The sequence below is a fragment of the Bacillus sp. 22-7 genome (assembly GCF_010628845.1).
Taxonomy (GTDB): Bacteria; Bacillota; Bacilli; order Bacillales; family Cytobacillaceae; genus Cytobacillus; species Cytobacillus firmus_B.
Genome location: NZ_NJQY01000026.1, coordinates 1 through 57671, shown reverse-complemented (window position 1 = coordinate 57671; position 57671 = coordinate 1). Strand labels below are relative to the sequence as shown.

57 protein-coding genes (1 of these 57 running past the window's edge) are annotated in these 57671 nt (G+C 37.3%); 39 read left to right on the top strand and 18 right to left on the bottom strand.

Annotated elements, in window-relative coordinates:
* From CE058_RS18305 to CE058_RS18295, 3 genes are all read right to left on the bottom strand, one after another.
* Positions 1-1137: the 5' portion of a hypothetical protein gene (locus tag CE058_RS18305; RefSeq protein ID WP_163144623.1), read on the bottom strand. Its footprint begins 879 nt before the window's first position; 1137 of the gene's 2016 nt are visible here — the first part of the coding sequence; the start codon lies at positions 1135-1137; the stop codon falls past the left edge of the window.
* Between the two features lie 158 nt (positions 1138-1295).
* Entirely contained in the window at positions 1296-2126 is an 831-nt protein-coding gene (locus CE058_RS18300) for a CsxC family protein (RefSeq protein WP_457990163.1), read from the bottom strand.
* A 166-nt stretch (positions 2127-2292) separates the two neighbouring features.
* Positions 2293-3060 carry a CsxC family protein gene (locus tag CE058_RS18295; protein WP_163144619.1) on the bottom strand — a complete coding sequence of 256 codons (768 nt, stop codon included), beginning with the start codon at positions 3058-3060 and terminating at the stop codon, positions 2293-2295.
* A gap of 672 nt (positions 3061-3732) precedes the next feature.
* Here CE058_RS18295 and ltrA point away from each other — a divergent pair.
* The 3 genes from ltrA to CE058_RS18280 all read left to right on the top strand — a co-directional run bounded on the left by ltrA (position 3733) and on the right by CE058_RS18280 (position 6833).
* On the top strand, positions 3733-5034 hold the full coding sequence (ltrA, locus tag CE058_RS18290; RefSeq protein ID WP_163144617.1) for a group II intron reverse transcriptase/maturase: 1302 nt from the start codon (positions 3733-3735) through the stop codon (positions 5032-5034).
* Between the two features lie 234 nt (positions 5035-5268).
* A complete protein-coding gene (locus CE058_RS18285; protein ID WP_163144615.1) occupies positions 5269-6456 on the top strand; it encodes a ParM/StbA family protein in 1188 nt (395 codons plus the stop codon).
* Between the two features lie 11 nt (positions 6457-6467).
* Positions 6468-6833, top strand: a complete 366-nt coding sequence (locus CE058_RS18280; protein WP_286168072.1) for a hypothetical protein — start codon at positions 6468-6470, stop codon at positions 6831-6833.
* A gap of 199 nt (positions 6834-7032) precedes the next feature.
* Here the strand turns inward: CE058_RS18280 and CE058_RS18275 are convergent, their stop codons facing one another.
* The 3 genes from CE058_RS18275 to CE058_RS18265 all read right to left on the bottom strand — a co-directional run bounded on the left by CE058_RS18275 (position 7033) and on the right by CE058_RS18265 (position 9994).
* Complete coding sequence (locus CE058_RS18275; RefSeq protein WP_286168071.1) at positions 7033-7725, bottom strand: hypothetical protein; 693 nt, start codon at positions 7723-7725, stop codon at positions 7033-7035.
* A gap of 44 nt (positions 7726-7769) precedes the next feature.
* The gene (locus CE058_RS18270) at positions 7770-8714 is read right to left on the bottom strand and encodes a coiled-coil domain-containing protein (RefSeq protein WP_163144609.1); all 945 of its coding nucleotides are present in this window, start codon (positions 8712-8714) and stop codon (positions 7770-7772) included.
* 95 nt (positions 8715-8809) lie between these two features.
* Positions 8810-9994 (bottom strand): hypothetical protein, encoded by a 1185-nt coding sequence (locus CE058_RS18265; protein ID WP_163144607.1) that lies wholly within the window; start codon positions 9992-9994, stop codon positions 8810-8812.
* Positions 9995-10157: 163 nt separating this feature from the next.
* On the opposite strand from CE058_RS18265, the gene CE058_RS18260 reads away from it, so the two are divergent.
* The 5 genes from CE058_RS18260 to CE058_RS18240 all read left to right on the top strand — a co-directional run bounded on the left by CE058_RS18260 (position 10158) and on the right by CE058_RS18240 (position 14468).
* Positions 10158-11375 (top strand): BMQ_0737 family morphogenetic spore coat protein, encoded by a 1218-nt coding sequence (locus tag CE058_RS18260; RefSeq protein WP_163144605.1) that lies wholly within the window; start codon positions 10158-10160, stop codon positions 11373-11375.
* A 91-nt stretch (positions 11376-11466) separates the two neighbouring features.
* The gene (locus CE058_RS18255; protein WP_163144603.1) at positions 11467-12228 is read left to right on the top strand and encodes a sugar phosphate nucleotidyltransferase; all 762 of its coding nucleotides are present in this window, start codon (positions 11467-11469) and stop codon (positions 12226-12228) included.
* Positions 12207-13166, top strand: a complete 960-nt coding sequence (rfbB, locus tag CE058_RS18250) for a dTDP-glucose 4,6-dehydratase (RefSeq protein ID WP_163144601.1) — start codon at positions 12207-12209, stop codon at positions 13164-13166. The genes CE058_RS18255 and rfbB overlap by 22 nt, the downstream gene beginning before the upstream one ends.
* Positions 13153-14013 (top strand): dTDP-4-dehydrorhamnose reductase, encoded by an 861-nt coding sequence (gene rfbD, locus CE058_RS18245; RefSeq protein ID WP_286168069.1) that lies wholly within the window; start codon positions 13153-13155, stop codon positions 14011-14013. Before rfbB ends, rfbD begins: the two co-directional genes overlap by 14 nt.
* Entirely contained in the window at positions 14010-14468 is a 459-nt protein-coding gene (locus CE058_RS18240) for a dTDP-4-dehydrorhamnose 3,5-epimerase family protein (protein ID WP_163144599.1), read from the top strand. The genes rfbD and CE058_RS18240 overlap by 4 nt, the downstream gene beginning before the upstream one ends.
* 248 nt (positions 14469-14716) lie before the next feature.
* Here the strand turns inward: CE058_RS18240 and CE058_RS18235 are convergent, their stop codons facing one another.
* Positions 14717-15358: an acetyltransferase gene (locus tag CE058_RS18235; RefSeq protein ID WP_163144597.1), complete on the bottom strand. Its 642-nt coding sequence runs from the start codon at positions 15356-15358 to the stop codon at positions 14717-14719.
* Positions 15343-16380, bottom strand: coding sequence for an SDR family NAD(P)-dependent oxidoreductase (locus CE058_RS18230; RefSeq protein ID WP_286168068.1), 1038 nt, complete (start codon positions 16378-16380; stop codon positions 15343-15345). The genes CE058_RS18235 and CE058_RS18230 overlap by 16 nt, the downstream gene beginning before the upstream one ends.
* Positions 16381-16576: 196 nt before the next feature.
* On the opposite strand from CE058_RS18230, the gene CE058_RS18225 reads away from it, so the two are divergent.
* The 12 genes from CE058_RS18225 (at position 16577) to CE058_RS18170 (ending at position 30063) form a co-directional block, all read left to right on the top strand.
* Positions 16577-17689, top strand: a complete 1113-nt coding sequence (locus CE058_RS18225) for a DegT/DnrJ/EryC1/StrS family aminotransferase (RefSeq protein WP_163144596.1) — start codon at positions 16577-16579, stop codon at positions 17687-17689.
* 3 nt (positions 17690-17692) lie between these two features.
* Positions 17693-18739, top strand: coding sequence for an N-acetylneuraminate synthase (neuB, locus tag CE058_RS18220; RefSeq protein ID WP_163144594.1), 1047 nt, complete (start codon positions 17693-17695; stop codon positions 18737-18739).
* Entirely contained in the window at positions 18732-19889 is a 1158-nt protein-coding gene (gene neuC / locus CE058_RS18215; RefSeq protein ID WP_163144592.1) for a UDP-N-acetylglucosamine 2-epimerase, read from the top strand. The genes neuB and neuC overlap by 8 nt, the downstream gene beginning before the upstream one ends.
* A 17-nt stretch (positions 19890-19906) precedes the next feature.
* Positions 19907-20620, top strand: coding sequence for an acylneuraminate cytidylyltransferase family protein (locus tag CE058_RS18210; RefSeq protein WP_163144590.1), 714 nt, complete (start codon positions 19907-19909; stop codon positions 20618-20620).
* Positions 20613-21413, top strand: coding sequence for an SDR family oxidoreductase (locus CE058_RS18205; protein ID WP_163144588.1), 801 nt, complete (start codon positions 20613-20615; stop codon positions 21411-21413). The genes CE058_RS18210 and CE058_RS18205 overlap by 8 nt, the downstream gene beginning before the upstream one ends.
* The gene (locus tag CE058_RS18200) at positions 21410-22321 is read left to right on the top strand and encodes a Gfo/Idh/MocA family oxidoreductase (RefSeq protein WP_163144586.1); all 912 of its coding nucleotides are present in this window, start codon (positions 21410-21412) and stop codon (positions 22319-22321) included. Before CE058_RS18205 ends, CE058_RS18200 begins: the two co-directional genes overlap by 4 nt.
* Positions 22311-23135, top strand: coding sequence for an SDR family oxidoreductase (locus tag CE058_RS18195; protein ID WP_163144584.1), 825 nt, complete (start codon positions 22311-22313; stop codon positions 23133-23135). The genes CE058_RS18200 and CE058_RS18195 overlap by 11 nt, the downstream gene beginning before the upstream one ends.
* A 14-nt stretch (positions 23136-23149) precedes the next feature.
* Positions 23150-24610: a capsular polysaccharide export protein, LipB/KpsS family gene (locus CE058_RS18190; RefSeq protein WP_163144582.1), complete on the top strand. Its 1461-nt coding sequence runs from the start codon at positions 23150-23152 to the stop codon at positions 24608-24610.
* Positions 24611-24637: 27 nt separating this feature from the next.
* Positions 24638-26101 carry a hypothetical protein gene (locus CE058_RS18185; RefSeq protein WP_163144580.1) on the top strand — a complete coding sequence of 488 codons (1464 nt, stop codon included), beginning with the start codon at positions 24638-24640 and terminating at the stop codon, positions 26099-26101.
* A gap of 34 nt (positions 26102-26135) precedes the next feature.
* Positions 26136-27101 carry a Gfo/Idh/MocA family oxidoreductase gene (locus tag CE058_RS18180; RefSeq protein ID WP_163144578.1) on the top strand — a complete coding sequence of 322 codons (966 nt, stop codon included), beginning with the start codon at positions 26136-26138 and terminating at the stop codon, positions 27099-27101.
* On the top strand, positions 27086-28045 hold the full coding sequence (locus tag CE058_RS18175; protein WP_163144576.1) for a Gfo/Idh/MocA family oxidoreductase: 960 nt from the start codon (positions 27086-27088) through the stop codon (positions 28043-28045). Before CE058_RS18180 ends, CE058_RS18175 begins: the two co-directional genes overlap by 16 nt.
* Positions 28046-28116: 71 nt before the next feature.
* The gene (locus CE058_RS18170; protein ID WP_163144574.1) at positions 28117-30063 is read left to right on the top strand and encodes a LamG-like jellyroll fold domain-containing protein; all 1947 of its coding nucleotides are present in this window, start codon (positions 28117-28119) and stop codon (positions 30061-30063) included.
* 43 nt (positions 30064-30106) lie between these two features.
* Here the strand turns inward: CE058_RS18170 and CE058_RS18165 are convergent, their stop codons facing one another.
* From CE058_RS18165 to CE058_RS18155, 3 genes are read right to left on the bottom strand one after another with little or no spacing between them, the layout of a single operon-like run.
* Positions 30107-30925, bottom strand: a complete 819-nt coding sequence (locus CE058_RS18165; RefSeq protein ID WP_163144572.1) for a glycosyltransferase family 2 protein — start codon at positions 30923-30925, stop codon at positions 30107-30109.
* Between the two features lie 25 nt (positions 30926-30950).
* Complete coding sequence (locus CE058_RS18160) at positions 30951-31835, bottom strand: glycosyltransferase family 2 protein (protein WP_163144570.1); 885 nt, start codon at positions 31833-31835, stop codon at positions 30951-30953.
* A 21-nt stretch (positions 31836-31856) separates the two neighbouring features.
* Positions 31857-32459: a hypothetical protein gene (locus CE058_RS18155; RefSeq protein ID WP_163144568.1), complete on the bottom strand. Its 603-nt coding sequence runs from the start codon at positions 32457-32459 to the stop codon at positions 31857-31859.
* A 124-nt stretch (positions 32460-32583) separates the two neighbouring features.
* Here CE058_RS18155 and CE058_RS18150 point away from each other — a divergent pair, with 124 nt between their 5' ends.
* The 3 genes from CE058_RS18150 to CE058_RS18140 are packed head-to-tail and all read left to right on the top strand — an operon-like array spanning position 32584 to position 34703.
* Positions 32584-34044: a hypothetical protein gene (locus tag CE058_RS18150; protein WP_163144566.1), complete on the top strand. Its 1461-nt coding sequence runs from the start codon at positions 32584-32586 to the stop codon at positions 34042-34044.
* Positions 34045-34072: 28 nt separating this feature from the next.
* The gene (locus CE058_RS18145; RefSeq protein ID WP_009334794.1) at positions 34073-34276 is read left to right on the top strand and encodes a hypothetical protein; all 204 of its coding nucleotides are present in this window, start codon (positions 34073-34075) and stop codon (positions 34274-34276) included.
* On the top strand, positions 34218-34703 hold the full coding sequence (locus CE058_RS18140; protein WP_163144564.1) for a M67 family metallopeptidase: 486 nt from the start codon (positions 34218-34220) through the stop codon (positions 34701-34703). Before CE058_RS18145 ends, CE058_RS18140 begins: the two co-directional genes overlap by 59 nt.
* A gap of 836 nt (positions 34704-35539) precedes the next feature.
* Here CE058_RS18140 and CE058_RS18135 read toward each other — a convergent pair.
* Positions 35540-36187, bottom strand: a complete 648-nt coding sequence (locus CE058_RS18135; RefSeq protein ID WP_286168067.1) for a CotY/CotZ family spore coat protein — start codon at positions 36185-36187, stop codon at positions 35540-35542.
* A gap of 221 nt (positions 36188-36408) precedes the next feature.
* Between CE058_RS18135 and CE058_RS18130 the strand changes: the two genes are divergently transcribed.
* From CE058_RS18130 to CE058_RS25280, 3 genes are all read left to right on the top strand, one after another.
* Positions 36409-37785, top strand: coding sequence for an N-acetylmuramoyl-L-alanine amidase (locus tag CE058_RS18130; protein ID WP_163144563.1), 1377 nt, complete (start codon positions 36409-36411; stop codon positions 37783-37785).
* A gap of 102 nt (positions 37786-37887) precedes the next feature.
* Positions 37888-38208 carry a DDE-type integrase/transposase/recombinase gene (locus tag CE058_RS18125; protein WP_163144561.1) on the top strand — a complete coding sequence of 107 codons (321 nt, stop codon included), beginning with the start codon at positions 37888-37890 and terminating at the stop codon, positions 38206-38208.
* A 20-nt stretch (positions 38209-38228) separates the two neighbouring features.
* The gene (locus CE058_RS25280; RefSeq protein WP_353618147.1) at positions 38229-38312 is read left to right on the top strand and encodes an IS3 family transposase; all 84 of its coding nucleotides are present in this window, start codon (positions 38229-38231) and stop codon (positions 38310-38312) included.
* 59 nt (positions 38313-38371) lie between these two features.
* Here CE058_RS25280 and trhA read toward each other — a convergent pair whose 3' ends face one another.
* The gene (trhA, locus tag CE058_RS18115) at positions 38372-39019 is read right to left on the bottom strand and encodes a PAQR family membrane homeostasis protein TrhA (RefSeq protein WP_035330923.1); all 648 of its coding nucleotides are present in this window, start codon (positions 39017-39019) and stop codon (positions 38372-38374) included.
* Between the two features lie 143 nt (positions 39020-39162).
* On the opposite strand from trhA, the gene CE058_RS18110 reads away from it, so the two are divergent.
* Positions 39163-39723: a DUF1836 domain-containing protein gene (locus CE058_RS18110; RefSeq protein WP_163144559.1), complete on the top strand. Its 561-nt coding sequence runs from the start codon at positions 39163-39165 to the stop codon at positions 39721-39723.
* Between the two features lie 844 nt (positions 39724-40567).
* On the opposite strand, the gene CE058_RS18105 is transcribed toward CE058_RS18110, so the two are convergent.
* Complete coding sequence (locus CE058_RS18105; protein ID WP_048011828.1) at positions 40568-41398, bottom strand: undecaprenyl-diphosphate phosphatase; 831 nt, start codon at positions 41396-41398, stop codon at positions 40568-40570.
* Between the two features lie 347 nt (positions 41399-41745).
* Between CE058_RS18105 and CE058_RS18100 the strand changes: the two genes are divergently transcribed.
* The 5 genes from CE058_RS18100 (at position 41746) to CE058_RS18080 (ending at position 46433) form a co-directional block, all read left to right on the top strand.
* A complete protein-coding gene (locus tag CE058_RS18100) occupies positions 41746-42807 on the top strand; it encodes a multicopper oxidase domain-containing protein (RefSeq protein ID WP_163144557.1) in 1062 nt (353 codons plus the stop codon).
* Positions 42808-42928: 121 nt separating this feature from the next.
* Positions 42929-44281, top strand: coding sequence for a right-handed parallel beta-helix repeat-containing protein (locus tag CE058_RS18095; RefSeq protein ID WP_163144555.1), 1353 nt, complete (start codon positions 42929-42931; stop codon positions 44279-44281).
* Positions 44271-44744 carry a nitrous oxide reductase accessory protein NosL gene (locus CE058_RS18090; RefSeq protein ID WP_163144553.1) on the top strand — a complete coding sequence of 158 codons (474 nt, stop codon included), beginning with the start codon at positions 44271-44273 and terminating at the stop codon, positions 44742-44744. The genes CE058_RS18095 and CE058_RS18090 overlap by 11 nt, the downstream gene beginning before the upstream one ends.
* Positions 44745-44779: 35 nt before the next feature.
* A complete protein-coding gene (locus CE058_RS18085) occupies positions 44780-45733 on the top strand; it encodes an ABC transporter permease (RefSeq protein ID WP_163144551.1) in 954 nt (317 codons plus the stop codon).
* Between the two features lies 1 nt (position 45734).
* Positions 45735-46433: an ABC transporter ATP-binding protein gene (locus CE058_RS18080; RefSeq protein ID WP_163144549.1), complete on the top strand. Its 699-nt coding sequence runs from the start codon at positions 45735-45737 to the stop codon at positions 46431-46433.
* Positions 46434-46451: 18 nt separating this feature from the next.
* Here the strand turns inward: CE058_RS18080 and CE058_RS18075 are convergent, their stop codons facing one another.
* Positions 46452-47744: a TolB family protein gene (locus tag CE058_RS18075; RefSeq protein WP_286168066.1), complete on the bottom strand. Its 1293-nt coding sequence runs from the start codon at positions 47742-47744 to the stop codon at positions 46452-46454.
* Between the two features lie 475 nt (positions 47745-48219).
* On the opposite strand from CE058_RS18075, the gene CE058_RS18070 reads away from it, so the two are divergent.
* From CE058_RS18070 to CE058_RS18060, 4 genes are all read left to right on the top strand, one after another.
* Entirely contained in the window at positions 48220-49449 is a 1230-nt protein-coding gene (locus CE058_RS18070; RefSeq protein ID WP_048011750.1) for a CNNM domain-containing protein, read from the top strand.
* Between the two features lie 180 nt (positions 49450-49629).
* Positions 49630-49779, top strand: a complete 150-nt coding sequence (locus tag CE058_RS24845; protein WP_197245729.1) for a hypothetical protein — start codon at positions 49630-49632, stop codon at positions 49777-49779.
* Positions 49780-50291: 512 nt separating this feature from the next.
* Positions 50292-50927: an FMN-dependent NADH-azoreductase gene (locus CE058_RS18065; protein WP_163144548.1), complete on the top strand. Its 636-nt coding sequence runs from the start codon at positions 50292-50294 to the stop codon at positions 50925-50927.
* Positions 50928-51050: 123 nt separating this feature from the next.
* Positions 51051-51650: a YdcF family protein gene (locus CE058_RS18060; RefSeq protein WP_163144546.1), complete on the top strand. Its 600-nt coding sequence runs from the start codon at positions 51051-51053 to the stop codon at positions 51648-51650.
* A 44-nt stretch (positions 51651-51694) separates the two neighbouring features.
* Here CE058_RS18060 and CE058_RS18055 read toward each other — a convergent pair whose 3' ends face one another.
* Positions 51695-52123, bottom strand: coding sequence for a cell wall hydrolase (locus CE058_RS18055; protein ID WP_163144544.1), 429 nt, complete (start codon positions 52121-52123; stop codon positions 51695-51697).
* Positions 52124-52231: 108 nt separating this feature from the next.
* Complete coding sequence (locus CE058_RS18050; RefSeq protein ID WP_286168065.1) at positions 52232-53374, bottom strand: CAP domain-containing protein; 1143 nt, start codon at positions 53372-53374, stop codon at positions 52232-52234.
* Positions 53375-53599: 225 nt separating this feature from the next.
* On the opposite strand from CE058_RS18050, the gene speD reads away from it, so the two are divergent.
* Both speD and CE058_RS18040 read left to right on the top strand, forming a co-directional pair.
* Positions 53600-54424 (top strand): adenosylmethionine decarboxylase, encoded by an 825-nt coding sequence (speD, locus tag CE058_RS18045; protein ID WP_163144656.1) that lies wholly within the window; start codon positions 53600-53602, stop codon positions 54422-54424.
* 88 nt (positions 54425-54512) lie between these two features.
* On the top strand, positions 54513-55526 hold the full coding sequence (locus CE058_RS18040) for a DUF3231 family protein (protein ID WP_163144540.1): 1014 nt from the start codon (positions 54513-54515) through the stop codon (positions 55524-55526).
* A gap of 46 nt (positions 55527-55572) precedes the next feature.
* Here CE058_RS18040 and CE058_RS18035 read toward each other — a convergent pair whose 3' ends face one another.
* Positions 55573-56493, bottom strand: coding sequence for a MerR family transcriptional regulator (locus CE058_RS18035; protein WP_286168064.1), 921 nt, complete (start codon positions 56491-56493; stop codon positions 55573-55575).
* A gap of 312 nt (positions 56494-56805) precedes the next feature.
* Between CE058_RS18035 and CE058_RS18030 the strand changes: the two genes are divergently transcribed.
* A complete protein-coding gene (locus CE058_RS18030) occupies positions 56806-57558 on the top strand; it encodes a C39 family peptidase (protein ID WP_163144536.1) in 753 nt (250 codons plus the stop codon).
* Positions 57559-57671 lie beyond the last annotated feature (113 nt).

Genomic DNA, 57671 nt, shown 5'->3' with positions numbered 1-57671 from the left:
CTGTAGGGGGATAGTGTCCTTTATCTGCATATCTAGCAAGCTGCAAGCTTCTTTCAAAAGACGGGAGAATTCTCCTTCATAACTGGATGATTCTTCACATAAGTTTGAATGCCATTCCTTCATGGGTTTATCACATGATGACTCCTCAAATGAAAGTGGTTCATCTGATTCGGATGACTCAGCTTCGGAATTTACACTATCAGATCTGGCATGTTGATGGGAGGAAGATTCACTTTGGTTATAAGAGGAATCTAATAGCAGTGCAAAAACTTCGTCCTGACGATAGAGATTATTAACAGAATCATCATCTGAAGAAGGAGACTCCTCCAGCATGCATGCAAATTCTTCCGCTAATAAATTCACGGCAGGGCTGCAATCTTCCGCCCTATCTTTTTCAATGAATACTTCTGCTTCGTTTACAATTGAATTATCACTTTGGTATCCTTCTGCATGGATGGTCTTGAATGCATCTTCCATATCGCGGTTATCAAGCAAGCGTATAAATTCATTTGTCAGATCCAGTTCTTCTTCAAACGTTTTTGCATTAATAACATCCTCATTATTTAAAGATGGTTCCATTTCTTTATCGACTTGAACCAATTCCCTTGATGGGTGGTCAGCTGGAATAGTGTTGGCAGGTAAAAAGTGTTTATCTTCTTTTTTACTGGATTTACTTTTGCTTAACAAGATCCTATTGTTAGAATATTTGCTGGGTAATGAAGGGGACCAGCTCAGCATAGGAGAAAAGGGCGTCAGCATCTCTTTCAGGTGTTTTGGCAAAACGATTGTATTTGACTTGGATGTAAGGGAATTGTGTTTAGCAGGCTCAACATTCTCCTCAGAAATTTCCTGATCAGCTGCTTTTTCAGTTTGAACACTCGTTTTGATTAATTGATGCGCATCCACTGCTGGAGGCGGTAAAATTAGCGGAAAGGATTTAGTTTTTTTCCTGGAAATAGGCCTTGCAGTTTCTTTATGATTTTCTTCTGTTTGTATTTTTATATTCGGTTCTGCTGGTTTTGGGCTTTTTTCATTTCCCGAATTAAAGAATAATTGCTGCTGTTCCATTGGATTATCTGAGTCTTGATCGGTACGGTAAATCCGATTATAGGCACTTCTCATATCACTCATATGCATTAGGAAGGTGCTGCCATTCTAGAGCATCCTCTCCGGTCCCCTCCTTACGTTAAATCTTAAAAGCTTTGTCTATTAAATAGTAATTCTTTTCAAATACTTAAAACTGAAGGTTATGACGACAACACCATTTAAATCCTTTTTTGCTTCAAATAGGATGTCTATTCGCAGTCAAAGCAATCTTCGTGATCATTTGTAGTTGATGATACACGAATCTGCTGTTTTTGCAGGACTTTTATGGCCAGGTCCAAAACCATTTTTTCTTCCACTTTTGTGAAGACGCCTTCCCCAATCGGTGAGCGCTGAGGCAGCGGACGGTGGTCAATTGCTTCATCCCATTCTATTATTCTGCTGGAAATCAGTTCGCAAAACGGCAATTCGTTATAGTGCTGTACGCTTTTTTGATGAAATTGGGAAAGATCACTCGACTGCAATTCATCTTTTTCAGGATATCCGCGAGGCATAGGTTTTGATACAAGAAAATCAAATTCGTGGCGATGGTTGGTTTCCGGCATGACCGGGCAAGTAAGGAATTTTTTAATTTCAGTCACACATTGAAAAGGAACATCAACTGTATAGGAGTGAATATCTGAAGCAATGCTTTTATCGGTATGCATCTCGATGTCAGGACAAGGACTGGCGTATTGAATATTCTTGCGGATAAACCCTTTAACAAATAATTGGTCAGTCGGCAATAAAAGCCTGCATTGTGTTAATTTTACAGCTTTTTTAATGTCCTTAATTTCAAGGACTGGTTCGGGAAAAGTAATCAAGGCATTCACATGAACTTTGAGTGAAAGTTCTGCCAAAACTACTGGAACCTTCGCAGTAATCTTTCCAATGCTTACATGCGGATGATGGAAGGTGCTCTCACACTCACAGCTTTGAGCTGAAATCTGGCATTCTGCTTGATCTCGATCTTTATGTTCTTCTGACATATGGGCTCCTCCTGAAATCATGATAATCACATCATATGCATGATAAACGACTATGTTTGGGCATATACCTAATAAATGTCAGAGTCTTAAAAGCAAAAATAGGCAAGATTAGTGTAGGTGAATGTCATTTTAGTGATTTGTGAATATTATGCTTATATGGTAAATCCGCATAAAAAAGCAGGACCTATTCCCATGAGAATAGGTCCTGCCTTTCATTTTATTATAGAGCTGCCACTCGAACTTGCTGTTTTTGAAGAACTTTTACTGTAAATTGAAGGAACATTTTTTCGGAGATACTTTCAAATGTTCCTTCACCCCAATTGGCGTGATGGTCGAACGGCTTTCTGTCAAGAGCCTCGTCCCATTCTGTGATATTGCTTGAAATCAGTTCGCAAAATGGCATCTCATTGTAGAACTGGCTGCTATTCTGGTGGAATTGGGAAAGGTCGCTGGATAAGAAATGATCTTTTTCCGGATATCCTCGTCCCAAATCCTGCTGTCTGAAGAAATCAAATTCTGCACGCGAGTTCAGGAAAGGAAGCTGTGGTGTTCTGTCAAAATCAGCTGCTGCAATTTCCACTACACATTCAAAAGGTACATCAGTAGTCAATGAACGTATTTCAGAGTTCACACATACTCCTGAATTATAGCAAGGAGATGCGTATTGAATATTCTTGCGGACATACCCTTTTATGAAAAGGTGGTAAGAGTCTTCCACAAATGGATCGAGGCCTGCCGCAATCCCAGGAAGAAGAAGTTTACATTGGACGATTTGAACTCTTTTCTTAATATCTTTGATTTCTAATACCGGCTCTGGGAAAGTGATTTTGGCAGCCAGGTTTGTCCTGACATTTAAAACAGCAAGTTCTACAGGTACTTTAATAATAGCTTCACCTGCAGGAGCAATAGGCGCCGCTCCCGGTGAGTAGTTACACTCTCCAACGTTTGCAGACACGTTAATATCTACACATTTATTATCTTTTTTCAATGTTGTTCCTCCTTATTAATAATTACTTCAAGATATATTATGCATTTCAGCAGTTGAATGCATTGGACAAACATGGAAATTTCTGCGGATGTTACAATGGTGGATTCAGCTCAGCTGAACTCAGCTGGGTTTTGCTTTTTGCGTGCCCAGCAAGCCGTTAATTGCTAATTGGTGAAAGTCCAATCTGAGTAAGTACCAAGACGCTCAGTAGCTGACAGGCAACTGGTGAAGAAATTCTAAGGTTGAAGCCCTGTGACAAAGTAACTCTCTTGGGGAGTGCGAGCAAACTAACAGGTTGTAACATTAAGTGAATCCTGCCGTCTCGTCAAAAGCATCCACCTTTGGTGGCTAAGGAGAAGTCGAGCCTTGAGAAAGTGGGCGAAGACCATGGAAGGTGTGAAGCGCTTGGAATAGCAGCACCGAAGAATCTCTCGGGATAAGGGGAACGACATGTTAGGAAAGTAATTAATGGAACTGGGGATACCCTCCTCGTCACTTCCTTACGGAAGTAAAGCAGAAACCTATAAGTGAAAACGAAGTGGTAGATGGATGAGAGGGAGTCGGAGGGGGTCATAGTACCGATGATGACAATGACAACAAAACATTGTCTAGGGAAGGACGGCGTAAGCCAATACCCTACTTCGTTCATATGTCAGAAGGAGGTAAGAGTCAGTGAATGCCAAGAAAATGGCTAACTACACCAACAATGCAAAAGCTCAAGAACTCTGGAAGACGTTATATCTTTGTGCCAAGGAGAGTCCAACTCGTAGATTTCACGCAGTATATGACAAAATTTATCGTCCTGATATTCTATGGGAGGCATGGCAACGTGTGAAACGTAAGAAAGGAAGTGGAGGTGTCGACGGACAGTCGATTGAACAAATCGTTATGGATTACGGTGAAAAGAAGTTTATGAACGAACTCTATTTAGAGTTGAAGGAGAAAACCTATCACCCAAGTCCAGTCCTAAGAACCTATATTCCGAAGGATGATGGAAAGAAACGTCCATTAGGAATACCAACCATTAAAGACCGAGTGGCACAAATGGCAATGAAAATGGTAATTGAACCAATTTTTGAAGCTGATTTTCATGACTGTTCGTTTGGCTTTCGTCCAGAACGTAACGCTCACCAAGCAATAGCCAAAATAAGAAAAGCAAGCAGAAACTGCTTTTGGGTAGTAGACGTCGATATCCAAGGGTATTTTGACAACATCAATCAAGCAAAATTGATGAAAATGCTGGAGCAACGAATTAGTGACCGACGGGTCTTGAAATTAATTCGGAAATGGCTAGAGTCGGGCATTATGGAAGAAGGAAAGATAAGAAATCCAATAACTGGAACTCCGCAAGGCGGTGTAATTTCTCCGTTACTAGCAAATATCTATCTGAACACAATGGATAGTTTATGGCAAAAGAAGTTCAATCACCTAGGAGAATTAATACGTTACGCAGATGACTTCGTCATCATGAGTAAAACCAAACAACAGGCACTGGAAAGTATTCAAGTCATTCAATCAATAATGGGAAAACTAGACCTTTCTATTAATCGAGATAAATCAAGATTAGTTAATCTGTGGAATGATATAGACGGATTTGACTTTCTTGGTTTTCATAATCGAAAGTTTCCAAAGAGATTAAAAGGGGGAAGCACGGTACATGTAATGTCCCATATACCAAAGAAAAACGCAATGAAGAAAATGCGGGCAAAGATAAAAGCCTATACTGAGCCAAGAAATAAGCTTTACTTGGATATCGGTGAATTAGTGAAAGGGCTGAATAAGAAACTTCAAGGTTTCAAGAACTATTACCAAATATCACCCCTAGGAAAGAAATGGCTCAATCGAATTGATTGGTATGTATTAGAACGCCTCGCTTTGTTTTATAACAAGAAGAGGAACAATCGTAAGAAACATGGGAATCTAAAGGACGTAAGTAAAGAAGTTGAACATATTTTGGTGAAATTGGCTCGTTAGATACCGTAAAGCCAAAGAAAGAAGAACGTCGGAAAGCCGTATGAGGGAAAACCTCACGTACGGTTTGATGAGGAGGAACTGAAAGTAAAAGAGATAGCGTAAGCAATCCCTTCGAAATCAGTTTCTTACTCTACTCTCCGCTGATAGTCTGAAAGGCTGAGATAAAATTTAAATATGTACGGGCACAATTGGACTTCTATCACGCATAAGATTCAAAAGGAGGAGTGAGGAGAAATGAATAGACACAATTTTCTTGCTGTAGATATCGGAAACAGCTGGTATAAGGCATTAGCTTCTGAAAATGGTATTCTTTCGGAATATCAAATTCCAAATGCTATTGCTCTTTTTGATGAAGAATTTTACGAAAAGCCATACGACGACGATGATTTAGTGTTTGAAGATAATTTAATTGTGGAGGTAAAGAGCCAGGCCGTTGTGGATCGAAGGGAAATATTCTATATCGGCAAAGGAGCGGCTAAACAGCGGGACGTAAGCCTGACTGCATTCAATAACCAGAAAGCTGATGAAGACAGAACCTATTTGCTGCTGTTCGGCCTTGCAGGCTATCATGCAGTTCTTCAACATCCGGAAGAAACAGAAATCACGTATTCTATTGATCAATTAGCTGTTTCTCTTCCCACAACACAGTATAAAGAAAGAAAAACCCGCCTAAAAGACAAATTAGCTGGAACACATACGATTGTCTTTCATAAAGTTCCCGGACTTTCTGAGCCAAAAGAGTTAACCGTTAAAGTCATAATCAATGATGTCATTGTCGGAGCTGAAGGTGCGTGTGCCTATCTGGGGCTGACCAGAGATCAGGAAACCTTGGGGATCAAGGATGAAGAGCTTGTTAAAGAATCTCAAAAAGGAATCATCATTGGCGACCTTGGAGGAGACTCAGTCGACTTTGTCGGTATTAAAAATAATAAGCCTGTCGCATCTGTAGAGGGGGAGCCTTTCGGTATTAATCAGTTTCTTGATCACATCATTCAAAGGGTGAGTAAAAAGGAAATGTACCGATTTGACTCCCGTGCCGAACTGGAGGAGAAATTGGCAGAAGGACCCTCAGGGTGGTATGTCGAGCCTTTCGCAGGGGTCAGAAAGGATATCAGCAAATACATTTTGCCGCAGCTGAAGGCAATGGCAATTAAATACCTGGAGCATTTTGATCGGGTGAGGAGCAGTTCATCAGAGATTAAAGGAGCTGTCCGTTATATTGCTGTTGGTGGAGCAGCCAAACTTGCCCAAAAGCAAATTCAGGAAGCTGCAGCGAAATGGTCGGATAGAGGAAGGCCAATTGAATTGATGTTTCCTGAAAATATGGAGAAATTAAATGTCCTTGGTCTTATGATTCTGGCAAAAATGAATCAACTTAAAAGAGATCAAGGAAGTAATCACATTATGACAACCAAAGGTTAAGGATGATGGAAATGTTCAGAACCTATACCGACTATGTTAATAAGACCGCATTAACCATCCCTGATCAGTTCATTGATGTCAAAACTGGAGCATCTGTAAAAGTTTCAAAGAAAATACAGGAACAAGTCGACTATCATTCCAATAATAATACGCTGATCCATTTAGTTCTATCAGCTTTGAACAGCTATCTTCATCCAAAAAATATGAACAGTGATATTATACTTTCAGAAATTCATGAAATTAAGAAAATGATGCAATCAGGCTATGTTCCTGTCCAGACTCCTGCATTTAAAGAGGAGAAGCTCCTTCATGAGGCTATTCCAGATGAGGTTGATATAAAAGAAGTGAAGGATGTGCTGGAGGCTTTTGGAGGCTAACTGCTAAGAATGCAAAAAATGTGCACCATGCCAGAATGGTGCATCTTTTTTGCGCTTTTGGCTTTTGCTGCGCTTCTGATTACCCCAATATAAGCATTCTAAAACAAACTGAGAGAAGCAGCTTACAAAAGATATGAGTATTGAGGTATCCACTTTAATAATCAGAAAATAAACACGACTCCTTTCGAAGGCGTGTTTATTATTCTTGCTGATTTATTTTATTTTCTAGTGATAAGATTTTGCTTTCCAATTGTTTTAAAACTTTTTCATACTCTAAATTGTGTGAATTAATAATGTCAGCTTCATTATATGATTTTTTATGAATCCTTGGATTGCTTAAGGCTGTTACTGTGTTTGTTTCTATACTAACTAATTGTTCAAACCTCTTTTTTTCCTTTAATACAATCATCTCATTGCTAGGGTCACCGCAAGCTGTTTTATGGAATAATTGAGATGAATTTTCATTTTTGGGAACTTGAATCAACCTTCCATTTTCCATTTCCAAATTTTCAATTCTACAAAGCATTTCCCAAAACGCTAATTCAAGCTCATAAATTCGTCTTTCTAATTTGTAAAGCAACTCTTTATCTTCTTTAATAAAAAGTTCATCTGTTAAATCTTTATGATGAAGCTCATAAACTGACTTCTGTAAATTATGCAAATATGACCTTTGTTTTTTATTTTCTTCAGACAGTAAAGCTAATTTCTTTCTCAAAGCATCATTTTTATTGATCAATTCATTAATTTGCTTTATGTTATTTTCGCCTTCTGTTGAGTCTTTTCTTTTAAAAGAGGGGCTGAGGATGGTTTGATATTTGGCTAATTCTGATTTTAGGTCAGTGATTTTCTGCTGTATCTGGCTATCCATATTGGGAGTATGGTTGCGGAGCATGTTCATTCTCCTTTCTGATATTTACTAACTTTTCTGCACTTAACCTATTTTTTAGCATTGCCGCCAAGTTTACAGTTAGATATAACATCCGAACTAAAAGGGGAGTTGGGATATTCCTTGATCTCATCTCTAATTAATAGTAATTGAGCAATTATTTCTTTTTGTACTTGCTCCATCAGCACCTTTTCTCCATATAAAGCCCTGTTTAATTCTTGCAGCTGCTCATTTTGCTGTTGAAGGTGAAGGTTTGTATCTTCTTTTATTTTTAATTCTTCTATATATGTTTCATTTTTCATTATTTTATCTTCATATTCACTAATTAAAGTACGGTATTCCAGGATATCAAGAAGAAGCTGGTCATTTTCTTCTTTTTGTCTGGATAGGTTATATTGCAGGTCGTCTATAATAAGCTGATCATCTTCTTCAATTGTCGCTAATTGATTTGAGTAATTGTTCAGATCATCTCTCAAGCTAACAATTAAGTCTTTAAATTCATTATTGTTTGATTGGAGTTGTTCATTCTCATTCTTCAACTTATTAAGTTGAGAATCTTTTTCTGAAAGTTGTTTATGCAGGTAGAGTCTATTTTTTTGGAACTCTTCAATTTCCTGGCGTATAGAGGTGTTATGTTCCTGCAGGGTTAAAATGAGCTTCTCACTTTTCCGGATCTGTTCATCTAGTGTTTCAATCTTAACAAGGTAATCTGCTTCTTTAGAAGAAAGTTCTTTCAGGTTCTTTTTATAGTGGGCGATTGCAGAATTAAGTTCTTCTTTAATATCTAATTCATTCTGATGTTTTTTTTGTATTTGTTCCTTTAAATATTGGTTTTCATTTTTCAAGGTTTCAAATTGACTGTAATGATAATTTTCCTGGTAATCCTTAATCTTATTTTTATATTTTGAGATTTCAGCAGTAAGGTAAATAACCTTTTGCTGAAGAATTCTATTGTCATGTTTCCCATTTTCTTTTATGAAAGGTGCATTCAACATGATGTGCCCTCCTGACCTTACAATTAGAGCATTTGGTATTATCCTATGTGCTGATGATCAGATTGTGCAAAATAAAAAGCCTGTATTACACAGGCTTAAAATGAAAGTGAAATGGTGTTGTTGGAAGCGTATTGTTGTTGCCCTTCATTAAAATATACAAATGCATGGATACCGACCGAAGAATTTTTAGGCTCTCTTATAAGGACCTTTAATCCGTTAAATACCTCAGAACCTCCGGGTGGAATGGTTAAATCCTGAATGGAAGTAATCCAGTATTCTCCTTTGGTTTTCACCCTTTCTCTCCAGTCATCATATACATATTTCCAGCCTTTTTCTCCGTCACTGCCCTTCATGGCGAGACCTGCAACAAGTTTAGGTGGCAGAATCTGACCCTGTAAAGAGACCCCAGGTTCAGCGGGTACTTTTATACAAATGACAGGATTTTTTAATTCGAGATCCCCAGTGTTTTTCATTATGATTGAACCGTTCACCATATACTCTTTTTGTTCATCATCCGGTCTTGGAATGAGCATTGTGTAATTTAGGAAAACTTCAGCATTTGCTTTCTTTAATCGTAGGTCTTGACTGTTGACTGCTGAGATATTTTTATTCTTTTCGGGTTTCATGATTTTTTCAGGAACCTGTGGTGCTGCTTTTTTTTCTTGTGTTTTAGGCAGTGATGCTTGATCTAACAAGGAGCTTATCCAGGACTTTATAAGTGGCATTGGCACTATTGCTGAATTAGTTGCAGTTGGTTTAACGCTGCAGTATCTGATAAACGCACGAGATATGCTTAATATTAGCCGATCATTATCCTTAAATTGAGATCTGATGGCTAATTGCTGTTTCCCATCAGCAGCTAAATTTTTCTTTTCATTTAAAACAAAAGGCATTTTTGCTTTATTGAACTCTATAATTAGAAGATTTTTTAGCCTTTCATCAAGAAGAACATTATGTTCAATGATCAATTGCTGATCAGAATACTGCTGGTCAATGCTATCCAAAAATATTGTGATACTTGGTTCATTCAAAAGATCCAAACCCTCAGCTTTAAGGATATCATTCAATTTTAGAACAGCTTCCTTGCTCGGCTGGTTCTTTGAACGAGATGAAATTGAGATAGGGTGCTGCTTTCTTCCGGTTTCAATTTTAATGATTTCTTTGGTTTGATCAATAACTGCTTCAAATCCCTGCTGCTCACAAAATAATGCTAGGCTAACTGCTGACTGATAGAGAGCTCTGCCTAAAAGTTCACCATCAATAAAAACGGAATAGGTCATGTGTACAGTCTCCTTTTATCAATTGCATTTGTAACACCTATATATATGAAGAAGAGACCGAATTCGTGAGAATCAACAAAAACAGGCTATTTGATTAGAACACAATTCTAAATATATCCATACTATGAAGTGAAAACACAACCTATTAGAAAGGATGATTTGCTTGAAACCTATTAGAGGATCCCAATTGACTCCTAATAACGTTCAAGAAGAATGTATTCGGGTATCCAAGGTATATGACTGGGTTTTTGATGCTATCTCTACAGACACAGGAATAACCTTGCCGGATGATTGCGCAGCTGCAGTCGCTGCAGCGGTTGCTGAAGGAAGAACACCGCTGGATGTAACATGTGAGGTTCCGGATGTAGGAGGATTCTTCCCGCTGACTCCTCCAGATACCGGTGGAAACGCATTGTGCACAGTATCTTCCAGAATCGAAAGACGTGAAATTACTCTTGGTGGCAGATTAGTAGAAGTAGCAATTGTAAAAGTCATCTTCACTATCAGACCACTCATTACCATTTTTGATAGCACAGGCGCTATCATCTGCCAATTCCGTCCGACTATCAGTGAATCCCGCCGTCTAGTTGTCTGTGCTCCAGAACCGTTTACAGCTGATAATGTGTTCTGCCGTTTAATTTCACTAGACTGTGACACTAACTTCATCGAAACTGGAGACCCAGACCTTGGACTTCAAGTAATGCTGGACATCTGTTTCGAAATTCAAGTAGAAGCAGACGTAAAATTAGAAGTCCTAGCTAAATTCTGCTACCCGCGTCCAAATGATATTGAACTTCCTACTAACGGCGTATGTCCGGAATTCGAGTGGCCTGCACAATGTGACTTCTTCCCTCGTGACAACTGTGACTGTCAGGCGTTTGTGGATACTGAGGCTCTTGATGGACCGGTAGATCTTGTATTTAACCCCGCAATTTTTGCTGATGATTTACTTGCTGGTGAATACACTACTGAACTAAACGCTGATATTTGTGACAACTGTACTTTGGCTGGAAGTACAATTGAATGGATTGTAGAGGATACTCTACTAACAACTGGTACTGTAGACCAAAGCTTTGTTTTTAGAGCAGATGAAATTGGCTTACCAGAATGTACTGAGGTTGCTGGCTCGATTACGCTTTTGACTGTGGAAGGCACAGGGACAGTAAGCTTTGCGGATCCAGGCACTATTAATCGAACAGTCCAATTTACTTTAACATTAGTTGAAACTCCAGGAAGTGGAGATGACTTTTACACTATAGTTCTAAGTGATATCACAGGTGTAACAGATTTAATCACCTTCGTTCCAATTGCAGGTTTTGTACCGGATGATGAGTTAGAAACACAAGATTGTATTACTTTCCCTGACATTACTGGTGATTAATTTAAAAGATTATTAGATTTATAGAAGAAGGGGAGACCCTTCTTTTTTCTCTATATGTTGAATCACTATAAATATTTTGGGGGAGGAATTAATGAAAGGGATAATTCTTGCTGCTGGTCAGGGCTCACGACTACAACCTTTTACACATGTAATAAATAAACACTTACTTCCAGTAGGTAGGTATCCAATGATTTACTGGTCAATCATTAAATTAAAGAATTCTGGTATTAGAGATATTTTAATAGTCACTAATAAAGGCGACTTATGTTCTTTTGTAACCCTGCTAGGAACTGGAGAAGGTCTAGGTGTTAATCTAGAATATCAAATCCAACATGCAGAAGGCAGGGGTATAGCAGATGCAATATATTTATCGAGAAAGTTTACTAATAAGGAAAAATTCATTGTGATATTAGGAGATAATATATTTGAAGACACATTAACCCCTTTTATAAGTTGTTTTGAACAACAAGAAGTTGGAGCAAGAGTCATTTTAAAGGAGGTTAATGACCCGAGCCGATATGGGATTGCAGAAATCGATCCTAATAAAAATAATAAGATTCTTTCTATTATTGAAAAGCCAAAAGACCCTCCAACAGAATTATGTGTAACAGGAGTATATATGTATGATCAACTGGTCTTTAATTATATTGAACAAATAAATCCCTCGTCTCGAAATGAGCTTGAAATAACTGATGTAAATAATTTATATATCAAGAACAATCTTCTTGAATACGATATTTTTAACGGCTGGTGGATTGATGCAGGAACCCATGAATCGTTATTTAAGACAAACCAGCTGATATACAGCAAAGAGTTAGAGGAGGGTAAACATTGGGAAAGAAACTGCTGGTAACAGGAGGAGCTGGGTTTATAGGTGCCCATTTTATTGAATATATATTAAGAAATACAAACTATGAAATAACGAATTTAGATGCATTAACCTATGCCGCTAACCCAGCAAATGTGAAAGAGTTTGAAGACTCAGAACGGTATCATTTTATTAAATGTGATATAGGAGATAAAGAAAAACTGAATTTATCTATTTCACATAAATATTATGCAATCATTAACTTTGCAGCCGAGTCACATGTAGACCGCAGTATAGATGATCCGTACCCTTTTATTCATTCAAATATTACTGGTACATTAAACTTGTTAGAAGCGGTTCTGGCTGGAAAGGCAGACAAAATGGTTCAAATCTCTACTGACGAAGTGTATGGTTCACTAAAACCGAATGAAGCCCCGTTCACCGAAAAAACCTCACTAGCACCAAACAATCCTTATGCAGCAAGCAAAGCTGCGGCAGACATGTTGGTAAGGTCATATTTTAAAACACATCAGCTGAATCTTAATATTACCAGATGCAGCAACAATTACGGACCAATGCAGCATAAAGAAAAACTAATCCCAAAGGTAATAACAAAATTCCTAAAGCATGAAAAGATTCCTCTTTATGGTGACGGTCAAAACATTCGGGATTGGCTATATGTTGAAGATCATTGCAGGGCAATACGCATGGTCCTCGAAAGTGGAAAGCCAGGAGAGGTATATAATATTGGAGGGTCAGAGGAAAAAACTAACATAGAAGTAATAGAAATGATCTTAAATAAACTAGGAAAAGAGCAGGCTCAGGTAATAAAGGTCCCTGATAGAAAAGGACATGACAGACGATATTCAATAGATTCAACAAAAATACTTAAGGATTTAGGCTGGAAACCAGAAGTTACTTTTGAAGATGGGTTAATTAGAACATTGGATTGGTATTGCAGCAAAGCTAATGGAAGAAAGTGAAAGAATGAAAATTATTATTACTGGCGGAGAAGGGCAGTTAGGCAGAGAGCTTGTAAGACAATTAAGCGGCCGCTATCAAGTTTATGGCTTAGGAAAATCCCAGCTTGATATTACGAGAAAGGATGAAGTTGATAACATAGTAAGTTTGATCAATCCCAATGTAATCATTCATACAGCAGCTTATACGGCTGTTGATCAATGTGAAACACAAATTATGAAGGCATTTAATATAAATGGGCTGGGTACAGGATATGTTGCTAATGCATCTAGTAAAGTAGGTGCAAGGCTTATTTATATTAGTACAGATTATGTTTTTGACGGAAATAGTAAAGCAGAATACCAAGAAAACGTAATTCCTAATCCCCAATCCATATATGGAATGAGCAAGTGGCTGGGGGAGCAATTAACCATAAATCTATGTAATGGTACAGTTATTCGTACTTCCTGGCTTTATGGCCATGGAGGGAAGAACTTTGTCAATACACTGATAAATCTTGCTTATCGAGATAAAGAAATTCGGGTTGTTAATGATCAAATAGGTTCTCCAACTTATGTTAACGATCTGGCAGAAACTATCATACGTTTACTTGATAAAAAAAATGGAATATACCATGTCACCAACAGTGGATATTGTTCCTGGTATGATTTTGCAAAAGCTATTTTTATCGAAAAAAATTTTGATCATAATAAAATAAAACCTATTTCATCTGAAAATTTCGGAGCAATAGCCCAAAGACCAAAGTTTTCTGTACTTGGCCATAACTCACTAATAAGAGAAGGAATAAACCCTCTAAGGCATTGGAAAGAAGCATTAAAGGATTATATTCGGAAGGAGAATTTTCGTTGATAAATGGTGTTAAAGTAAAAAAAATAATTAAGCATTGTGATGATCGCGGATTTTTTGCAGAGCTTGTACGTGACGATGAACAAGAACTCCTAACTAAATTTGGTCAGGCTTCATGGTCCATGACCTATCCTGGTGTGATTAAGGCTTTTCATTATCACGAGAAGCAAGATGATCTTTGGTTCTTTCCTTCGGGAAATGCTCAGGTGGTTTTATATGATTTACGGGTAAATTCATCAACTAAAGGAGAAACAGACGTTTATTATATGGGAGAAGAAAACCCGATTTTACTTCTGATTCCAAAAGGAGTAGCGCACGGTTATAGAGTATTAGGGGAAAAGCCTGCAGTAATTATTTATTTTACAACAGAATCATATAATGCTGTAATTCCTGATGAGAAACGGATTTCATGGAATTCTCCAAGTATAGGCTTTGATTGGGAATTACAAAATCGATAAATAATCAATGAGAGTTTAGCATGAGTAAAGCAGTCAATGTGAAAACAAAAGCTGCATTATTAGTTTGGGAAAATAAATATATTCCATTTGTCTGCTGCCAAATTTACTGGCAGTGTTTTTTTGTAAGAATAACCTCTATTTATTTTCTCACTTTAATGTAAATAAATATCGTGATAATAAAATTTGTCCAGAAAATATACTTATTAGGTTATATACATACAACCTAATTTATTTTGAACTGAAGAATCTTAATTTCTTTTCTCTATATTCTTTATTACTTTAGCAGGAACGCCGTATGCTAAACTAAAATCAGGTATATCCTCTACAACAATAGACCCTGCCCCTATAATGCAGCCTTTCCCAATTTTTACACTTGGTACTGCCGAAACACCAATTCCTAAGTCAGATTTTTCCCCAACAATAACATGTCCAGCTAAATGACAACCTGGTCCAATATTTACAAAATCCTTAATTATACAATCATGATCAATACTTGCTGAAGTATTTATAATACACCCTCTGCCAATGAATGCAGAAGCGTTAATTATAGCCCCTGCATTTATTAATGTACCTTCATTAACAGAAGCTGTAGGACTTACAATTGAATGATTGTGAAAAATGGGGGGAGTAAGAAGTTTTTGTTTTTTTAACTGATGTATCTTTTTCTCCCGTGTAATTATATCACCAATTGCTACATGCCAAGAATCAATAGAATGTTCGGATAGCTTTATTATATCTTCATGATCAACCATCGTTCTATAAGGATGAAAAAAAGAGTGTTCAGGTAAAACCTTAGAGAAAAATGTTACTTGAAAATCTGGATAAAGTGATTTTATTGCTTCGAGAACTACTTTTCCATGACCGCCAGATCCAATTATTCCCCAGTGCATTTTTTTTCCAGTCCTTTAAGTATCTGTAGAATCTCCTCTTGGCTAATCATACTCACTTTATCAGATCGATAATCAGATAAGCTGATTTTATTGAAAATAGTAGTATTAGGACACTTGGATGAAATTACTAACAAATCTTCAGATTCATAGATTTCTTTTAGTTCAGATTCAGTTGCTAATTCTTCGTATAATTTTTCTCCTTGTCTTCTTCCAATGATTTGGACATCAGGTGCTGTCAATTGCCTTTGTTCTGAAAATTTTTTTAAGCCATCAACTAAGTCTGAAAGTCTCAATGCTTTCATTTTAAGGATATATGTCTCTCCACCTTCCGCATAAACTCCTGCTTTTAATGTAAGTTCAGCGGCGTCTTGTATTGACATAAAAAAACGTGTCATATTAAGGTCTGTAATCGTTAATGGTTTACCTTTTAATAGCTGATCTAATAAAAGCGGTATGACAGATCCTCGAGAACCTAATACGTTACCAAAGCGAACAGAAGAGAACTTTGTGGAAGTATTATTTAATTTCATATTTGCCTGTTTAAAAAGTTTTTCTGCTAAAAGCTTTGTTGCTCCCATTGTGTTAGTCGGATTAACCGCTTTATCTGTACTGATATTAATAACTTTTTTAACATTATTCTTAATTGACGCTTCAATAATATTTAGACTACCTAATAGATTGGTTTTTATCGCTTCATCAGGGTTTTCTTCACAAGTAGGCACTTGTTTTAATGCAGCTGCATGAAATATATAGTCAACATCTCTGGATACATATTCAACTCTTTGATAATCACGAATATCACCAAGTAAATAAAATATATCTTTATTCTCTTTGAATCTCTGTTTCATCAGGTATTGCTTACTATCGTCTTTACTCAAGATAATAATTTTTCCAGGGGAATACTTAACTAATTCTCCTACTATTTGACTACCAATGGAACCGGTGCCTCCTGTTACAAGAATGACCTTATTTTTGTAATGATTAATTAGTTCAAAATTGGTCATTGAAGAATGGTTATTCATACTAAGACCTCCTATAGATAAATGTAGAAACACAGTTCGTCTTTAGTATATTATGTTGGTTTTTGGAAAGGGAGTTAGTGAATTCATACATTTTATTAGAAATATATATAAATTTCTCTTTAATAGGCTCTTGATGCAATCGGAAAACTTTTATTCTCATATAATGTGAAAGACGAATTTTTAAAGGAGATTGATTATGAATATCCCATTATCTAAACCAGACCTAACTAATTTAGAGATGAAATATGTAATTGATGTACTTGTTTCAGAGAAATTAAGTTTAGGGGATAAAGTTAGGGAGTTTGAAGAGAAATTTAAAGAATTATTAGAAGTTCAGTATGCAGTAGGAATGAACAGTGGAACAAGTGCATTACATGTTGCTGTAAAGGCGTTAGGGCTAAAAAAAGGGGATGAAGTCATTACATCCCCGTACAGTTTTGTGGCTTCTAGTAATTGTTTGCTGTATGAAGGGGTAACACCTGTTTTCGTAGATGTACACCCTGATGCGCCTGTTATGGATGAAAATTTAATAGAACGTGCTATTACGGATAGGACGAAAGCTATTTTGGTCGTACACATATTCGGTCACCCATGCAATATGGATAAAATAGAAGCAGTAGCCAAGAAGCATAATTTAAAGATAATTGAAGATGCCTGTGAAGCACTTGGGGCTACTTGGCATGGAAGACAGGCAGGAACATTTGGGGATGTAAGTGTATTTGCTTTCTATCCTAATAAGCAAATAACTACGGGTGAAGGGGGAATGTTAGTAACTAATAATCAGGAGATATACAAAATTGCTGCTAGCCTTCGGAATCAAGGAAGAAACCTAAGCAATGAATGGTTAGTGCATGAAAGGCTGGGATACAATTATAGACTGTCGGATATTCATGCTGCAATAGGGATAGCTCAAATGGAAAGACTTTCGGAAATATTATCAAAAAGGGAAAAGGTTGCAAAACATTACAATAAGCTCATCGATGAACATTGTGTCCCTGTAACTTATTTGAAAAATCATCATAAGGCTACGATTAGTTGGTTTGTTTACCCAGTAATGATTCCTGAAAACATTAGTCGTGATAATGTGATGAAAAAACTTCTAGAACGAGGCATTCATACAAAACCTTATTTTCCCTCCATTCATTTACAATCCTTTTATAAAGAACTTTATCAAACCAAAGTGGGAGATTTCCCTAAGAGCGAACGATTAGCTAATCATTCTTTAGCACTTCCGTTTTTTAATAAATTAAGCCAAGAGGAACAAAGGTATATCATCACTAGTCTTTCAGAAATTATAAATGAGGGATAGACAATGAAAATTCGATTAAATGATATAGTGGTTGATCGTAACGGCAGAACATTTATTATTGCTGAAATTGGAGTAAATCACAATGGATCTATTCAATTAGCAAAGAAACTAGTAGATGAGGCAGTGAGTGCAGGTGCAGATGCCGTAAAGTTTCAAATGTTTCATACTGAGGATCTTACAACCGAACAAGCAGAATTAGCCGATTATCAAAAAAAAACAAAAGAAAAGAATCAGCATGAAATGCTGAAAAAATTGGAGCTATCTCAGGACGAATTTATCGAGTTAAAAAAATACTGTGATAATAATAAAATTTTATTCTTAGCTACCCCATTTGATAATAAAAGTGTTGATTTTTTAGAACAGCTAGGGGTGTATGTATTTAAAGTAGGAAGTGGTGACCTTACAAATTTTCCTCTATTAAAACGAATCGTTAATACAGGTAAACCGATTATTCTTTCTACAGGTATGTCCTTGCTTTCTGAAATTGACCAAACTATCAATTATTTAATGTCATTGAATAAGAATCAACAAATTTGCATCCTTCATTGCACCTCAAGTTATCCAGCGCCACACTCACAAATAAATTTAAAAGTTATTAGTGATTATTTACACAGATATCCTTATTTGATTGGCTATTCTGATCACTCAATAGGAACACACGTTCCAATTGCTGCCGCTGCTTTAGGAGCAAAGGTTATTGAAAAGCATATTACTCTTGACAAGTCATTGCCTGGCCCGGACCACTATGCTTCCGCTGATATTGCGGAATTTAAAGAAATGGTTCGATCAGTAAGGCTTACGGAAATATCACTGGGAACAAATCGAAAGATGTTAACAGAAGATGAAAAAATGCTTAGGCCATTAGTAAGAAGGAGCCTTTATTTGAAGGAAAATGCTCCTGCTGGCACCGTTATTACGGAAAAACATATTGTTGCTCTACGCCCATTATCTGGAGTAGAGGCTAATGAATTTGAAAAAGTGATTGGGAAAGTTTTGAGACTCCCTAAAAAGAAATATGAACCTCTTTTATGGAGTGATTTAGATGACTAAGAAAAATATTATTTGCTTGACAGGGACTAGGGCAGACTACGGAATCTACCGCTCCCTTTTGCTGAATATTGATAAAGACTCTGAATTCGGCCTTTCTATGATAGTAACTGGTATGCATCTGCTTAATGAGTATGGTAACACCATTCAACAAATTAACGAGGATCAATTACACATTAAAGCCTCTCCATCAATATTAGTAAAAGGAGATAATAATATCTCCATGTCTCAGTCGTTAGGATTAGGAATATTGTATTTTTCAGATATATTAAAATTAAATTATCCTGATTATCTGTTTGTTTTAGGGGATAGAGGTGAAATGCTTGCAGCTTCAATTGCAGCCCATTATTTAAACATTCCTATTGTTCATTTTCATGGTGGAGAAATTAGCGGATCTGCGGATGATTCTATTCGGCATGCTATTACAAAATTAGCACACCTTCATTTTGTTTCTTCTGAAAAATCATCTCAAACATTACTTAATATGGGGGAAGAAGCTTGGAGGATACATGTTATAGGAAGTCTAAGAAAAACTGAGATTGAAGAGGTTAAGAATAAGCATCCCGAGGAAAATGCCTTTCTTAGGAGCCATTATAATATCCAATCAAATAAAAACCTACTCTTAATCGCATTTCACCCTGATACTCGGGATTCAGTCTCAGTTGAAAAACAAGTAGAGATTTTATTAAACTCTTTACAATCATTTAGACATGAACAATTAATTTTCATAGGAGCTAACAGTGATGCCGGAGGACAGTTATTTAATCAAAGAATAATAGAATTTTGCGATTCTAATAAGGATGTTACTTCTTTTTATTATTCCATACCTCAACATGATTATTTGTTTTTATTAAGCCAGGCTAACGTATTAATCGGTAACTCCAGTAGCGGGATTATAGAAGCTCCTTTTTTTGGCCTTCCATTTGTCTTAATAGGCAATCGCCAACAAGGAAGAGAAAAGGGAAGTAATGTAGAAAAGGCTCCATATGATCAAAATAAAATTATCCAAACTATAAGCAAAGTTTTGCAAGCAAAAAAGAACGTAACCTCAAATCCATATGATGTATTAAGTTACCCTGAATCGCATGTTAGACAAGTTTTAAAAGAACCAATAGATAAATGGAAGTTAATAAATAAAAACCCCTACAAATAAAAAATGGAGTGGTTAAAATGTATAAAAACAAAAAAATAATAGCTTTGGTACCAGCAAGGGGTGGAAGTAAGTCGATACCATACAAAAATATAAAATTACTTTGTAATAAACCGCTTATCGGTTGGACTCTAGATTTAGTAAAAGAAATACCTGAAATTGATAAGGTGGTTGTATCTACAGATGATTTAAATATTTCTATTGTGGCTCAGTATTTTGGCGCAGAAGTCATTAATAGGCCGGAAGAGTTATCAGGAGACTACTCTCTGCCAATAGACGCAGTAAAGCATTCCATTAAAACTTTAAAAGAAAAGGATGAAGCCTATGATGTAATGATCTACTTGGAACCTACTTCTCCGCTTCGGTCCAAAGAGGATATCTATAAATGTTTAGATCTTTTAATCACAAATAAGCAAGGGTATAAGTCTGTAGCAACTTTTTCAAGAGCTGAATTAAATCCAATGAGAGCCTGGACATTAGATGGGGAAACTCCGAAAACATTTATCGAAGAAGCAAATCCTTTCTTGCCTCGTCAAAAATTACCGACGGCCTATCAACTTAATGGTGCAGTCTATGCCTTTTTTACAAATACAATTAGGGAAGAAAGTGAAATTTTTCTGGATGAAAATACAGGAGGAGTAATAATTCCAAAAGAAAGAGCAGTAGATATAGATGAAGAAATCGACTTTTGGTTAGCTGAGATTCTTATAGAAAGGAGAATGAACAATGGATAATAGTCTTAAGAACTTATTTTCTCTTGAGGGTAAAGTGGCTTTTGTAACAGGAGGAGCAGGTTATCTAGGAACATCAATTTCAGAAACACTTGCCGAGTTAGGGGCAAAAGTGATTATTGGGAGCAGAAACTTTTCAAAATGTGAAGAGAAATGCAAGTTTTTAGAGGGAAAAATGAATATAAAAAACCAGTTTTTTGCTATAGAAGTGGATGTAACTAATTCAGATAGTATAGAAAAAGCCTTTCAAAATATCGAATCGAGCTTTGGACAGTTAGATATTTTAGTTAATAATGCTTGGTCTGGTAATAAAAACTCTTTTGAAAGTATTTCAGAAGAAGATTGGCAATATGACATCGATATGAGTTTAACATCTGTCTTTAAATGTGTAAAAGCAGCATTACCTTTATTAAAAAAATCAAAAGGAGTTATTTTAAACATAACATCTATGTATGGATATATAGCACCAGACTATCGGATATATGATGGTATAAAATTTACTAACCCGCCGAGTTATGGAGCAGCTAAAGCAGGTGTTATACAAATGACAAAATATTTAGCGAGCTTTCTTTCTCCATATCAAATTCGTGTAAATTGCTTAAGTCCAGGTCCATTTCCTCATTCAGATACACAGAAAAATCAGCAATTTATGAATCAGCTAGCAGATAAGAATCCTTTAAACAGAATAGGGAAATCACATGAAATCAAAGGAGCAACGGCCTTACTCTGTACAGAAGCTTCAAGCTATATTACTGGACAAAACATTTGTGTGGATGGAGGGTGGGCTATTTGGTGACAAAACTCGGAATTGTGGGGTTAAGTCCTGGTAATGGTCACCCTTTTTCTTTTTCAGCTATTATTAATGGATATGACGATGAAAATATGAAAAAGTCTGAGTGGGATATCATATACAATTACTTAAAGGTCAGAGATTTGGCGGATTATGGAGTACTTGATGGAAAAGTCACTCACTGCTGGACTCAAAATGAGGTATTAACAAACAGACTATCTAAAGCTTGTAAAATAGAAAACCCCGTAAAAAAATTAGAGGACATGGTCCCAGAAGTTGATGGTGTTATTATTGCAAGGGATGATTACCAATCCCATCTTCCAATAGCGAAACTCTTTCTAGAGAAAGATATTCCTGTATTTATAGATAAACCTTTAACTTTAAATATGGGCGAGCTTTCCTATTTTACACCATATATTAAAGCAGGAAAATTAATGAGTTCTTCAAGTTTTCGATTCTCAAATGAAATTAACTTAGCCAAAAAGAGTATGGACCATAATCAAGTGAATTTTTTTAGAGGAACAATTGTGAATGATTGGGAAAAATATGGCATTCATCTAATTGAAGGGTTTTCTGCTTTAACAAGTTTTAAACCAACAGCAGTAGAGTATCAACCAGGACTTTTTGAATCGTATCTAGTTTATTTAAGGAATACAAATGTTGTTCAGATCAATTGCACTGGTAAAATGAAGCCTATCTTTCTAATGGAAATATTTAATGAAAATTATTATAACAGTTTTGAAGTCAAAGATAATTTTTCAATGTTTAAAAGAATGTTATGGCATTTTGTTCACTCTATAAAAACAAAAATTCCAGCTATTGATGATGAAATTACTATCAATATAATTAAGGTGTTGATTGCTGGAAAGATCTCAAAACTTGAAAGAAGGCAGGTGAAGATTGATGAGCTATGATTATAGCAATATATTTTCTTTAAAAGGGAAAAATGTTCTTATTACAGGAGGGCTGGGGTATTTAGGAAAAGAATGCGTGATAGCATTAGCACAGCAAGGTGCCAATTTAGCAATTATTGATCTCGATTTAAAAAAGACAGAAATTTTTGCAGAAGAGATTTCAAAGAAATTTTGTATTAAAGCTATTGGTGTATCATGTGATGTCTCGAGTGAGACAGACGTAAAAAAAATGATTGAACAGGTTATCTCTTTGTTAGGAGACATCGATATTCTCTTTAATAATGCAGCTTCAAAATCAAAAGACCTTGATGCCTTTTATACTCCATTTGAGGATTATTCAATCGATGAGTGGAGGAACATAATGTCCGTAAATTTAGATGGGATGTTCTTAGTGGCTAAACATGTAAGTAAAGAGATGATAAAAAATAAAAAGGGTGGATCTATTATTCAAACCTCCTCAATATACGGAGTAGTTGGACCTGACCATAGAATTTATAGTGGTTCCTATTTTCTAAATCGAGAAATTAATTCCCCAGCTGTGTACTCCGCTTCAAAAGCAGGAGTAATAGGATTAACAAAATATCTGGCTACTTATTTGGCTGAGTTTAATATTCGAGTAAATACTCTAATCCCTGGCGGCATTCAAACTGGACAAAACGAAAGGTTTATTCAAAATTATTCAAACAGAGTCCCCCTTGGAAGGATGGGTCTAGTCAAGGAAATGGTAGGAGCAGTAATATTCATGGCTTCAGATGCTTCTAGTTATATGACTGGGCAAAATATCATAATAGACGGTGGATTAACAATTTGGTAAAAAGGATGAATGAAATGTATGGTGAGTTAGAGATTAATAATTATCATTTATTAAAATATTCATTATTATTTGATTTTTTTTATTATTTTTCATCAATAGATATTTATGGATTACCAATAGCACAATGTTTAGCAGGGCAATTTTTAACACATATACAGCAATTTGTCGATCGGAACCGTTTAAATCAGCACCTTTTAAGGAAACTAATGAACGAGCAAAAGTTTCAAACTATGGGGGATATCAATGAGAAATTAATATCCTTTGAAAATATTACTCCTGTGACAATTCAAAAAAATAATAGGGCTATATTACTTTCAGACGTATATTACCCATTCGCAAAAGAACAATTAACAGAATATGAAGTCACTTTGTATGGAGTTAGTCATAAGGAGTCTCATAGTATATCACAACCACATAAGGAATACCTTTTTAGAGAGGAGTTAAAAAAGATAAATAATAATGTAGTTAACATACAAAAAACCATTCTAAAAGAAGAAATGGAACACACAATCAAAAAACTACCCAATCATTATTATTTTAAGACAAAGATATTTGAAGAATGGTTATTAAAGAGCAGCATGAACATCATTAACTGGCTATTTATTTTAGATCAATTACTACTAAAAGTGAGACCTTCAGTTATTATTGATCCTGCAGAAGCGAGTGTTTATGCGACTATTCTTGGATTGCTCTCAAAAAAATATCAAATTCCCTTTATAAACATGCCTATTTATACAATTGGAGATCGAAACCTAATTCCTTCACGGGCCGACTACTACTTTGTGTGGGGAAAAAATCAAAAAAACTGGTTGATAAACCGAAAGATTAAAGCTAGTAATATTTTTGAAACTGGAAATATTTATTTCTTTTATGAAAGTAAAAAAATGGGAATTTCAAAAGCTTATTTTATCAAAAAACTTAATATTCCAAGTGATCATTGGATCATTGGTTTTACATCACAGCCATTTCCTGATACCAATGATAAGATCGAAGAATGGATAAATGCTATACCAGATAATTTGCCAGTAACCATATTAGTAAAGAAGCACAGAAATGATCAATATGGATATTCGCGTTTAAATAAGAAAAAGAATGTGAAAATACTTTCTGATGATATTCCATTATATGACTTTTTAACTCATATAAATTATTTAATGACCATTTCATCGACTACTGCATTTGAAGCAGCAATTAAAGGTAAACCTCTTCTTATTCTACAACCCAAAATCCCATATCATTATCAATTAAATCATTCTGAAAGCAATGCTTATTTAGCTAAGAATAATGCGGGTGAAATCATTTACAATGCCCAGGATCTTAGGCAAGCAGTACAAAGAATATCGTTTGATCTGCAGTATACATCTGAATTAACCGAAAAATCAAAAAAATTTCTTGATGATTCTTTATTACCTATTACTAATGTGCCGGTAATAGTAAAAAGTTCGATAGAAGAAATTTTAAAAAAACATAATTAAAACAAACTGAAGTGGAGGAAATAGTTAATGTACGGTGAAATAGAAGTAAATGATTACCATTTATTGAAATATTCTTTATTATATGATTTTTATTGTTGCTTTTCCTCATTAGAAATTTTTGACTTACCGTTAGTCCAATGCTTAGGGGGACAGTTCTTATCGCATATTCAGCAATTTGTTGATCAGAACCGACTAAATCCCAAGTTGATTAGTAAGCTTCGTAAAGAGAAGAAGTTTGTATCTATGGGTGAAATTAACAAAAAGCTATTAACTTTTGATAACATTTCTACAAAAGAATTAAATATAAATAAAAACTCTATACTTCTGGCAGATGATTATTACAATTTTGCTGCAGATCAATTAAGAGAGTATGAAGTGACTATATATGGAACTATTCAAAAAGAATTTCATGCTGATCTTCCAAAGCATATTAAAAGTTATTTATTTAAAGATGAAATTAGGAACATGGACAGGCAGGTAATTAATCAGCAAAAAAAAATTTTAAAAACAAGGGTTGAATATGCCCTAAAAAATGCTCCTAAACACTACTATTTTAGTAAGAAATCATTTAAACAATGGTTTCCAAGAGCCTGTATGAGTATCATTGGCTGGGTGTATGTTTTAGATCAATTAATTCTAAAAACTGCACCAGCTGTTATTATTGATCCTGTAGAAGCAAGCATTTTTGGAACAATTCTTGGACTTCTTTCAAAAAAGTATCGAATTCCATATGTGAATATGCCAATTGTACTAATTGGTGATAGGTCTATGATTCCTTCGAGAGCTGATTACTATTTTGTTTGGGGGAAAAATCAAAAAAACTGGCTGATTAAACGAAATATTAAACCAGACAAAATAATTGAAACTGGAAATTTAAAATTTTTTTATGAAATGAAAAGTCATTCCAGTTCAAAAGAATCTTTCAATGAAAATCTTAATATACCAGCCAATCATCTTATCTTGGGTTTTACTTCTCAACCTTTTCTCTATACCAATGATCAGATTGAAGAATGGATAAGAGCAATACCGACTAATTATCCTATAACTATTTTATTAAAGAAACATAGGACTGATCAATACGAGTATCCTTTATTAGTTAAGAAAGCGAATGTAAAAATTTTACCTCTAGATTATCCATTATACGATTTCTTAGCTCAGATTGACTGTTTAATGACAATTTCTTCAAACACCGGAATAGAAGCTGCGCTTTTTAACAAACCACTTTTGATCCTTCAACCGAATATTCCATATCATTATTCACTAAGTCACAATCAAATCAATGCTCACTTAGCAAAAGCTCAAGCTGGAGAAGTGATAAATAATGAGAGAGACTTCATTCAGATAGTAAGGAAATTATTAACACAAAAAAATTATATAAATCAATTAATAAAACAGGGAAATATTTTTCTCTCAGAGACAATTTCAACTGTAGATCAGTCGCCAGTTCTAGTAAAAAACCAAATAAAAAAAATAATTTTGAAGGGTCTATAGGTTGTAGATTATTACATTACGGAGGATTGATTAGATGAATACAGTACTAATTATCGGAGGCGGAAATATTGGGTTTAGGCACTTCCAAGGGCTGCTCTTGACAGATCTTTCACTTGTAATTTTTGTAATTGACCCAAATGACGAGGCTTTAAACCGCATGGGCGAGTATTTTGAAAATAATGACTATCCGGGAAAAAAGTGTTTTTTCCTAAATAATATAGAATACATTCCTAATGAAATAGATCTTTGTATAATTGCAACAAGTTCAAAAGTAAGACTGGAAGTTGCAGAAAAATTATTTAATAAATCCTCAATACAATATCTAATTTTAGAAAAAGTTCTATTTCAAAAGGAAAGTGACTATGAACGAATGTCTTCTCTTCTTAAAGAAAATAAAGTGGGAGGGTGTTGGGTAAATTGTCCTTTAAGAACAATAGAGATCTTTAAGGAATTAAAAGAAAAAATCAATAAAAATGAACTAACCTGTAATGTCAATTATAAGGAATTAGGTATTGGCTGTAATAGCATCCATTTAATCGATTTATTTTCTTTTTTGACGAATTGTCAAAATATTAACATTGATACAAGTAAATTAGAAAGGGTTATTAAAAGTAAAAGAGTTGGTTATTTAGAAATTTTAGGTATGTTAACAGTGGTAACTAAAAAGGGTGACAAATTAATTATTACTTCGAACAATCAGGCAAGCCACACTTACTTTATGAGGTATAAATTTAATAAAGAGGTTTGGACAATATACCCTTTGCTTGGGAAAATCTTAATTGAAGATAACAATAATAATGATGTTATAGAAAAGACTTTTATGTACCCTAAACTAAGTTCTATTACTTCACAAATGGTTACTGAATTGTTTCTTACTAAAAATTGCTCTCTTCCTGATTATGAAACATCCAAGCACTTACATTTAATCATGATTAAAGGCTTTAATCATTTCTTTTCCAGTGCCCTAGATTATGAGGTGATTGAATGTCCAATCACTTAAAAGACATATTGCTTGTTGGGGCTGGGAATATGGGAATTGAGTATGCAAAGGTTTTAATAAAAATGAATCAATCTTTTTATGTATTTACAAGAACAGAGAAAACAGCTCAACATTTTAAAGAGGTAGTTGGAAAACAGCCTGCATTTGGCAATCTAAAAAATTGCTTGAATGAAAGTCCAAAATTTGAAAAGGCCATAGTTGCAGTATCTATAGAATATATAAAAGAAGTTGCGCTTATCCTGATGAAAAATGGTGTGAAAGAAATATTGCTTGAAAAGCCAGGAGCGATTAATTGTAATGAACTGATTGAGTTACAGGCAGCTTCTCAACAATATAATTGTAGACTTTTTATAGGCTACAATAGAAGGTTCTATGAATCTGTTAACAAACTGCTTGAGTTTGTAACAACTGATAACCCGATACAATCTATTCATTTTAATTTTACAGAACTTAGTAAGGAAATTGTAAAAAGTCCAATAATGGATGAAGTAAAAAAGAATTGGATACTTGCCAATTCTTCACATGTAATAGATTTAGCATTCTTTATCGCAGGAAAACCTAAAAGTTTTCAATTCTTTACTTCCGGTAGACTTTCCTGGCACCCTGCAGGATCCATTTTTGTAGGTTCTGGAGTAACAACGCAACAAATTTTATTCAGCTATCACGCGAATTGGAAATCGCCTGGAAGGTGGGGGATAGAAGTCATGACAAATAAAAACAAATTCTTTCTTCAACCACTCGAAAAATTGTATTTGATGAAACATAATTCCTTTGATATAGAAGAAGTAAATCTCACAAATCATTTGGACATGAAGTTTAAACCAGGATTTTTTAAACAAGTTCAATCCTTTTTATCAGATAAAAAAGGATTGGTTGACTTATCAGAACAGATTGAAAACATTAATACAATATATAATCCAATAATTTATGGACTCAAACAATAAAAAATGACAATTTATTAATAAGGTATAAAATCATTTTCTTTTAAAAAGCTAGAAAATATTGAGGTGTTATGATGTCCGATAATATCATTCATTTTAGCAAAAAGGAACAAATAATCATTTCTCCCATAATTAAAGACCTTAAAAATTCATTTGCGTACGAATTTTGGATCAAACCTTCTGCAAACCATAAAATAAAAAAAGAATCTGTTAATGGAATTGCAGGTATACACGGACAAAAATATATTATATATCCGGGGCATGGCCAAATAGAAACTCAAGCAGGCACCGGTATATCAATAGGTAGAAATGGGATTTCTGTCTTCGAGCATACAGTTAATCATTTACCTGCTACCTTAGTTTATCCAACATCAATAAAGAATTGGACACATATAGCAGTTGTGTATAGGGACAAAGTTCCCTTTTTATATATAAACGGTATTTTTATTAAAAAAGGACGGAGAAGCAGGAAAGAAATTTTGTATGCATCAGGAATCATTGGAGGGTCAGAATATGGACATTTCAGTGGTGAGCTACGTGAATTAAGAGTCTGGTCATATGCAAGAACTGAGTCAGAAATTCTTGAAAATATTTATACCAAATTAGAGGGAAATGAAAAAGGATTGTACAATCAAGGCCAAAATATAATTAATCTTACCAATAAAATGGGGGGAAATAAGCCTGTAATAAATAAATATCCTGCTTTTATAAAAGAAAATATGGATCTATTAGTTAGAAGGGGGATATTAAATCTCCATCAAAGTATCGAATTGACAGGTTCATATAAAAAGGATTCCTCTAATAGTCAAAGTAATAATATTAAATTACAGGATAATAGATATTTGACCGATGTTTTATTATTTTTTGGCTGTTATAGAAGAGACTATGAGTACCTTCTTTTTCCTGTGGCAAATCGCCTTGCAGAAAAAGGCTTATCTGTTAATCTCATAATCTATAACAAATTTTCACCAAATGTTTCTCTAATATCCAAAAATGTAAATGTATTGGATTATAACTCTTTAAATAGGGAATACGGTGTGACTAATAAAGCTAAAAAATACTATACTAATCACCTGGCAGGTCATATTAGGCAATTTGGTGGAGAAATAGGTCTAAATGCTTCACGCAAAAAAACTTTGGAAAATTTTTATCGGGCTTACGCCTATGATTACTTATTTATGACTAGCCTCCTAGATAATTTAAGACCCAAATGTATATATGGCATTCACTTTATTTTAAATCCAGGATGCATTAAAGCCATTAAGGCCACAAGTTTGCCTGTATTGTGTACCTTAATACAACATGGAATGATTAGTGTGGATAATACAGATGACCATGATTTTAAAGGAGCAGATCTCGTTTTTCTATGGGGGGATTACTTTAAAAGAATATTAAATGCTAAACTGGGGGCTCCTAATGCTGTAGTATTGGGAAATCCAAAGGTTGAGCAAATAAGAAAGGATTTGAATATTGGAGAAGTATCTCAAATAATGAGAAAGGAAAGTGGAAAATTTACCATTCTTTATATACTAACTGGATCACTGAAACAAGACTATAACAGGGAAAATTTAGCACTTTTCTTAGGTTGTATTAGTAAGTTTCATAGTTTTAAGGTGATGTATAAGCTTCATCCTAATTCTTCACTCGATGAATGTAATATCTATCTTCGTAAAGGTCTAATGAAGAAAAGCCAAATATTTAAGGATATGAATATTTATGATTTAATAAATCAAGCTGATATTATTATTGGAGATTTTTCAACCTCTGTTTTTGAAGCAGCAGCAATGAATAAACCTGTTATACAAATATTTCAATCTAATTATCCTGAAAACTTTGTAAAGCTCTCATATGTTAGAACTAAGGATGAACTAACTGCTATTATCCAAAAAATAAGATATGACGAAAAATACTTTAATGACTTTATGAGAAATCAACAGAAAATGATTAACGATATGTTTATTGATAGTAATGGGTCTTCCGAAAGAATTGCTTCACATATTTACAAATCATTAGGTTATTAAAATTAAATTAAGATAAGCTTATCCAAAAAATATTACAATTAAATTATAAATAGGGGATAAAATGACGATCGCTATTAAATGGTTTTTCCCGCATAACTACCATGTTAATTTCTGAGAGACTGGTCATGTTCCACTTGTAAAAAAATTTTTTTTCATTTTTTTTTATTATTTCTTTTCGATTTTTCCTATCTGTTTTAAAGCTGCTGCTCCCAAAATGATGAACAAAAACATCATTTGCAACCAGCAGCTTTTTCCCACTTATCTGTGCCCTTATGCAAAAATCCGTATCTTCATAGTACCCAGGGTTAAATTGCTCATCCATTCCTCCAATTTGCTCAATTAGACTTCTTTTAAATAACATACAAAACCCGCTGAGATTGTTTACAACAAAACTCTGAGAATCATGTTTTATTGTCCATTCAGATGCAAATTTATGCATATCCTTCATGGTATTATATGGAACAGAGGGGATTGCTTGCGGCATGATAACAAACTTTGATCTGGGGCCGACTATGCCAGCAAAAGGAGTATTGTTTAGGCACCTCAGCATTTTGCTAAGCCATCCGTCTGTAACGACAGTGTCGTTGTTTAATAAAACAATATATTCACCCTTGGCAGCCCTGAATCCCTGATTGCATCCACCTGCAAACCCCTTGTTAATTTTATTGCTTATGACATGAGTCTGGGGTATTGTCTCAAGAAATTTTAACGTCCCATCATTAGAAGCATTATCGATTACAACCATTTCAAAATTTTCATTAGTAAATTGAAAAATGCTATTTATACATTCTTTTGTGTAATGTAACTGATTACATGTCAGAATAATTATAGAGATTAATGGGGCAGTATCGGTGTGTTTCATTATATAATTCTCCTCTCGTCGCTACTCAAAACTCAATCCCAAACCTCCGAAAATACCAATCATCATCAAATTTCCTTTCCTTTAAATAAAGCTGTTTCTTCTCCATTGCTCCATTCTGAATCACTCTTTTTTCAAGAGTTTTTGATTTAGTATGCTTTACCATCATTTTACGGATTTTTTGAATGCGGCTGGGGTTAAAATGCAGATAGGCAAGTCTTAATAGGTTATAGTAGTAATCTTCCATTTCGATTTTATAGGGCTGTACTTTCCTAAATAAATGCAGTACTTTCGTTTCCGGCTGAACATAACAATTGTAGCCGAATAACCAGAGCTTAATAGAAAGTTCCACATCTTCATGACCCCAAGTCGGAAACCCTGTTTCAAATCCTTCCACATCCTCAAATACATCTCTTCTGATCGCAAAGCACCCTCCTGGCAAAATGGCTGTTTCAAATAGATGATCCCTTTTGGTATTCCAGTGGGTCCTGAATTTATTAGATCTTTCATTTACCCATAGTGTTTGGCCATACCCGATAAAATTGGGATTGCCTATAGCACCAATGGCGGGGGTAATGGAATCGCAGGTCCCATCAAGAATTGATTCAAGCAGCCTGTCGAGCCACAAATCTTCAAATTCCAGGTGGGCATCACAAAATACAAGAATGTTCCCATTTGCTTTTTCTGCTCCTGCATTTCTTGCATTTGCTGCTCCTACACCTGGTGTATTCACCACTGTGATGTTTTTATCCAAAAACTGATCCTGAAGAAAATCACAGCAATGATCATCAGACTGGTCATTTACAATAATAATTTCATATGGAAAGTTAATCTCCGCAGAGAAAAAAGATTCAAGAGTGTTTTTTACGTTGTTTCCTTCGTTTTTAACAGGAAAGATAATGGAAGCAAGCAAATTTATCTCACTCCTTTAATGTTATATAACTGGAAGTACTTTCGCTTCCACTTCTTTAAGGGGAAGCTGCCCGGCGACATAACTGCATATAAGGGAATAATTAAAATGGATAGCAAATAAATTCCTATAAATGGAACGGGTCACTGCCTGAAGGTGTATTTGAGGCTGGATCAGATAGGCATCCCATATTTTTTTTTCGGTGCTTATGTTTTCCTTATTTCCTTCAGCAAGGATATATTTGCTTGTGATTGGAGGGAAGGATAGCAGTGTCAAATTATCATCTTTATTGCCTTCGCATTGAGCCGGCAGAGAAGAAGCAATGATCTTTTCTGTGACTTCTGCTTTTTTTATTTGTGCTCGTTTTATAAGATACTTCAGCTTCGTCATGTTCCATTCCATGCAATAGTACTCGTCTTGGTTTAGCGGAATTCTCACTTTAGCTTTTTGGTGATCAGTCATGATGTATGGCTCGTCAAGTGAGCCTCTTAAACACTGTTTATAATATTTTAGGGTCTCTTCAAGCTCTTGTGGCGGGGGATTTACCATTTTCAAACCATTGCTTTTCACGAGTTCCTCCAAATACGGAACAGTTAAAAACTCATCTAGAAGATAAATCTTTTCCATGGTTAACTCCTCGGTCTTAATATTTTCATAAGTAGTAATAACTTAATGTTCTTTAAGCTTGTAACGTGACAAAAATAAATACATATAGATATATCAAGAATCTGTGCAGAGGGAGGAGAGTGAAATGTTGAAAAGGGCCAAAGTTGTATTAGTGAGGAACGGCAATTGGCTACGATACTCGTGTGAGATGAAAAATCTTCAAGACAGACTTTTTTCCTCCAAACATGATATACAGCCAAACAGAAAAAGTTTACAAAATGACCAAGATAATAAGATTTCCTTGATTAAGAATAAAGGGATAACAAATCAAAAGACTCTCAGCTTCTCAGTCCATAAGGAGAAATTTAATAACCCGCACGATGCTCTCCTCCAAACAGAAATGATCATTGGAGAAATCAGGCATTATTTAAAACATCTTCGCCTCGAGGAGGGAAAATGGAGAAAAGATAAAAAGAAAAAAGACTTAATGATTAAAGAGTTTGTTTTACAGAAAAAACAAATGAAAAGGGAAATATCCGATTATAAACATTTGGCTGCAATACACGAAAAGAGAACTCAGTTTTACAAGAACGCACTACAACGGAAAAATGGAAACGTAAATAATAAAATGCATCACCAGTTAAAACATGAAGCAAAAAGGAAATACAATAACCTCAATAATCAGTTAGCCCCAGGGGCTTCATACCCTGTAACTCAAATGGGACCAGATAAAAAGCAGAGCATTAAACTGATTGAAAGAAAGCTTAACGAATTATCCGACTTAAAGAAAAAGGACTATCTGAGGATACAGAAGTTGGGCAGTGATTATCAGGTATTCCATGAAAATTGGGCAGTAAAGGGGATTATTATGCCTATTCATCATGAAATGGACATGAATAACATAAAGAGAGGGAGTTGGTTAGAGTTGGCTTGGAATTGGCTTAATGGAGATAAACAAACTCAGTATTTGGAAAAAACAGCAGAATTACAAAGTACCATCAATGAATTGAAAGCTACGGTTAGTTCATATGAAGAAGTTCTGGAAAAGCTTAGTAAGCAATTTGACCAGTATGAAAAAAATGAAGAACTTTATCTGCAGGAAATGGTTGACTTAAAGGAAAATCTGCAGGCCATAGCTGGCAGTGAAGATGAGTATTTATATGAAATCCAGCAGCTCAAAGATGAGATTCAGGAATATAAGCAGAAAAATATTAGTCTTGAAAAAAAGATTTTAGAATTGGATCTTTTGAAAGAAGAGCTGGATGCAAAATCGCAGCAGTTAAAAGAATATGAAAATATGAATAACCAATCTTCATTACCTCCGCAGAAAATGCAGAAGAAGGAAAAAATATCGAAAAAGATGAAGCAGCAAAATGCAAATGCTCAACGCAGCCAAAGAACAGAAATGAGACAATTTGAACAAAAACAAAGCTCCATTAGGAGGTCCAGGACCCCTAATGCAAATGGAATGCAAAGGAATATGAATAATCAGCCAAGACAAATGAATCCAAGTCAGCAGCGAGCTCAGAACAAACTGGATTTAATCCAGAAATTCTACCCTCAGGCTCGATCGCAGAGCAGTGTTTTTAATCCTTTTAAATACTAAAAATAAAAAACTAACGGGAGTGGTTGAAGTGGAAACACCGAAAAAATTTTATGAAAGTTTTAAAAAAGCGAGAAAATTCCCAGCTGGCAATAAAGCCAAGAAAGCATCAGGGCTTTTAAAAGGGAAAAATCAAGAATTAAAACAAACATCGAGCAATGGCAAGAAAAAAATCTATGTTTCGGGAACTGCGAGTGCCACTCAACCCAGACGCAGGAGCTGCTGCGGCCGTTAACCATAAATTTGACTTTTACAACAAAAATGTTGTTTATATAAATCGTTCGGTTTTGAATGAAATGATTAATCATTGCAGAGAAGAGCTTCCTTATGAAGCATGTGGGCTTCTTTCCGGTCAACATGGCCGAAACGAGATGATGTGGAAAATTAGGAGTACGGAAAAAAGTCCAACTTCTTTTGCAATGGATATGAAACAGGTCTCAGCTGCCTTAACTGAAATGGAAAAATTCTCTCAAACTATGACAGGCATGTACCATTCACATCCTTCCGCAGCCCCATTGCCTTCAAGAGATGACATCAGAAACTTTCATGATCCCGCAGCAGCCTATTTTATTATTTCATTCGCAAATAGGAAGACTAGTATAAAGTGTTTTAAAATAATTGACCATAAGGCTTTTCAAGTGAAATTTGAAGTTATAAGATAATTTTATCCTTTCTAATTTAACAGGTGTGTTGTGTAGATCGTCATATAAGCCTCGAATACGGGAAATTCGGGGCTTTTTATGATTCAATAAACAAGTTTAAAACACCGATGAGAAAGAGAACTTGAAATCTTGCCAGTAAAATAACTGTTAAGACTAGTTGTTTTTCTGACGGTTCTAATCCACCATTGGGTTATAGTCTATGAATATAGCAGATATTATTTAGTACTTCCTGATTGAGTGGAAACATCTTTATCCTGTTTTTGAAGAAAAAGTACAAGCAGTTCTCTGAGATTGCTAAAAGGCTAAAACGAAGTTGTTACCCTGGATTTCAGAAGTATAGAAGAACAGAGTGCCTATACGAAAAAGGACTCTTAGCGGAGGGGCATACTGTTATCTATGCTAAGGGGAGGAGAGTAATACCATACTTTCGGTCTGGCGATTGATTTCGCCATGGTAGTCTGTAGATGGCCAGGTTATCTAGGTTATGAATAATGCAATGGTAACAGCAAGGTGGATTAGATGGAGGTCGTTGAAAATGCAAAAGACCTTGGGATTTGAATGGAGCATGGATTAGACACAATTTACGGACTATCTCCATATCCAAATGGACATTGGAGCTTCCATCTGGGAGCTGCAAATAGGCAAGTGGCCGTCTCAAACTGAAAGATATATTAGTAGGGGTGAACGCGTTTTCTTATTTTTTTATTCATACAAAAAGGGTGCCCCAAAGCATATACTTTAGGGACACCACCCTACTCTATTTGCTAGACTATTCATAGTTTAAGGAATTGACCATTCTATCAGCAAAGACCATAACGAGCAGGAATAGTATAATTCTATAAGCGTACGGCTGGCAGACAGGTTACCGCACAAAAACAGGAAAGATCCACATTGATGCATATACCCGTAGGAATGAGATCATCTACGTTTTCGCAGTCGATTTGGCTGCAAGGTGAACAAAAATCTTTGGTATGTGATTTAAATGGGTCTTTAGAAGATTTACATTGCTTGAAAGTCAACAATTCCAATACAGCACATTTTCCATCAAATTCTTTTATTCTAAAAATGAATGATGTTATACAAGCAAATTTCTTTTCCTTGGAATGATGAGTAAATGTGGTTACTCCTGTGGCTTTAAATGGTTCACAGCTCCCGCAATATAAAAGGAAAGGAATTGTGTTCTTTTTTGGTTTCCTATGTCCTCCCATAAGGTCATCAATGGATTCACGGCAGGAACTCCTGCATTCATCTTCTAAACCTGTTTTTTTCTGTGCTTTATAAATGGCCTCCAGAACTTCTTCAACACAATTTTCATAGAAGTTTTTCTTGTGTTTACCTTCGTCCCAGTCTGATGTATTATGACATTCACAGTCATAATCATGCTCATGACAAAAATCATGCCTCTCAAAATCTTTATTTTTCTTTTTCCCGTACAAACCCATTATTTTTTCACTCCCCGAAAAAATTAGTTCCACCATTAGCATACGGCCGCACCTTAGTTTTTGAATGAGAACGTCGCCTATAAAAAGACATTTTTATGTGATTTCAGCTATGGGAAGGAATATTGCCTGGTCATCTGTACAAGCCATTTCTGCTGTCAAACATATAATATTACAAGCAAGTACTTGCTGAATTAAATTGATTTATAATGAACTGGGAAGCTCCAAAACTTGACATAGCATTTAATTAAAAAGGAGTGAGGACCATGAAGCTTTATTTAGATCCTGGACACGGAGGCACTGATCCAGGAGCTCAGGGAAACGGAATAAGTGAGAAAGATATTGCGCTTGATATCGCAAGAAATATAAAAAATATCTTATTGACCAGCTATCAGAATATAGAAGTTAAAATGAGTCGTGAAAATGATACGACTAAAAGTTTGAGCCAAAGGACATCTGAAGCCAATAGATGGGGGGCAGATTTTTACCTCTCAATCCACTGTAATGCCGCGAATGGTGCAGCGAGGGGGTATGAAGATTATATTCATAACAGCATTGGAAGCACTTCCCAAACAGCCAGCTATCAGAATGTTATACATGCTGAAGTCACAAAACTGAATCAGCTCATCGATAGAGGCAAGAAGAAAGCTGACTTTCATGTCCTGCGTGAATCTGCCATGCCAGCCCTATTAACAGAAAATGGGTTTATTGATAATTCTGTAGATGCCGCTTTAATGAAAGATCCGATGTGGAGACAAAAAGTGGCACAGGGACATGTTAATGGAATTGCAAAAATTTTTAGCCTTAAAGCCAAACCGGCAGTCCCGCCTCAGCCGCCAAAACCTGTCGATCCCAGTAATCTATACAGAGTGATTGCCGGTTCTTTTACAAATAGAAAAAATGCTGAAGAAAGGGCTGCCGCTCTAAAAAATAAAAGCATTGAAGCGATTATATCCACTGCTGAAATTTCAGGCACTGTCTGGTACAGGGTACAGGCCGGTGCTTTCAGTACGAAGGAAAATGCAGAAAAACAACTGGAAGCAGTAAAGAAAGCAGGAATAACGGATGCCTATATACTGTCAGACGCTTCGCCGACAGTGCCTTCTGAACCAAAAGGCTATTCCATTCTGGGCGTAACCCATTTGTCACCAGAGCATATGAATCAATATGCAAGACAGGTAAACCCGAATGCTCCCAATTTAGGTTCATTCTATACGGCTATCGGAGAATATTATGGTATCAGAGGAGATATTGCTTTTGCACAGGCCATGCATGAAACGAACTTTCTCAGGTTCACTGGTGATGTTAAACCTGGCCAGAATAATTTTGCAGGAATCGGCGCAATAGGTAATGGTGTGGCAGGAGCAAGCTTTTCCACACAGGAGGAAGGAGTTTTGGCACATATTCAGCATTTATATGCCTATGCTTCCACACAGCCTCTCCCTCCTAAGTATCCATTGGCCGATCCGCGTTTCAGCCTTGTGAGAAGAGGTTCGGCGAAGTTTTGGAAGGAACTGAATGGCAAATGGGCTGTACCTGGTACTAATTATGCTAAATCTATCATAAACATCTACAAAAACATGGTAAGATTTTCTGGTCAGAACTTAGAAGCTGTTTTAAAGGATGTAGAAGGCAGCCAATAAAAAAGCGGACAAGAAGATGTTAATGTCCCCTTTAAGTAGACATTCAAAAAAACCTTCATGTTACCATGGAGGAAAGAATGCTACTTGGAGGGGATTTTTTCTATGGCAAAGAAAGGACAAACTTTTAATAGCTATTCAGAGGAGTTTAAACATAATGCCTTCATGAGAAATGATCTGGAACTTGTGTTAAATACAGTAGAAAATTGGACAAAGAAAAAAGACGTAGCTGAAGCCGTTCTCCATTCAGATCAAGGCTTCCAGTATACGTCAATGCTATACAGCAGCCGATTAGAGGATTACGGCATCAAGGGCAGCCACTCTCGAAAAGAAAACTGCCTGGACAATGCCTGTGTAGAATCGTTCTTCTCACACCTCAAGACCGAGAAACTGTATATAAATAATGTAAGTCAAAAGAAGAACTAGAACAAGCTCTTGAGGATTCCATCTACCATTACAATTACAAACGAAGACAAAAGAAACTAAAGAAGCGCGCGCCGATTGAATATCGACACGCGCTCACTACTTAGCTTTTTATGTTGTCTACTTGACAGGGAAGACTAATGATGCCCGCTTTTTTAACTATCTATCAAATCACATACATAAACACACAAAGAAAGTGTGCCATGCTTCCCATCATAATGAAAATATGAAAAATCTCATGAAAACCCATATGATTGAACTCAAGGAATTTTGGTTTAACAGCATAAATCACTCCGCCGATCGTATAAAGGATGCCTCCAAGCAAAAGAAGCAGAACGCCTGCTGAGCTTAATGATTCAGAAAGAGGTGAGAAAGCGAAAACGATAATCCATCCCATCGCAATATATAACGCTGTTGAAAGCCAGCGCGGGCAGTTGAACCAGATCATTTTAAATAGAATACCTGACAAAGCAACAGCTGTGACAATTCCAAATAGAACCCAGCCGGTCACACCATTTAAGGTAATAAGGCAAAAAGGTGTATACGAACCTGCAATCAATACATAAATCATAGAATGATCAAGCTTCCTTAAAAAGGCAATGACTTTATCTTTAGCGATGACCATATGATAGGTAGCAGATGCTGAATAAAGGAGCATCAAACTGATTCCAAAAATAGCAACAGCCGTAATGGCAATTGGTGAAGATGTTGTCAGTGAGGCTTTGATTACCATGGCAAGCAAGCCAGCAAAGGATAAAATGGCACCTGCTAAATGGGTTAGTCCGTTGATGGGCTCCCGGATGTACGAATTCATAATATCTCCTCCTAATGTTCTTATATATAGTTTTAATAACTACTTATTATAATATATATAACACAACACATAGTCAATATTTACAATCTGCGTTTTTTTAAGTAGAATTAATATAAAGACAAATGAGGGGTTTGAGGGATTGTATGGAATTGAAAAAGCTCATTGCGGATAACCAAATTCAATTGGAAGATATACCGCAGATTGACTTATACATGGATCAGGTAATCCAGCTATTTGAAAATACTTTTGGCAGCACGACGAGAAATGAAGAGGAAAAAGTGCTGACCAAGACAATGATAAATAACTATGCAAAAGGGAAATTGTTTTTTCCTGTGAAAAATAAAAAATATTCAAAGGAGCACCTTATATTAATTGCTTTTATCTATCAGCTAAAAGGGGCACTGTCTATAAACGACATTAAAAGCCTGCTGGATGGCGTCAACTTGAGGACGGCAGAAGGAAAGTTGGATCTGGACCATTTTTATCAGCTTTACCTTGATTTGGCGAAACTGAATGCCGATGCATTTATGAATGATCTGGAAAATCAGGCGGGCAGGGCCGCAGAACTAAATAAAGGGATGCCATCCCAGCTTGAAAAAGTCCTGCTGGCATCTTCACTGGTTCACATGAGCAACTTGTACCGCAAAGCAGCTGAACGCATTGTGGATGAGGTAAAGGAGACAGAGGATGAGGATGGCATATAGAAAATTCATTAAAAAGAAAGAAAAACGAAAACCAGGATGGCTGCGCGAAATCAGGAACGAGATCCTCGATTCAATTGTTATAGAATCTTTTATTCGGATCATCATGTGGATACCTCGGTTAATTATCAGCTTCTTTAAAAATTTGTTTTGATCTTGAGCGTATTGGATCGGACATAAATAGGGGAAATCCAGCCCGATGTATCCGAACCTGGAGCAGCTTCGGATACAAAAAGCGAAAATCCGGGAGTTAGAGTCCGAACCTGAGGCAACTTCGGACTCAAAAAGCGAAAATCCCGGGTTCAGAGTCCAAACCTGAGGCAACTTCGGACTCAAAAAGCCAAAATCAGGGAGTTTGAGTCCGAACCTGAGGCAACTTCGGACACAAAAATCAAAAATCAGGGAGTTAGAGTCCGAACACAAGGCAACTTCGGACTAAAAAAGCCACAATCCCGGGTTCAGAGTCCGAACACGGAGCAGCTTCGGACACAAAAAGAGTAAAGCAGGGAGTTAGAGTCCGAACCCGAGGCAACTTCGGACTCAAAAAGGGAAAATCCAGGAGTTGGAGTCCGAACACAAGGCAACTTCGGACTCAAAAAGGGAAAATCCAGGAGTCTGAGTCCGAACAAAAGGCAACTTCGGACTCAAAAAGCCACAATCCCGGGTTCAGAGTCCGAACCCGGTACAACTTCAGAAACAAAAACCAAGAATCCAGAGCACTAAGTCCGACACCACTCTCCCATCAGACTCAAACCAATGAAATCCTCACCATAAACAAATCCACGCATCAGAAATCAGCGGAAACCAAACAAACAAAAACCCGGGCCGCCAAAGCCCGGGTTCATGTTTATAGAAATACGAAATAGATAACCCCCGCCAGAACAATCCTGTAAATGGCAAAAGGTATCAGTTTAATCTTGCCGATAATCTTCAAGAAGAAGCGGATCGAAACTAATGCAAAAATAAATGCACTGATGAATCCTGCAATAAAGAACGGAAGCGCCTCGACTGAGAAGTATTCAAGATTTTTTATTAATGAAAGAAAACTTGCACCGGCCATGATCGGCACAGCCATAATAAAAGTAAAATCAGCTGCAGCCCGGTGTGACAGCCCAAGCAGCACGCCGCCGGAAATGGTGGAACCTGAACGCGAGAATCCAGGCCAAAGGGAGAAACACTGTATCAATCCAATCGATAAAGCCTGTTTATAGGTGATTTGATCAACAGAAACAGTCTTCGGGTTTTTGCCTCCAAAAATATCAGCAAAAATCATCAGAAATGCACCAATAACCAAACCAATCAGTACCGTTTCAGTTGAAAACAGGTGTTCATCAATATAATCCTCAAACAAAACGCCAAGAATCCCTGCTGGAATTAACCCGACAATAACTTGAGATAATTTCAGGCGGCTTTGTTTTTCTTCAGAGCTTTTACCCCGGCCCCCAAGACCCAGCATTTCAATGAATCGGTCTCTAAAAATGATCACAACCGCTAAAATGGAACCGAGCTGAATAACGACTTTAAAGGTATTGGCTTCATATTTGGATAAAAACTCTTTTGTATTAAGCCACATATCATCCACAATAATCATATGTCCTGTCGATGACACTGGGGCAAACTCAGTCATTCCTTCAACAAACCCCAATATAATTGCTTTCAAAATCATAATAAAATCCATAACTGTTATATTCTCCTTTTAAACTGATGCAAACAACTCCATTTAATGATTATAAACCATTTGAGATAGATAGGAACACTATTTTACAAAGTAATATAGTTGTAAACTGTCTATTAATTCAGCGGAAAATGTCCTAAAAGTGAATTGCAGCACTGGTCAATACCAGGCAGAAATCCCCATTCAAAGTCTTTGAAATCTAATAGGATCTTAATAAAAAATAGTTCGATCACTAATTCACAAACTCTTCACAGAATTCCAAAGTCTTGTGAGAAAAATCACCAATTTCAGAGCTGATTTACCATATGATAAAAGCAGATAAACCAATCGATTTTAAGGAGGAAATCAAAATGAAAAAAGGAGTAAAATATCTGCTTACTTCCGCAATAGGCATAGGCTTGCTAACTGGATGCAGCCAGGGGGCAGCACCGAAAAATTCCCTTCAGCCTGAGGAAAAAGTCCTTGCAGCAGAAACAAACCAGCCTGAAGCAATCGCACCACACAAAGATTTAAATCAGGAACCTATTCCATTGAAGATTGAAAGAGTCGGGGCGAATGAAGTCAATGTCGAAATGACTTCCCAAATTACAGATATTGAAATCGACAAAGGTAAATTCTATAAAGCATGGACATTTAACGGGGAAGCACCCGGACCGGTAGTGGTTGTCAATGAAGGGGACACAATTAATTTCACCTTAAAAAACATGGATCCGGCTATACCGCACAGCATGGACTTTCACGCTGTACACGCAGCTCCTTCAAAAGACTTCTCGAACGTCCAGCCTGATGAAACGGGAACATTCAGTTACCCTGCCAATAAACCGGGGGTGTTTATGTATCACTGCGGAACTTCACCGGTATTATCACATATCGCAAACGGCATGCACGGAACGATTATTGTAAAGCCAAAAGACGGCTATCCGACTGATAAAGAGATTGATAGAGAATATACAATTATTCAAAACGAATGGTATAAATACAACGACCTTGATGATTTTACGAATGGAGTTCCGAGTCATGTGGTTTTCTCAACAAAGGCGTTAAAAGAGGGAGACCCTAATACAAATGGAGATACGTTCACACTTAAGGATAATCCGCTTCTCGCTAAAGTAGGGGATAAAGTGAGGATCTATGTAAACAATGTGGGACCAAATGAAGTAAGCTCTTTCCATGTGGTTGGTACAGTGTTTGACGATGTATACATTGACGGCAACCCTTATAACCATTACAAAGGTCTTCAGACGGTCATGCTCCCTGCGAGCGGCGGAGCTGTTGTGGAATTTACCGTTACGAAGGAAGGCAGCTACCCAATCGTGACGCATCAATTTAACCACGCACAAAAAGGAGCCGTCGCCATTCTAAAGGTAACAGAGACCGGTGAAGACGACGGCAAGGCTACAATGAGCCATTAAATATAAATAAAAACTCAACTTAAACTAAATTATACAAGAGAAAAAACAAAAATGGAATCCTTTTTCCGGCTGTCTTTTAAAAGATAGCCGGAACGCATATTTCCGGGCAGGTGATCGCTGAGTGTATAAAAAAATCGGATGGTTTCTATTATTTTTCAGTATTATCCTGGCCGGAAAAGCTTCCGCTCAGGAATTCTCTGCAGCATCATCAAAAGAGCTGAGAGAAGCCTTGTCGGATCCGAATGCATCAGTCATTAAATTACAATCAGGTATATATGAAGGCAATTTTTCAATAGAGAGAAAAGTTCATATTATCGGGGATAAAGGAACAAGAATTATAGGATCTGAAAATGGCCATGTGCTGACAATTGCAGCGGACGATGTCATTATTGAAAAACTGGAAGTGGAAGGCAGCGGATCACAGAATGCCGGTATCTATGTGACAGGAGACCGTGCTTATCTTCACCATATTGCGCTGTGGAATGTTTTTCACGGTATATATGCAAGGAATTCTTATGGGCACCGGTTTGAAAATAATCTCATTACCAGTTTCCAGAGTAAGGACCGGCACAAGGGCTTTGGCATCTATTTGGTCGAAGCCCCAAATACTGCGGTTAAAAATAATTACTTCTTCCACACGCAGGACGGTGTTTATGTGTCCTATTCTGATTTTTGTGAAGTCACGGGGAACATCATGTCCAAAGCACGGTATGGCGTGCACACAATGGATTCCCGAAATGTATTAATTGCAGACAATAGGGTGACTGAAAGCATCAACGGGCTCATGATCATGCAAAGCTATGAAGTATTTATCCTAGATAATTATTTTTATAAGAACACAGAAAATGAGGGTGCCGGGATTTTTATGTATGACACATTTGATTCCAAAATTGCTTCCAATATTGTGAGGGGCAATTACAGGGGGATGATTCTTGAAAACGCACAGCGGAACAGACTTGAATTTAATCAGGTTCAGGAGAATGATACCGGCCTGGAAATGGGGAAGAACTCAAATGATAACACCATTTATTTAAATAACTTCTCGGGGAATACAAGGCAAATCATTTCCGAAAAAGATAACAGGAATCTATTCAGTAAGGATACTTATGGCAACTATTTTGATGATCATCATTTATTAAATTTGGATCATGACCATAAAGTGGACTTTGCCTATAAAAGCGGTGATGTTTTTTATCAAATGGCAGATAATGAACCTTTACTGCAGATCTTTTATCAAAGTCCGGCCGTAGAATTGTGGAATATGATTGAACAATACACTCCGATTCCATCAGATGCTTTTATCATAGATGAGTCACCGCTTGCTGAAGCTGCGCCTGTAAAACAGAAAGAACTCAAATCAGAAAAAAGGAATGCCTCTTCAAGCCGTGAGCCTTCATTAATCCTGTTCTTTTCCCTTATCGCTTTAACAAGTCTGCTTATTTTGAATTATGGGAGGAAGCACAATGAGATATAGACCTGTTATTCTAATGGCTGTTCTCACATTATTGCTGAGTGCATGCTCTTCATCAGCATCGGAGCCGGCAGAAATCAACCTGAATGAGGATAGCTGTACTGCCTGCAATATGGGGATTGCTGATTTGGAATCAGCAGCACAGCTTATTTTAAAAAGCGGTGAGCCTGTATTGTTCGATGATATTGGGTGTATGACACAATATTTACAGACAGAGAAGCCTGAATATGAGGCAGCCTTTGTACATGATTATCTCAGCAGGGAATGGATATTGTTTGATGCTGCTGCATTTATACAGCACAGCGATATTGATAGCCCCATGAGCTATGGAATTGCAGCTTTTGAATCAATGAAAAAAGCCGAGGAATACCGAATGAAGCACGGTGGAACTGTGTACTCCAAAGATGAGCTTCTGGAAGCTGATATGAAGAGCTTTAAAGGAGACGGAAAGAATCACAGTCATTAACGAGATAAATACCCTCAGCACGAGGAGGAATCAATATGAATCCCGCACTTTTGTATTCTATGACAAAACATGAACTTCGGCTGCTTTTAAGAAGCAGATGGCTTTTTAATTTTATGATTTTATTTTTCTTTCTGGCAGTTCTCCTTTATTTGTATGGCCTTCAGTCTGTAAAATCCGATCCCGCTGAAGTAACGTATGGGCTGGAGGGTGTTAATGACAATATTGAGACAATGGGTGTGAACCCGGAATACTACGGCCTTAGAGAAATAAAGGCGAAAGAGGGCAATGCAGCGGGATTCAGCCAGTCTGCCTACAACCGTTCGATTGCCATGCTGATCAATCTATCTCTTTGGATGATTCCGGTCATCTGTATGATTCTTGGCGGGAGTTCCATTATTGCCGATAAAGAAAATGGGAGATTATCCTTATACAGAACTTATCGGGCATCTTCAGGATATTATCTGATCAGTAAATTCCTGGCTTTAGTCCTCTCGTTATTCTTTGTAGCAGGTATTTCGTATGGGTTATTCGGCTTGATTTTCTCTTTGGCGGGAAGCTCTTTTAATGCACATATTTATCAAGTTTTTTTGCTGGTGAATATGCTTTTAATCCTTGTATTCTCAGCGGCATCATTACTGATTGGAGCCCTTTCCAAAACAAGGATGCAGGGACTGTCAGCAGCCATTATATTCTGGATTCTCATGGTGTTTATATACGAATTTATCATCTTTTCTGTCATCGGGTGGGTTCCATATGCATTCAAGCAAAACAGCCTGTTCTTGTTTATCCTTCTGAACCCGGTTGAATCCGTCCGCGTATGGTCGATCTCTAAACTGAATTCTGAATATGTATTTGGACCTGAATACCTCATAATCGAAAAGTGGGGGACAAATGGGTCTTTAGCAATTGCCCTTACAGTATCCATCTCACTCATAATTCTAATCACCATCCTATCTTCAGCCCGGCTTTTAACGAAAAGAGGTGTATAAAATGATAGTGGAATTGAAGGAGTTATCCAAAGCATATAAAAAGAAGACAGCATTAGCACCGCTGAATCTCCACATTGATCAGGGGGAATGCATCGTATTGTGCGGGGGGAATGGAGCGGGGAAAAGTACAATGATCAAAATGCTTACAGGTGTTGAAAGTCCCACCACTGGAAGTGTGGAGTTCCATTCGAAACAGCGGAAGCCATTTGCTTACATGCCTGACCAAATGATGTTCCCAGCAGAGCTTACACCTTATGAAATCCTTGATTATTATGGTCGATTTTTAAATAAGAACAAGGAAGCGATCAAATTAATTTTAGAAAAAACAGGCTTATGGAGCGAACGAAACCAGAAAGCTGGAGGATTTTCAAAAGGGATGAGTCAGCGGCTTAATCTGGCTCAGTGTCTGCTCGCCGATACGGACATCTATATCCTTGATGAACCGACAGACGGATTGGATCCCTATTGGGTTATTCAGCTTAAAAAGATAATAAAGGAGTTGAAAGAGAAAAATAAAACGATCATAATCAGCAGTCACATTATGAGGGACGCCATAGAAATCGCCGACAAACTGATTATCTTATTTAACGGGAAAATAAAATTTTATGGAACGCTTGATCAAGCTTACAAAGAATATAAATGTTCCTCATTAGAGGAGGTATTCCTTTCTATACACAAAATAGAACATCAATCGGACTGAAACAAAGAGCGATTCCATTTAGGAACCGCTTTTTTGTCCTCTGTTTTCATAAAATGAATATTGTTCAACATCCTTTGCCCATAGCTTCGCATTTTTTCCACTAAGTTCAGCAACCCATATGTCTCCTTTTTGCCCGGCTAGCTTTTTTCTGACCCAAGTTAATTTGCCGGCCGTCTTTAAATAAAGAGGGTTATAATCGCCAATTGAATTTTTAGGATAGGTGATTCTCGTCTGCTGGGGCTTGTTGAGCTGAATCAGACATAGTGTTGGTTCGGGCCGCCTTTGCGGATCGTTTGACCATTCACTTTCATCCACGCGTGAAGCTACGAGCCTTTCATTATCCACCCACGTAAAGCCCATTTCCGCAAATTTAGCAGGGGTAAGGTTCAAGGTATTAAAGGCAGGCAATTCTGCCACCTTCAATTTTTTGTTTTTGAAGCCCATGACAATTCTGCCCCCGCCCGCAATGTAGCCCAATAAATTCCTGCCCGGCGCCCACTTAGGAACGTCCAGATGAAGGATCATCTCATCAAGAACTTCAAAATTCTTCCCATCAGGAGAAATGACACAAACCATATCACTGTCCATGGCCAGAGATGCAGTAGGACTCACTATGAAAGAGATCCATTTCCCGTCTGCTGAGAACTCCATCGTGGTAGCGTTTATGGACATAATGGATGCCTTGCCGTTGCCTATTTCCTTAGGTATAGTAAAGATCGGTTTCACATGCTGAGTCAAATTCATGTCCTCAAGTCGTTCCGGCAGCTGAATTTTATATAGAATGGGGCTGGTCCAGCCGTCCGGCTTTAAGTCGGCGCTTGTAGATAAAATAAATCCTTTTCCGTCAGGATACCAATTATAATCATCTACTCCTAAAGCGATATTATAGAATTGATTCATATCCGATATGTTTAAGACTCCATTACTGGTGAAAGCAATCCTGTAATCGGAAGGTGCCCACTTGGCATTCCCGCCCCCTTGAAAAATCCTTTTATGCTTCTTTGACTTTACATTGTATACCCATATCTCTGTGCGGTTTTCCATATCAGGCGATTGGGGTTCCTGAGATTTTTTTTCATATAGGAGCCATTGGCCATCATAGGACCACTTTGGCGTATTTGTGAATTTTGCAGGTTCAGCAGTAATCTGTTCTTCAGCCGCTCCGGTCTTGATCCACAAATAGCCATTTCGTATAAAAGCTGCCTGCAATTGGTTTTCTGCCGTATCTCCCCATGCATCCAACGGGATAATAAGCAGGAAGCAGCAAAGCAGCAAAATCAGCTTGCGCATATCCTTCTCATCTTCCTTCAAGTTACTTAATCATGCTTATTATGGACAAAGAGAGTTATTTTATCGCAGTCTAACGGGCAGTAAGACCCCAACTTCAAGACTTAGTTGAATCAAAGAAGGATAAGTGGGGGTCAACTGCCCGTAAGGCCCGATTGGTTCAACTAACAATCAGCGGGGGATAAAGCCCCCACTGATTGAAGTTTCACTTTATCGCAGTCTAACGGGCAGTAAGCCCCCCCTTCAAGACTTAGTTGAATCAAAGAAGGATAAGTGGGGATCAACTGCCCGTAAGGCCCGATTGGTTCAACTAACANNGAAGTTTCACTTTATTGAAAGCAAATGAAAAGAGCAGATTGAATAAATGCTTTAAATTTTCGATATAATTTCAATTACTTTATAATGATGGTTTAGTAGACAAAATTGCCCAGCTCCGTTTTTTCGGATGTCAATCGGGTAAAAACAATTAAAAATGGATTAATATTGGAGGAAATCAACTTTGTTCATTGCTATTTTGTTTTTTATGTTCATGTCCTTTTTCCTGTCAGGAAGTGAGACTGCACTAACTGCTGTTAACAAAATGAAATTAAAATCCAGAGCAGATAATAATGATAAGAAAGCACAAAGAATTTTGGATGTGGTGTCAAAGCCTGATGAGATGATTACATCCATTTTGATTGGCAATAATATTGCTAATATCATGCTGCCTACACTGGTTACCATAATTGCGCTTGATTATGATTTCAATGTAGGGGTGGCAACGGGAATTCTGACTGTAGCATTAATTTTATTTGCGGAAGTTCTGCCAAAGTCCATCGCAGCAAGCTTTGCCGACAAAATTGCTTATCTTGTATTTCCGGTCATTCGAATTCTTATGCTGATTTTAAAGCCGGTCACTTTTCTAATATCCAGATTCACGAGGGTAATTATTAAATTTCTTTCTAAAAATGATGTGGATTCAGTATCTGTATCCAAGGAAGAACTCATTACCATGGTTGATATAGCTACAAGCGAAGGAACCTTCCATGAAGAAGAAACACAGCGAATTAAAGGGATCATTGATTTTTATAATTTAGATGTCAGCGATGCGCTAAAAACGCCGCGAATGGAAATTGAAGGAATTCCATATGAAGCAACGATAGAAGAAGCAAAGAATATAGTGTTGGATAATCGTTTTACAAGGTATCCGGTGTATAAAGATAATATGGATAATATTGTCGGGGTTTTCCATGCTAAGGTACTGCTCTCCTGGTCCAATCAGCCTGAGAAGTCCTTAAAGGATTTCACTGATTTAGAGCCTTTATTTGTATATGAATTTCATAGCATTGACAAGGTATTCAAAATGATGATGAAAGAAAGGAAGCACCTTGCCATTGTTCTTGATGAATACGGCGGGACTAAAGGCATCATCACACATGAGGATATTCTTGAAGCGATGCTTGGCCAGGAAATTGAAGATGAAACGGATGAAAATGCGGAAGTGCTGATCGACGAATTAACGGAAAACCACATTATTGTTCACGGCAAACTGGCAATCCGCAGAATCAATGAAGTCTTTAAAACAAAAATCCCCGAAGAGGAAGACATCCTTGCAGGATTTTTACTAAAAGAACTGGGTCATTTTCCTGAAGAAGGGGAAACATTCGAATACCATCATCTGCATTTTGAAATAAAATCAATTGTAGACAACAGAATTAAGCTTGTCGAAATTAAGAAAAAAACACCTTGATATATATGAGCATTATTTCCGCGCGGGAATAATGCTTTTTTATTATCAATAAATAAACCAGGGTATATTCGGGAACAATAGGTACAGGAAAATAAATAAATAATTTTTATTTTTCTGAAAAAATAGGTCCTTTTTAGTATATAATATAATAAAAACAATAAAATTAGAGGTGACCTTAGCATGGAAAACAAACCATTTCATTATGATGGAAGCGTACAAATGAACTACGAAACAGACGGTGAAGCAACTTCAAGTATTCCTTTTGAACTAACAGATGAAATGAGAAAAAACATCGGAACCAATCCATATTCACCTAAAGAACAAGAGTAAATAAGGACCCGTTTTGGGGTCTTTTTTTTTTATATTCGTAAAGTTAAGTTTCTATTTTTTGGATATGTAACTAAATTAGACCTCTGAGTTGATTGAGCGGAAGGCACTTGATACTCGAAAATGCTGACGCCATTTCCTTCGTTCGGTGTTCATGCGAGGAAGCTTATTCAATGTCATGCGGGAGGAGAGGGAAGTGTGAGACCCCCCAGGCGAAGCCGAGGAGGCTCACATTCCTCCCCGCGGGTTCGCTGCGTGCGTGGAGCGGAATCAACGGGCTGACTTCATAAACAAAAAAACAGAAGCTTTGAAAAAAGAGCCTATTTTATTGAGGATTATCCATCCTTAATTTTGGGTATTAAAAAATAGCATGAGCAAATCATTTGAAAATCTTTTTTGTTTTGAATATAATTATCTCGGATTAAGAATAAAAATGATCATACTGCAGGATGAATACATATTTTACTTCTGATTCAAACTAAGTTGACAACTCAAAATGGAAAGGTGATAAAATTATGGCTCAGGTTTTATACATTACAGCACACCCTCATGATGATAAGGTGTCATACAGCATGGCAGCAGGAAAGGCATTTATTGATTCCTACAAGGAAGCTAACCCAAATGACGAAATCGTTCATATTGATTTATACAAGGAAAATGTCCCGGCAATTGATGTGGATGTTTTCAGCGGATGGGGCAAGCTTCAGTCAGGCAAAGGTTTTGAGGAACTGTCTGAAGATGAAAAGACAAAAGTAGGCCGCTTATCCGAACTAAGCGAACAATTCGTTGCAGCTGACAAATATGTGTTTGTTACACCACTTTGGAACTTTTCGTTCCCTCCAGTAATGAAAGCGTATCTTGATTCAGTGGCTGTAGCCGGCAAGGCATTTAAGTATACGGCTGAAGGCCCAATCGGGTTATTGATTGACAAAAAAGCGATTCACATCCAGGCTCGTGGAGGCATCTATTCTGAAGGGCCTGCAGCTGAGATGGAAATGGGTCACCGTTATTTAACAGTATTAATGCAATTCTTCGGCGTCCCTTCATTCGAGGGTCTGTTCGTGGAAGGGCACAACGCAATGCCTGATAAAGCTGAAGAAATCAAAGCTGATGCCATTGCCCGTGCAAAAGACAAAGCAAAAACTTTCTAAACAAAAGCAGCGGATTTCCGCTGCTTTTTCTTTTTGACTAGGCATATATAAGGAGAGCTCTTGTCCCGGAAGAATAGTATAATACAGGAAGTTAATAAGCTGGGAACGAAAGGGGGAAGGTTTGTGAAAATCTCGGAATTCAGCCCCAGGCATTTAAATGAGGAAGATGTTTCCAAGCTGCTTTATGATGGGATTGAGGATAATCTGAAAAAAGGAGATTTAATATTTGTGCCTGGAAGCAGCAGAGCTGCAGAATATCGATTGCCTGAAGCTGTCAGGCTTTATCAAGAAGGAAGGGCAAAAAAGCTGCTTTTATCAGGTGGTGTAAAATGGCCGGGCAATGAAATGACTGAAGCAGAAATGTTAATGAAAAAAGCCATTTTGTACAGAATTCACCCCAATGACCTCTTCATTGAAAATAAATCTCTTCATACAAAAGAAAATGTGCTTGCCTCTATGCTGGTTATGGACCGGATGTGCGGGCTGGAGAACATCTCCAATATCATTGTTGTGACGGCTCCATTTCATATGAGGAGGCTGCACTTAACATTATTGACGTATATGCCAAATTGGATAAACTACTCTCTCGTATGTTCTGATGATGGTGCAACCGGGAAAGAGCAATGGAAGCAGCATCCTTATGGGAGAAAAAGAGCGTTTGATGAAGCCGGGAAAATAATTGATTACGTGAAAAAAGGCATTCTGATGGATCAGGAAATTTAATGTCAAGAAAAATCCCCGCCAGTATCCAATTGGCAGGGATTCTTTTAAAATGTATTATAAACATTCTCGCATTCTTCCGCTGTAGGCTCGTAAAAGCAATGCAGCTTAAATCTTCCGGCTAAGGGCTGATTGTACCATGTGGGCGGACATTCGCCAGGCGGCCGGAAATACCATAGTGCAAATTTGGATGGCCAGATCCGCTCACCACGTACAGCCCTTCGCGCGAGTCTTCTTTCCACTTCCCTTGCCCTCTGATAAAAATAGCCTTTTTGGACAGCTTCAAAAGCATGTGGCTGGTAAATCATTTGCGGTATGGTGCGAATACCAACGAAATCAGAACAATTTGCCCTGATACGGTTAATCCCCACATTTCCCACCATTAACATGCCCTGCTGGCCTTCGCCTTCAGCTTCTGCCCGAAGAAGGCGGGCAAGCAAATCTATATCTTGTTCTCGTGCCTTCACCACTGCCATTCTGTCTCACCCCAATTCCTCTAATTTTATATAGGCTGATATAGGGTATGCACATAAGAGTGGAATGTGCTTTTTACAAGGAAAAAGCTCCGGCAGAAGCTGGAGCTTTTAGTTGGCATAAAAATTTTCCGTATAATAAGGCTGTGATTTTGAATTAAAAGCGACACCGACACCTAAAAATTCATAATCCGCACGCAGAATATTTTTGCGGTGGCCGAGTGAATTCATTAACCCTTCGTGAGCAAAGATACTGCTGAATTGACCGGAAGCAAGGTTTTCCCCGGCTAACATAAATGAAACTTCATCCGCCTGCATTCTGTCAAAAGGGGAGAGGCCCTGCAGGTTGGTATGGTCAAAATAATTGTTCTCTGCCATATCGCTGCTGTGCTTACGGGCCGTTTCCTTAACAGTATCATCCCATTCCAGAACGGGCAGTCCATGATTTACTCTCTCAGCATTGGTAATATCGAAAAGCTGCCATTCAAATCCCTCTTTTAAAACACTGCTGGCATTTGCATAAAAGGATTCTTTTTGCTTTTCAAGTGATTTGCTGATTATTTGAATGGATGTGACCGTATTGTCACGATGCTTATCATAAAAAATGGTTACGTAATTCCCGTCCAGTTCATATAAGTCATAATCACGATTTTCTTCAAGCTGAAAGATGACAAAGTCTTTTCTCATTCTGTCCAGCGGCTTTCCCAGCTGTTCCGCCACGGATGACTTTGGCGTCCCGTAGGCAATCTCTTTTGTTGAAGAAATCAGATCCTGATTTGTATAGATGCCTGCTGCTTTTTCCTGCTTGTCATAAGCGACCATTACGAAATTTTGATAGTGATCATGATATGCATGCCAGTCGGTTCCATATTCATTCGCAGAGATACGGATGGAGGGACCGAGATTCTTTTCAATTTCCGCCTTATCCTCACCTATTTCTATGTTATGAATAGAAAAGGTTTGTTCCTCAGGGGCTTCCAAAACAGGTTTTTCGGCTTTATCTTCAGGAGAAAGATTTTTTTCCCCGGTATATTCACCGATTGTCAGGAGTAATTGATCTGCCCAGTTTTGCGCCTCCTCCATAACGCCCGTTATTACATTCTGGAGGTCCTTATTGTCTTTAAAAAGCTGAATATCTGTTTTTATATTATCCATTACAGTTCCTGACTTAGAATCAACTGCTGATTTTTCATCCGGCTGTGAAAAAGCGAAACCGACAAATAACAGGATAAGTATAAATAAAACCTTCCTCAAATAATCTCCTCCCATGCACCTTTGAACCCAATATCAAAGGTATGCCCATTCATTATAAGATCTAAAAATCCGGAAATGCAAAATATTGCGGCTTTCCTTATTTTTCTACCCTGTTTGCCTGTCACTTTAACCGTGATTCGATATTTTCCGTTTTTAAGTGAAAAGTTTGGGTAACATAATTATAAAAATGAAAATGAACAGATGAGCTGCAAAGGGGGAAGCATGTTGAAACTGACACCGGAACAAAGAATTGAACTCCATGGATTTAATAATCTGACAAAATCACTCAGCTTTAATATGTATGATATTTGTTATACGAGGACTAGGGAAGAGCGTGAAGCCTATATAGATTATATTGATGAGGAATATAGCGCGGAGCGGCTCACAAAAATACTTACGAATGTTTCCGATATTATTGGTGCACATGTCCTGAATGTGGCACAGCAGGATTATGTGCCACAAGGTGCAAGTGTGACGGTCCTTGTATCTGAAGGGCCAGTAGTAGAAGTGCCGGCTGAATCTTATGATGAATCTCCCGGACCGCTGCCGGATAACGTAGTCATGCAGCTGGATAAAAGCCATATTACCGTCCATACCTATCCTGAATATCATCCTGACGAAGGAATCAGCACATTCAGGGCTGATATAGATGTATCCACCTGCGGAGAAATTTCCCCGCTAAAAGCCCTTAATTACCTGATTCATTCCTTTGATACAGACATCATGACCATTGATTACAGAGTCAGGGGATTTACACGGGACAAGGACGGGAAAAAACTCTATATCGACCATGATATCAGTTCGATTCAGAATTATATTCCCGATGAAGCAAAAGAAGATTTTGATATGATCGACGTAAATATTTATCAGGCACATACCTTTCATACCAAATGTAAAATAAGGGATTTCGATTTGGATAATTATTTATTTGGATACACTAAGGACACGCTTGATCCCAAGGAGGCCGAAGAGATTACTGAGCGGCTCACAACAGAGATGGACGAGATTTTTTACGGGAAAAATATTAAACCCGGTTCTATATCAGAGTGAACATGAAGGCTCCCAATCAGGGAGTCTTTTTTCATAATCCCCTGAAACCAGGAAATGATAAAAATAACGATAAATAGGGGGATTTGGGATGAAAGAAAACAAGGTTCATTTGACATCAGGTGAAATGGCAGTTTTATGGACAGGTTACCTAAATGACAGCATGTCATTGCCTCTTCTGGATTATTTTGTTAAGACCGTGGAAGATAACGAAATAAAACCTGTAATTGAATTCGCCCGTCAATTATCGGATGGCCATATCAAGTTTTTGACTGATTTTTTCCAAAATGAAAAGTTTCCAATACCAAGAGGCTTTTCAGCTAATGACGTTAACCTCAATGCTCAAAAGTTATACACAGATACATTCATGCTTGAATTTATTATGCAGATGGCCAAATCCGGTCTTGTTGCGTATGGCAGCTCTTTGGGCATGTGTGCCAGGAAAGATATTAGAGCATACTTTATTAAATGCATCGATCAAACCGTCGAATTGTTTGAAAAAGCAACAGACATAGCCTTAGAGAAGGGTATTTATTTGAGACGGCCCTTCATAGATATTCCGGCGGAAACAGACATGATTGATGATAAAAGTTATTTAAGCGGTTTAAATCCTTTAAAGAAGCCGCGGCCTTTAAATGCGATTGAGATTGCCCATTTATCCTTTAATGTGGAAACCAACATGGTGGGAACCATGCTCGCTCTCAGCTTCTCACAGGCTGCCAAATCAAAAGAAATTATCAGCTATATGGAACGGGGCAGGGACATCTCAAAAAAACATGTGAAAGTTCTTAGTGCAACATTGCTTGACAATGATATTCAAGCCCCTAATTCCGCCGATTATGCTGTAAATGGAAACGACGAATCACCATTCTCAGAACGGCTGATGATGCAGCTTATGGCATTTCTGAGTACATTGGGATCAGGAAACTATTCAGCAGCAGCTTCCGCAAGCCAAAGAAGTGATTTAATCCTGAATTATGAACGTCTTTCTCTGGAAATCGCCCAGTTTGCCAAAGACGGGGCAGACATTATGATCAAACACAAGTGGCTGGAACAGCCGCCAGGTTCACCCAACCGGACAGACCTGGCCAGAAGACAAAGCTAGAACCAGGGAATGCTGCTCTCCTGGTTCTTTTCAAATATACACCATCCTATTTCCAAAACTTCCACCATTTTTTTTCAGGTTCCTGTGCGGCAGCCGCGCTTCGGAAGGAAACAATCATATCCTGAAAAACATCTTCCCGCTGCTTTACTTCATGCCAATATTGCTCCCGCTCTTTATTAATGGTTTCGATATAAATTTCCCTGTCCGTATTTAATGTTTCAATCAGCGAGCTGATTTCGGTGCTGGTCACCTCGGCGGAAGAGGAGATGTAATGGATCATGGTTTTGAACTCTTCGGAAGAAGCTTCCGATGATTCCGTCAGTTTGTTTGTCAACTGATGAATTTGATCGGAAGTACGTTTCGAACTCTTCGCAACCCTTTTCGAAAGAGTTCCGAATGCTTCGGAGGTATCTTCTGATGTCTGCTCAATCCTCGCTGTCAGTGATTCAATTTCCGCTTTCGTTTTTTCGCCTGATTTGTAGATTGAATCCGACAGGCTTTTAACGGTATGCAAAGATCCTTTGCTAATCTCTTTTTTCACTTCTTCTAAAACTTCCTTTCGAACGCCGCTGCGAATTTCATTTCTGACATCTGTAAGTAAGCTGTCTCTGAAATTTCCCATGATAGCCATGAACTGTTCAGCATTCATGACTGAATCCTGTTCTTTATGTAATGCTGTTTCCGGTTCTATTGCCGCCAAAGCAGTTTCATTTGCTGGAGAAGCCGTTTCAGAAACAAAGTCCATATGTTTTTGCATCAATTCCCGGATCATTTCCTTGCTCAGGTTTTTATCGCGCATTTGCTTCACTTTATCAAGCAATGCAATTTCATGGTCTGTATAAAAACGGGCTCCCTGCTTGGACCTGGGAATCAGCAAAAGTCCGTTCAAATCTTTTTCCCATTGCCTTAAGGTCCCCGGAGGCACATTCAGCATTTTCGAGACCTCTTTTATTGTATAAGCTTTCATATATTGCGTATCCATTTTAACTCAGCCCTTTCCAAAATAGATTCTGAATCATTCGGAAGCGGGTTCCGAATCAATTTCTAACTAACCTATTCAGCAGGATATACCTCTTTTTCCTGCCGCATGACAAAAGCTATCAAAACAAGACGTTATTCATCAGAAAAAAGCAAAAAACCGCCATTTTGACAAAAGTCCAAAAAAATTTGCCAATCATCAGGCGATTTGTCATATTCGGGCGGGTATGGCACAATGGTTGGGGAGTTTAGCAAACTAGAATATTATAAAAACAGCGAATTGAAGAGGGAGTTTAATCAATTGGGTAATAGAATTTTCGCAATGTCAATAGCAGCCGGGGTTGGATTGTCTCTGACTGTGGGAAGCATAAAGATGGGTAGCAATGAACACTCAAATGAAAAGGAAATATATTATACAGCTGTTCCGCACGCGGAGGCACAGCATGAACCACACGTGAAGCAGGAAATTATGAAGAAATCGGTGCTTTTGGATGTGCCATTGTACAACCAAATGGATCACCCGCGTTTATATAATGGTTGTGAGATTACCAGTTTGGCAATGATTATAAGCTATGAAGGCATTAAAGTATCAAAAAATGAGCTGGCAAAGGAGGTTAACCGGGTACCGCTCAGATATAGCGGAGGCGAGTACGGGAATCCCAATGACGGCTTTGTCGGCAATATGGAGGATGGTCCGGGATTAGGCGTTTATGAGGGGCCGATTTTCAATCTGGCGAAAAACTACTTTCCTGACCGTGCTGAGAATTTGACTGGCAAGCCGTTCGATGTGCTGCTTGAAAAAGTAGCGAAAGGGTCGCCGGTCTGGATCATTACAACCGCAAGCCTGTCACCCGCTGCATCTTTCGAAACCTGGAATACACCGGGCGGACCGGTGGATGTGACCTTCCAGATGCATAGTGTAGCTATAACCGGGTATGATGAGGAAAATATCTATATTAACGATCCGTATGGCACGAAAAATAAAAAGGTGCCTAGACAGCAATTTATAGAAGCCTGGGAGCTGATGGGGTCACAGGCTATTGTCATTAACTAGCATAATAGCAAAAGAAGGGGCTGCAGCTTGCAGTCCCTTCTTTATCGCAGTCTAACGGGCAGTAAGACCCCCACTTCAAAACTCAGAGGAAGCCAAGGAGGATAAGCGGGGGT

What these genes read in the sequence shown, in the direction of transcription:
- CE058_RS18090 (WP_163144553.1), top strand. Translation starts at nt 44,271, where the DNA reads ATGAGATATAGACCTGTTATTCTAATGGCTGTTCTCACATTATTGCTG.
- CE058_RS18185 (WP_163144580.1), top strand. Translation starts at nt 24,638, where the DNA reads ATGTACGGTGAAATAGAAGTAAATGATTACCATTTATTGAAATATTCT.
- CE058_RS18210 (WP_163144590.1), top strand. Translation starts at nt 19,907, where the DNA reads ATGTATAAAAACAAAAAAATAATAGCTTTGGTACCAGCAAGGGGTGGA.
- CE058_RS18135 (WP_286168067.1), bottom strand. Translation starts at nt 36,187, where the DNA reads ATGCTAATGGTGGAACTAATTTTTTCGGGGAGTGAAAAAATAATGGGT.
- CE058_RS18255 (WP_163144603.1), top strand. Translation starts at nt 11,467, where the DNA reads ATGAAAGGGATAATTCTTGCTGCTGGTCAGGGCTCACGACTACAACCT.
- CE058_RS18225 (WP_163144596.1), top strand. Translation starts at nt 16,577, where the DNA reads ATGAATATCCCATTATCTAAACCAGACCTAACTAATTTAGAGATGAAA.
- CE058_RS18230 (WP_286168068.1), bottom strand. Translation starts at nt 16,380, where the DNA reads ATGAATAACCATTCTTCAATGACCAATTTTGAACTAATTAATCATTAC.
- neuC (WP_163144592.1), top strand. Translation starts at nt 18,732, where the DNA reads ATGACTAAGAAAAATATTATTTGCTTGACAGGGACTAGGGCAGACTAC.
- CE058_RS18125 (WP_163144561.1), top strand. Translation starts at nt 37,888, where the DNA reads ATGGCAAAGAAAGGACAAACTTTTAATAGCTATTCAGAGGAGTTTAAA.
- CE058_RS18065 (WP_163144548.1), top strand. Translation starts at nt 50,292, where the DNA reads ATGGCTCAGGTTTTATACATTACAGCACACCCTCATGATGATAAGGTG.
- CE058_RS18155 (WP_163144568.1), bottom strand. Translation starts at nt 32,459, where the DNA reads ATGGAAAAGATTTATCTTCTAGATGAGTTTTTAACTGTTCCGTATTTG.
- CE058_RS18170 (WP_163144574.1), top strand. Translation starts at nt 28,117, where the DNA reads ATGTCCGATAATATCATTCATTTTAGCAAAAAGGAACAAATAATCATT.
- CE058_RS18205 (WP_163144588.1), top strand. Translation starts at nt 20,613, where the DNA reads ATGGATAATAGTCTTAAGAACTTATTTTCTCTTGAGGGTAAAGTGGCT.
- CE058_RS18175 (WP_163144576.1), top strand. Translation starts at nt 27,086, where the DNA reads ATGTCCAATCACTTAAAAGACATATTGCTTGTTGGGGCTGGGAATATG.
- CE058_RS18140 (WP_163144564.1), top strand. Translation starts at nt 34,218, where the DNA reads ATGTTTCGGGAACTGCGAGTGCCACTCAACCCAGACGCAGGAGCTGCT.
- CE058_RS18035 (WP_286168064.1), bottom strand. Translation starts at nt 56,493, where the DNA reads ATGAAAGCTTATACAATAAAAGAGGTCTCGAAAATGCTGAATGTGCCT.
- CE058_RS18285 (WP_163144615.1), top strand. Translation starts at nt 5,269, where the DNA reads ATGAATAGACACAATTTTCTTGCTGTAGATATCGGAAACAGCTGGTAT.
- CE058_RS18105 (WP_048011828.1), bottom strand. Translation starts at nt 41,398, where the DNA reads ATGGATTTTATTATGATTTTGAAAGCAATTATATTGGGGTTTGTTGAA.
- rfbD (WP_286168069.1), top strand. Translation starts at nt 13,153, where the DNA reads ATGGAAGAAAGTGAAAGAATGAAAATTATTATTACTGGCGGAGAAGGG.
- CE058_RS18195 (WP_163144584.1), top strand. Translation starts at nt 22,311, where the DNA reads ATGAGCTATGATTATAGCAATATATTTTCTTTAAAAGGGAAAAATGTT.
- CE058_RS18190 (WP_163144582.1), top strand. Translation starts at nt 23,150, where the DNA reads ATGTATGGTGAGTTAGAGATTAATAATTATCATTTATTAAAATATTCA.
- CE058_RS18055 (WP_163144544.1), bottom strand. Translation starts at nt 52,123, where the DNA reads ATGGCAGTGGTGAAGGCACGAGAACAAGATATAGATTTGCTTGCCCGC.
- CE058_RS18270 (WP_163144609.1), bottom strand. Translation starts at nt 8,714, where the DNA reads ATGTTGAATGCACCTTTCATAAAAGAAAATGGGAAACATGACAATAGA.
- CE058_RS18265 (WP_163144607.1), bottom strand. Translation starts at nt 9,994, where the DNA reads ATGACCTATTCCGTTTTTATTGATGGTGAACTTTTAGGCAGAGCTCTC.
- CE058_RS18085 (WP_163144551.1), top strand. Translation starts at nt 44,780, where the DNA reads ATGAATCCCGCACTTTTGTATTCTATGACAAAACATGAACTTCGGCTG.
- trhA (WP_035330923.1), bottom strand. Translation starts at nt 39,019, where the DNA reads ATGAATTCGTACATCCGGGAGCCCATCAACGGACTAACCCATTTAGCA.
- CE058_RS18040 (WP_163144540.1), top strand. Translation starts at nt 54,513, where the DNA reads ATGAAAGAAAACAAGGTTCATTTGACATCAGGTGAAATGGCAGTTTTA.
- CE058_RS18180 (WP_163144578.1), top strand. Translation starts at nt 26,136, where the DNA reads ATGAATACAGTACTAATTATCGGAGGCGGAAATATTGGGTTTAGGCAC.
- CE058_RS18280 (WP_286168072.1), top strand. Translation starts at nt 6,468, where the DNA reads ATGTTCAGAACCTATACCGACTATGTTAATAAGACCGCATTAACCATC.
- CE058_RS18110 (WP_163144559.1), top strand. Translation starts at nt 39,163, where the DNA reads ATGGAATTGAAAAAGCTCATTGCGGATAACCAAATTCAATTGGAAGAT.
- CE058_RS18130 (WP_163144563.1), top strand. Translation starts at nt 36,409, where the DNA reads ATGAAGCTTTATTTAGATCCTGGACACGGAGGCACTGATCCAGGAGCT.
- CE058_RS24845 (WP_197245729.1), top strand. Translation starts at nt 49,630, where the DNA reads ATGGAAAACAAACCATTTCATTATGATGGAAGCGTACAAATGAACTAC.
- CE058_RS18165 (WP_163144572.1), bottom strand. Translation starts at nt 30,925, where the DNA reads ATGAAACACACCGATACTGCCCCATTAATCTCTATAATTATTCTGACA.
- CE058_RS18275 (WP_286168071.1), bottom strand. Translation starts at nt 7,725, where the DNA reads ATGCTCCGCAACCATACTCCCAATATGGATAGCCAGATACAGCAGAAA.
- CE058_RS18235 (WP_163144597.1), bottom strand. Translation starts at nt 15,358, where the DNA reads ATGCACTGGGGAATAATTGGATCTGGCGGTCATGGAAAAGTAGTTCTC.
- neuB (WP_163144594.1), top strand. Translation starts at nt 17,693, where the DNA reads ATGAAAATTCGATTAAATGATATAGTGGTTGATCGTAACGGCAGAACA.
- CE058_RS18100 (WP_163144557.1), top strand. Translation starts at nt 41,746, where the DNA reads ATGAAAAAAGGAGTAAAATATCTGCTTACTTCCGCAATAGGCATAGGC.
- CE058_RS18150 (WP_163144566.1), top strand. Translation starts at nt 32,584, where the DNA reads ATGTTGAAAAGGGCCAAAGTTGTATTAGTGAGGAACGGCAATTGGCTA.
- CE058_RS18080 (WP_163144549.1), top strand. Translation starts at nt 45,735, where the DNA reads ATGATAGTGGAATTGAAGGAGTTATCCAAAGCATATAAAAAGAAGACA.